This is a genomic window from Desemzia sp. FAM 23988, from assembly GCF_045528365.1.
In the GTDB taxonomy this organism is placed as follows: domain Bacteria; phylum Bacillota; class Bacilli; order Lactobacillales; family Carnobacteriaceae; genus Desemzia.
In genome coordinates, this window is sequence record NZ_JBGQQS010000012.1 from 1 (window position 1) to 57671 (window position 57671).

49 protein-coding genes, 1 pseudogene, 1 riboswitch and 1 other annotated feature are annotated in these 57671 nt (G+C 37.7%); of the genes and pseudogenes, 37 read left to right on the top strand and 13 right to left on the bottom strand.

The window, feature by feature from the left end; genetic code table 11:
* Nucleotides 1-174 precede the first annotated feature (174 nt).
* Nucleotides 175-336: a hypothetical protein gene (locus ACEN4L_RS08055; protein WP_407097528.1), complete on the top strand. Its 162-nt coding sequence runs from the start codon at nucleotides 175-177 to the stop codon at nucleotides 334-336.
* Nucleotides 337-690: 354 nt separating this feature from the next.
* On the opposite strand, the gene ndk is transcribed toward ACEN4L_RS08055, so the two are convergent.
* Nucleotides 691-1092, bottom strand: coding sequence for a nucleoside-diphosphate kinase (gene ndk, locus ACEN4L_RS08060; protein ID WP_079650781.1), 402 nt, complete (start codon nucleotides 1090-1092; stop codon nucleotides 691-693).
* A gap of 279 nt (nucleotides 1093-1371) precedes the next feature.
* Here ndk and ACEN4L_RS08065 point away from each other — a divergent pair, with 279 nt between their 5' ends.
* Nucleotides 1372-1797: a pyridoxamine 5'-phosphate oxidase family protein gene (locus ACEN4L_RS08065; protein ID WP_407097527.1), complete on the top strand. Its 426-nt coding sequence runs from the start codon at nucleotides 1372-1374 to the stop codon at nucleotides 1795-1797.
* Nucleotides 1798-1908: 111 nt separating this feature from the next.
* On the opposite strand, the gene ACEN4L_RS08070 is transcribed toward ACEN4L_RS08065, so the two are convergent.
* A complete protein-coding gene (locus tag ACEN4L_RS08070; RefSeq protein ID WP_407097526.1) occupies nucleotides 1909-2607 on the bottom strand; it encodes a Crp/Fnr family transcriptional regulator in 699 nt (232 codons plus the stop codon).
* A gap of 200 nt (nucleotides 2608-2807) precedes the next feature.
* Here ACEN4L_RS08070 and ACEN4L_RS08075 point away from each other — a divergent pair, with 200 nt between their 5' ends.
* The 10 genes from ACEN4L_RS08075 (at nucleotide 2808) to ACEN4L_RS08120 (ending at nucleotide 12380) form a co-directional block, all read left to right on the top strand.
* On the top strand, nucleotides 2808-3938 hold the full coding sequence (locus ACEN4L_RS08075; protein ID WP_407097525.1) for an acyl-CoA dehydrogenase family protein: 1131 nt from the start codon (nucleotides 2808-2810) through the stop codon (nucleotides 3936-3938).
* Nucleotides 3939-3943: 5 nt separating this feature from the next.
* Nucleotides 3944-4738: an electron transfer flavoprotein subunit beta/FixA family protein gene (locus tag ACEN4L_RS08080; RefSeq protein ID WP_407097524.1), complete on the top strand. Its 795-nt coding sequence runs from the start codon at nucleotides 3944-3946 to the stop codon at nucleotides 4736-4738.
* A 15-nt stretch (nucleotides 4739-4753) separates the two neighbouring features.
* Nucleotides 4754-5722 carry an electron transfer flavoprotein subunit alpha/FixB family protein gene (locus tag ACEN4L_RS08085; protein WP_407097523.1) on the top strand — a complete coding sequence of 323 codons (969 nt, stop codon included), beginning with the start codon at nucleotides 4754-4756 and terminating at the stop codon, nucleotides 5720-5722.
* Between the two features lie 231 nt (nucleotides 5723-5953).
* The gene (locus tag ACEN4L_RS08090) at nucleotides 5954-6970 is read left to right on the top strand and encodes an aldo/keto reductase (RefSeq protein ID WP_407097522.1); all 1017 of its coding nucleotides are present in this window, start codon (nucleotides 5954-5956) and stop codon (nucleotides 6968-6970) included.
* Between the two features lie 284 nt (nucleotides 6971-7254).
* Nucleotides 7255-8295 (top strand): DUF6933 domain-containing protein, encoded by a 1041-nt coding sequence (locus ACEN4L_RS08095; protein WP_407097521.1) that lies wholly within the window; start codon nucleotides 7255-7257, stop codon nucleotides 8293-8295.
* A gap of 134 nt (nucleotides 8296-8429) precedes the next feature.
* Nucleotides 8430-8687 carry a hypothetical protein gene (locus tag ACEN4L_RS08100; protein WP_407097520.1) on the top strand — a complete coding sequence of 86 codons (258 nt, stop codon included), beginning with the start codon at nucleotides 8430-8432 and terminating at the stop codon, nucleotides 8685-8687.
* 367 nt (nucleotides 8688-9054) lie between these two features.
* Complete coding sequence (locus ACEN4L_RS08105) at nucleotides 9055-10596, top strand: ABC-F family ATP-binding cassette domain-containing protein (RefSeq protein WP_407097519.1); 1542 nt, start codon at nucleotides 9055-9057, stop codon at nucleotides 10594-10596.
* Between the two features lie 214 nt (nucleotides 10597-10810).
* Nucleotides 10811-11572 carry a sugar phosphate isomerase/epimerase family protein gene (locus ACEN4L_RS08110; RefSeq protein ID WP_407097518.1) on the top strand — a complete coding sequence of 254 codons (762 nt, stop codon included), beginning with the start codon at nucleotides 10811-10813 and terminating at the stop codon, nucleotides 11570-11572.
* Between the two features lie 59 nt (nucleotides 11573-11631).
* Nucleotides 11632-11889, top strand: a complete 258-nt coding sequence (locus ACEN4L_RS08115; RefSeq protein WP_407097517.1) for a hypothetical protein — start codon at nucleotides 11632-11634, stop codon at nucleotides 11887-11889.
* A 110-nt stretch (nucleotides 11890-11999) separates the two neighbouring features.
* Nucleotides 12000-12380, top strand: coding sequence for a VOC family protein (locus ACEN4L_RS08120; RefSeq protein WP_407097516.1), 381 nt, complete (start codon nucleotides 12000-12002; stop codon nucleotides 12378-12380).
* A 201-nt stretch (nucleotides 12381-12581) separates the two neighbouring features.
* Here the strand turns inward: ACEN4L_RS08120 and ACEN4L_RS08125 are convergent, their stop codons facing one another.
* From ACEN4L_RS08125 to ACEN4L_RS08135, 3 genes are read right to left on the bottom strand one after another with little or no spacing between them, the layout of a single operon-like run.
* Nucleotides 12582-14405: an ABC transporter substrate-binding protein gene (locus tag ACEN4L_RS08125; RefSeq protein WP_407097515.1), complete on the bottom strand. Its 1824-nt coding sequence runs from the start codon at nucleotides 14403-14405 to the stop codon at nucleotides 12582-12584.
* Between the two features lie 56 nt (nucleotides 14406-14461).
* Nucleotides 14462-15925 (bottom strand): ABC transporter permease, encoded by a 1464-nt coding sequence (locus ACEN4L_RS08130; protein ID WP_407097514.1) that lies wholly within the window; start codon nucleotides 15923-15925, stop codon nucleotides 14462-14464.
* A 17-nt stretch (nucleotides 15926-15942) separates the two neighbouring features.
* Entirely contained in the window at nucleotides 15943-17373 is a 1431-nt protein-coding gene (locus ACEN4L_RS08135) for an ABC transporter permease (protein ID WP_407097513.1), read from the bottom strand.
* A 108-nt stretch (nucleotides 17374-17481) separates the two neighbouring features.
* Nucleotides 17482-17765: a binding site (T-box leader), on the bottom strand.
* 224 nt (nucleotides 17766-17989) lie between these two features.
* Between ACEN4L_RS08135 and ACEN4L_RS08140 the strand changes: the two are divergent.
* The 10 genes and pseudogenes from ACEN4L_RS08140 to pcp all read left to right on the top strand — a co-directional run.
* Nucleotides 17990-18817 (top strand): annotated as a pseudogene (locus ACEN4L_RS08140) (ABC transporter ATP-binding protein); the annotation flags it as partial.
* Nucleotides 18818-19735, top strand: a complete 918-nt coding sequence (locus ACEN4L_RS08145) for an ABC transporter ATP-binding protein (protein WP_407097529.1) — start codon at nucleotides 18818-18820, stop codon at nucleotides 19733-19735.
* Between the two features lie 157 nt (nucleotides 19736-19892).
* Nucleotides 19893-20273: a VOC family protein gene (locus ACEN4L_RS08150; protein ID WP_407097512.1), complete on the top strand. Its 381-nt coding sequence runs from the start codon at nucleotides 19893-19895 to the stop codon at nucleotides 20271-20273.
* Between the two features lie 177 nt (nucleotides 20274-20450).
* A complete protein-coding gene (gene licT, locus ACEN4L_RS08155; RefSeq protein ID WP_407097511.1) occupies nucleotides 20451-21290 on the top strand; it encodes a BglG family transcription antiterminator LicT in 840 nt (279 codons plus the stop codon).
* Nucleotides 21291-21452: 162 nt separating this feature from the next.
* Nucleotides 21453-23399 (top strand): beta-glucoside-specific PTS transporter subunit IIABC, encoded by a 1947-nt coding sequence (locus tag ACEN4L_RS08160; RefSeq protein ID WP_407097510.1) that lies wholly within the window; start codon nucleotides 21453-21455, stop codon nucleotides 23397-23399.
* 87 nt (nucleotides 23400-23486) lie between these two features.
* Nucleotides 23487-24908 carry a glycoside hydrolase family 1 protein gene (locus tag ACEN4L_RS08165; RefSeq protein WP_407097509.1) on the top strand — a complete coding sequence of 474 codons (1422 nt, stop codon included), beginning with the start codon at nucleotides 23487-23489 and terminating at the stop codon, nucleotides 24906-24908.
* A 144-nt stretch (nucleotides 24909-25052) separates the two neighbouring features.
* Nucleotides 25053-25196: a hypothetical protein gene (locus ACEN4L_RS08170; protein ID WP_407097508.1), complete on the top strand. Its 144-nt coding sequence runs from the start codon at nucleotides 25053-25055 to the stop codon at nucleotides 25194-25196.
* A gap of 158 nt (nucleotides 25197-25354) precedes the next feature.
* On the top strand, nucleotides 25355-26059 hold the full coding sequence (locus ACEN4L_RS08175) for a DUF969 domain-containing protein (protein WP_407097507.1): 705 nt from the start codon (nucleotides 25355-25357) through the stop codon (nucleotides 26057-26059).
* Nucleotides 26060-26062: 3 nt separating this feature from the next.
* Nucleotides 26063-26986 (top strand): DUF979 domain-containing protein, encoded by a 924-nt coding sequence (locus tag ACEN4L_RS08180; RefSeq protein ID WP_407097506.1) that lies wholly within the window; start codon nucleotides 26063-26065, stop codon nucleotides 26984-26986.
* A 315-nt stretch (nucleotides 26987-27301) separates the two neighbouring features.
* Nucleotides 27302-27949, top strand: coding sequence for a pyroglutamyl-peptidase I (gene pcp, locus ACEN4L_RS08185; RefSeq protein ID WP_407097505.1), 648 nt, complete (start codon nucleotides 27302-27304; stop codon nucleotides 27947-27949).
* A gap of 763 nt (nucleotides 27950-28712) precedes the next feature.
* On the opposite strand, the gene ACEN4L_RS08190 is transcribed toward pcp, so the two are convergent.
* Nucleotides 28713-28964, bottom strand: a complete 252-nt coding sequence (locus ACEN4L_RS08190; RefSeq protein ID WP_407097504.1) for a helix-turn-helix domain-containing protein — start codon at nucleotides 28962-28964, stop codon at nucleotides 28713-28715.
* A 189-nt stretch (nucleotides 28965-29153) separates the two neighbouring features.
* Between ACEN4L_RS08190 and ACEN4L_RS08195 the strand changes: the two genes are divergently transcribed.
* Together ACEN4L_RS08195 and truA are read left to right on the top strand one after the other, a co-directional pair.
* Nucleotides 29154-30587, top strand: coding sequence for a SulP family inorganic anion transporter (locus ACEN4L_RS08195; RefSeq protein WP_407097503.1), 1434 nt, complete (start codon nucleotides 29154-29156; stop codon nucleotides 30585-30587).
* Between the two features lie 162 nt (nucleotides 30588-30749).
* Nucleotides 30750-31490 carry a tRNA pseudouridine(38-40) synthase TruA gene (gene truA, locus ACEN4L_RS08200; protein ID WP_407097502.1) on the top strand — a complete coding sequence of 247 codons (741 nt, stop codon included), beginning with the start codon at nucleotides 30750-30752 and terminating at the stop codon, nucleotides 31488-31490.
* 51 nt (nucleotides 31491-31541) lie between these two features.
* Here the strand turns inward: truA and ACEN4L_RS08205 are convergent.
* Nucleotides 31542-32596 (bottom strand): IS3 family transposase gene (locus tag ACEN4L_RS08205; protein ID WP_407123604.1). Its coding sequence is split into 2 segments (ribosomal slippage): nucleotides 31542-32398 and nucleotides 32398-32596, totalling 1056 coding nucleotides; the frame shifts between segments, so codons are not numbered across the junction.
* Between the two features lie 229 nt (nucleotides 32597-32825).
* On the opposite strand from ACEN4L_RS08205, the gene ACEN4L_RS08210 reads away from it, so the two are divergent.
* The 4 genes from ACEN4L_RS08210 to ACEN4L_RS08225 all read left to right on the top strand — a co-directional run bounded on the left by ACEN4L_RS08210 (nucleotide 32826) and on the right by ACEN4L_RS08225 (nucleotide 38108).
* A complete protein-coding gene (locus ACEN4L_RS08210; RefSeq protein WP_407097262.1) occupies nucleotides 32826-33731 on the top strand; it encodes a magnesium transporter CorA family protein in 906 nt (301 codons plus the stop codon).
* A gap of 168 nt (nucleotides 33732-33899) precedes the next feature.
* Complete coding sequence (locus tag ACEN4L_RS08215; RefSeq protein WP_407097261.1) at nucleotides 33900-34877, top strand: glycosyltransferase family 2 protein; 978 nt, start codon at nucleotides 33900-33902, stop codon at nucleotides 34875-34877.
* Between the two features lie 23 nt (nucleotides 34878-34900).
* Nucleotides 34901-35323 (top strand): GtrA family protein, encoded by a 423-nt coding sequence (locus tag ACEN4L_RS08220; RefSeq protein WP_407097264.1) that lies wholly within the window; start codon nucleotides 34901-34903, stop codon nucleotides 35321-35323.
* Between the two features lie 25 nt (nucleotides 35324-35348).
* Nucleotides 35349-38108, top strand: a complete 2760-nt coding sequence (locus tag ACEN4L_RS08225) for a YfhO family protein (protein ID WP_407097263.1) — start codon at nucleotides 35349-35351, stop codon at nucleotides 38106-38108.
* A 415-nt stretch (nucleotides 38109-38523) separates the two neighbouring features.
* Here the strand turns inward: ACEN4L_RS08225 and ACEN4L_RS08230 are convergent, their stop codons facing one another.
* Entirely contained in the window at nucleotides 38524-39228 is a 705-nt protein-coding gene (locus ACEN4L_RS08230) for an MgtC/SapB family protein (RefSeq protein ID WP_407097260.1), read from the bottom strand.
* Between the two features lie 208 nt (nucleotides 39229-39436).
* On the opposite strand from ACEN4L_RS08230, the gene ACEN4L_RS08235 reads away from it, so the two are divergent.
* Genes ACEN4L_RS08235 through ACEN4L_RS08245 form a run of 3 tightly spaced genes read left to right on the top strand, consistent with a single transcriptional unit; the run spans nucleotide 39437 to nucleotide 43027 of the window.
* Nucleotides 39437-40219: a DeoR/GlpR family DNA-binding transcription regulator gene (locus ACEN4L_RS08235; RefSeq protein ID WP_407097259.1), complete on the top strand. Its 783-nt coding sequence runs from the start codon at nucleotides 39437-39439 to the stop codon at nucleotides 40217-40219.
* Nucleotides 40185-41099: a 1-phosphofructokinase gene (gene pfkB, locus ACEN4L_RS08240; protein WP_407097258.1), complete on the top strand. Its 915-nt coding sequence runs from the start codon at nucleotides 40185-40187 to the stop codon at nucleotides 41097-41099. Before ACEN4L_RS08235 ends, pfkB begins: the two co-directional genes overlap by 35 nt.
* Before the next feature lie 26 nt (nucleotides 41100-41125).
* Nucleotides 41126-43027, top strand: coding sequence for a fructose-specific PTS transporter subunit EIIC (locus ACEN4L_RS08245; RefSeq protein WP_407097257.1), 1902 nt, complete (start codon nucleotides 41126-41128; stop codon nucleotides 43025-43027).
* A gap of 206 nt (nucleotides 43028-43233) precedes the next feature.
* Here ACEN4L_RS08245 and ACEN4L_RS08250 read toward each other — a convergent pair whose 3' ends face one another.
* Together ACEN4L_RS08250 and ACEN4L_RS08255 are read right to left on the bottom strand one after the other, a co-directional pair.
* Entirely contained in the window at nucleotides 43234-43800 is a 567-nt protein-coding gene (locus tag ACEN4L_RS08250; RefSeq protein WP_407097256.1) for a chromate transporter, read from the bottom strand.
* A 3-nt stretch (nucleotides 43801-43803) separates the two neighbouring features.
* Nucleotides 43804-44376, bottom strand: a complete 573-nt coding sequence (locus ACEN4L_RS08255; RefSeq protein ID WP_407097255.1) for a chromate transporter — start codon at nucleotides 44374-44376, stop codon at nucleotides 43804-43806.
* 245 nt (nucleotides 44377-44621) lie between these two features.
* Between ACEN4L_RS08255 and ACEN4L_RS08260 the strand changes: the two genes are divergently transcribed.
* From ACEN4L_RS08260 to ACEN4L_RS08280, 5 genes are all read left to right on the top strand, one after another.
* The gene (locus ACEN4L_RS08260; protein WP_407097254.1) at nucleotides 44622-45473 is read left to right on the top strand and encodes a glycosyltransferase family 8 protein; all 852 of its coding nucleotides are present in this window, start codon (nucleotides 44622-44624) and stop codon (nucleotides 45471-45473) included.
* A 31-nt stretch (nucleotides 45474-45504) separates the two neighbouring features.
* Nucleotides 45505-46857, top strand: a complete 1353-nt coding sequence (gene gor, locus ACEN4L_RS08265; RefSeq protein ID WP_407097253.1) for a glutathione-disulfide reductase — start codon at nucleotides 45505-45507, stop codon at nucleotides 46855-46857.
* Between the two features lie 594 nt (nucleotides 46858-47451).
* Nucleotides 47452-47551, top strand: a riboswitch (purine riboswitch).
* 186 nt (nucleotides 47552-47737) lie between these two features.
* Entirely contained in the window at nucleotides 47738-49201 is a 1464-nt protein-coding gene (locus tag ACEN4L_RS08270) for an NCS2 family permease (RefSeq protein ID WP_407097252.1), read from the top strand.
* A gap of 156 nt (nucleotides 49202-49357) precedes the next feature.
* Nucleotides 49358-52021 carry a cation-translocating P-type ATPase gene (locus tag ACEN4L_RS08275; protein ID WP_407097251.1) on the top strand — a complete coding sequence of 888 codons (2664 nt, stop codon included), beginning with the start codon at nucleotides 49358-49360 and terminating at the stop codon, nucleotides 52019-52021.
* A gap of 217 nt (nucleotides 52022-52238) precedes the next feature.
* Nucleotides 52239-53630 (top strand): L-cystine transporter, encoded by a 1392-nt coding sequence (locus ACEN4L_RS08280; RefSeq protein ID WP_407097250.1) that lies wholly within the window; start codon nucleotides 52239-52241, stop codon nucleotides 53628-53630.
* A 290-nt stretch (nucleotides 53631-53920) separates the two neighbouring features.
* Here the strand turns inward: ACEN4L_RS08280 and ACEN4L_RS08285 are convergent, their stop codons facing one another.
* Genes ACEN4L_RS08285 through ACEN4L_RS08295 form a run of 3 tightly spaced genes read right to left on the bottom strand, consistent with a single transcriptional unit; the run spans nucleotide 53921 to nucleotide 56734 of the window.
* A complete protein-coding gene (locus tag ACEN4L_RS08285) occupies nucleotides 53921-55147 on the bottom strand; it encodes an ABC transporter permease (RefSeq protein ID WP_407097249.1) in 1227 nt (408 codons plus the stop codon).
* A 17-nt stretch (nucleotides 55148-55164) separates the two neighbouring features.
* On the bottom strand, nucleotides 55165-55854 hold the full coding sequence (locus ACEN4L_RS08290) for an ABC transporter ATP-binding protein (RefSeq protein WP_407097248.1): 690 nt from the start codon (nucleotides 55852-55854) through the stop codon (nucleotides 55165-55167).
* 13 nt (nucleotides 55855-55867) lie between these two features.
* Nucleotides 55868-56734 (bottom strand): HlyD family efflux transporter periplasmic adaptor subunit, encoded by an 867-nt coding sequence (locus ACEN4L_RS08295; protein ID WP_407097247.1) that lies wholly within the window; start codon nucleotides 56732-56734, stop codon nucleotides 55868-55870.
* Between the two features lie 180 nt (nucleotides 56735-56914).
* Here ACEN4L_RS08295 and ACEN4L_RS08300 point away from each other — a divergent pair, with 180 nt between their 5' ends.
* Nucleotides 56915-57643, top strand: a complete 729-nt coding sequence (locus tag ACEN4L_RS08300; RefSeq protein WP_407097246.1) for a metallophosphoesterase — start codon at nucleotides 56915-56917, stop codon at nucleotides 57641-57643.
* Nucleotides 57644-57671: the final 28 nt, after the last annotated feature.

Genomic DNA, 57671 nt, shown 5'->3' on the forward strand with positions numbered 1-57671 from the left:
GTAGATAACATTAATCGCAATCGCTTGCGCTCTTTTTTTGGACAACTGAAAAATCGGAAAAAAAGCTGTTTAGTTCTATTGAACTTTTCTCCATTTCAAATTAGCCCAATTGTTCAGTAGGCATTATATAATGAAGCATTTTTTTCTAATCTCGATAATAAGGAGAGATGATCAATGTTAAAATATATAACCGCTAGCGGAATTGCTCTCAGTGTCCTGTTTGTCTTATCGGAAATAGGTGTCAACGTATTTGAGAATATGATAAAGACTAAGAGAGAAGCAGGAGTTCCAATAAAAATTCAAATAATGAATGCATTAAAAAACAGACAAGGATAAAAATGCTTGTCTGTTTTTTAGTGCATTCACTTGTTTATTAAACCCCGCTAAAGATAATTTTTCGTGGACTTGATCCATATTGAGCTTTTCCTTATGTTCCATCTCATATCTTAAGGTTACAAAGCTTTTTAACGTAGTTTAGGCAGAATTTGCCCATCCTCCATAGGTGGGTGATGAATGCCTATCGGTATGATGATTGCCGTTGGCAACTCTCATACGGATAGTATAAAGTTGAGTGTCTCCTTATTTGTCCTGTGTTATAATTAGGCTATATAAGAAATGAGCGGATAAAAGATGGTGTCTCATGAGTAAAAATCTCTAATGAAGAATCTTTTTTGAATTGAAAGTAGTTTATTAACCAAACCAAATAGCTCTTTCCCTATCAGAACTTTCCTTCGAATCAGAGGCATGAACAGTATTTTCAGACATACTTAGTCCATAAAGAGCACGAATCGTATTATCTGGTGAATTTTCTGGATCAGTTGTTCCATTCAATGATCGTACTCGACTGATGGCATTTTCACCTTCTAAGACTAAGGCAACTAATGGACTTCTGGTAAGGTAAGCAACCAAACGATTAAAAAACGGTTTTCCAGTATGTTCTGCATAATGCTTTTCTGCTAAATTTGTAGAGGCTTTTATTAATTTCATATCCACAACTTTTAAACCGTTTCTCTCATATTCGACTAAAATACTCCCAATTAGATTTCGTTCTACTGCATCTGGTTTGAGCAATACAAGCGTTTTTTCTGACATTTCTGAACATCCTCCTTAGAAGTGTAGTTACTAAGAGTTTAACACATTCTGAATTTTTTAGTTAGAAAGAGATTGAATTGCAATAAGTATTGCAGATACATAAATATAGAGAGAACGGGTTTATGAATTTACGGAAACTCTTTTTAAGGTTTTTCGATGCAAACTTATGCAGTCGTTGATCCAGATCAATACGGAATAATTTAAAATAAGATAAAATGGATTTCTACATCAACAGCGGAGAGTTGTGTTCTACCTGTTGCAAGAAGGAGGAAAAGCAGTATGGAAGTAATGGAAGAGTACATAAGAATTCTGAAGGCACAAAATTATTTAGCATTAGCAACATCGGTCGAAGGAACGCCTAATGTGAGGATCGTCAATTATTATCCTGATCCATTGCAACAAAATATTCTTTACATTCGAACGAATAAAAACAAATCAAAAGTAAAAGAATTTCAGCTAAATCCATGTATATCTTTTACTACTATTATTAAAGACCGTTATGAATACATACGTGTTCACAATGCTCGTGTGGTAAAGTGTGAGGATTACCAAGAAGAAGGAATTAAGTCTGCTTTTTTAGAAAAGGATCCAAAATTCATAGAAAAGATGGGTAAAGAAAATAGCCCTTATCTTTACGCTATTATTTTTGAACATGCGTTTCTAACGTTGAATCCTGTGGATCCAGCTTTAAAAATACAATTTTAAAAATAAAAACTACTCTGGAAATCCTTTTTCAATCTATACCGGATTCTCTAGAGTAGTGTGTTGGTTTTCTTTAGAAGATTTTTCTGTTGGTAAAGAGGAAAAGGATATGCATTAATTAACATTCAATAATTTGATTTTTCCATAAGCAATTTCTTCGATGATTTTTTCTTTTTCTAGATGAGCTAGTTCTCGACTTAATGATTCAGAGGTGGTTCCTAAATAAGAAGCCAAATCTTTTTTAGCCATCTTTAGTTCGACGACGGGTTCTTTTTTTTCAGAATCGACTAGACTAACCAAAAAGTGCAACAGCCTATCTTTTACAGTTTCAGTAGTAGCCCAAGCTGTCTGTTGCTCAGAAGAACCTAATCTTTCAGCGATCGTAGCCAACATGTCAACAGCAGTAGCCGGGTATTGCATAAGCAGCTGGCGAAAATCGGCATGTTTGATGGCACAAATATTGCAATCTGTTAATGCTTCCGTAAAAGCCTCGTAAAAACCCTTCTTAAATAAAGCCAATTCCCCGGTAAACTCTCCTTCTGATACAATTCGTATCAACTGTTCTTTTCCCGACTCTGACAATCGGTATACACGTATTTTCCCACTGCTTAATACATAAAGCGAGTCAGCAGATTCTCCTGGCCGATAGATAGTCTCTCCCTTCGAGTAATGCTTATGTTGGATCAAGGGATGAATTTGTTCTTTTTGTCCAGCTGTTAGAGATTGAAATAGGGGAATAGTATAGATACAACATTGCTTTGTATTTTCACATCTATAAGTGTGATGGTGAGATTTTGAATAGTCTTTTTTCATCCTGCATTCTCCTCTATAGTTCCTCACAATACTTTTTTATTCTACCAATTTTCCACTCCTTAGAAAAGGTATTATCATTTTTTTAAATAGTTTGTTGTACTTGATTTAAATCAAGTAAATAGAAAAAAGAATGGATTATAGTAATTTTGTTAATTGATTGTTTCTATTCTTGTGTATATTTGAACAAAGGAGTGTAAAAAATGAGTATAAAATTGACTCAGCCGCAAGTCATGTTGCACCAAATGGTGACAGATTTTGCTGATAAAGAAGTAAAACCTTTAGATATGTGGATTGACAAACACAGAGAGTACCCTGCAGAACTATGGAGCAGTATTGTGAATACAGGCTTTTTAGGGTTGACCATACCAGAAGAATATGGCGGTGCCGGATTTGATGTCGTTGCCAGTTCTCAAACCATCTATGATTTTGCTCAACGGAATGCTAGTATTGCATTTACACTAGAAGGGCATTACAAAACGGTTGATCAAGTATTGAAATATGCTACACCTGCGTTAAAAGAAAAGTATCTGCCTCAAGCCACCCATCGTGTTTTTGGCTTTTCATCAACAGAACCGCAAGGGGGTTCTAATGTGATGGGATTTACAGCCAAGGCTGTTAAAGAAGGAGATAAATGGATTTTAAATGGAAATAAGAGCATGATCACAAATGGCGGATTGGCCGAAGTATACTGTGTGCTCTTGAAAACATCTCCAACGGAATTATCTTGCTTCCTTGTAGACCAAGATATGCCTGGGTTTAAACATGGTAAACGAGAAGAATTTATTGGAATGAACGGGACACCTGTAGCAGAAATTTTCTTGGAAAATGTTGTGGTCAATGAAGATCATTTGCTCGGGAAAATAGGTCAAGGTGTGGAAATTGGTGATAATGCTCACTACGATGCTCGTATTTCGATGGGGGCGATCGCTGCTGGTATCACTGAACATGCATTGTCGATCGCGGTAGATTATGCAAAACAACGTGAAGCAATCAATACACCGATTATTCAATTGCATTCTATCCAAACAAAAATCACCGAAATTGCTATTGCGAAAGAGAACACACAATTATTGTATCAAGAAGCAGCTAGATTGAAAGTAGCAGGCAAATCTTATGCGAAAGTAGCCACTATGGCCAAATCATATGGTAGTCGGGCTTCAGTTACTGCAGCTGATCATGCCTTACAAGTACTAGGCGGATATGGTTACAGCAGAGAATACCCAGTTGAACATCTGATTCGTGATGCACGAGCTTTACAACTTGCAGAAGGATCGTTAGAAAAAATGATGATCGAGATCAGCAAAGAAGTTGTAAACGAGAGAGAGGATTGAGATAAATGAGCTTAAAAATCGTCGTGTGTATTAAACAAGTACCGGTTTCCAATAATTTGAAAATTGATCCAAATACAAAAAATTTGATTCGTTCCGGAGAAGCAGGAGTGATGAATCCTTACGATAAAAACGCCATTGAAGCAGCATTGCGCCTAAAAGACGAATGGGGTGGAGAAATCATACTATTGTCTATGGGACCTCCAGATTTTGAAATGACATTGCGTCAAGGTTTAGCTATGGGGTGTGATGATGCTATATTGCTAAGCTCCCGACAATTTGGCGGAGCGGATACTTTGGCAACCGGATATGTTTTAGCACAAGCCATCAAAGAATTAGGAGATGTAGACTTGGTATTATTTGGTCGTCAGTCTGTAGATGCTGATACTAGCCAGGTCGGTCCGATTGTCTCTGAACTTTTAGAGTGGCCGCAGATTACCTTTGTCAGTGAATTGCACAGCCAATATAATCAAGCCATGACTGCAACTCGCTTGTTAGAGAATATGCAACAAAAAATTGAGTTCCAATTACCAGCAGTAGTAACCGTACGCAGTGAAATGAACGTACCGCGTTACCCAACGCCTCGCAATATTCAACAAAGTTATCAAAAAACGATTCGTGTGTGGGATGAAAACAGTTTGACTGTTGATCCTAATAAAATCGGCTTGAAAGGTTCCCCAACTGTTGTACGCAGTGTATGGGCACCCGAAAAAGAAGCGAAAGCTACAACAGTGCTAAAAGGTACAGCTGATGAAGCTATTCGTGAACTGTTGATTCAGTTGAGAGCCAATAATTTACTCTAAGAGAGGTGGAAAAAAATGTCTAGTCAAGAAGTTTGGGTATACGCAGAAAAACATGTAGGTATCATCCAGCCGGTTACGTATCAATTAATTACAAAAGCAAAAGAAATTGCCGGCGATAAAAAAGTAGTGGTCATTTTATTTGAAGCAACAGATAAAAATCTGGAAGAAAACATCAAAGAGTATGGTCCCGATGAAATCATTGTAGTAAAGGATGACCGTTTGAAAGATGCAGCGGATTCTGAAATTGCCAGCTTAATGGCAGAGTTGGCAGCACAACGTCAGCCTAATAGCATTCTATTTGGCGCAACAGTTGTTGGCCGCTCAATAGCACCACGTTTACAAGCTAAGTTGAATACAGGTTTGACTTCTGATTGCTTGAACTTAGCATTTGATGGGGATTTATTGGTCCAAACTAAACCCTCTTATGGCGATAATATCATGTGCGAAATCATCTGTCCGGATCATCGTCCGCAAATGGCTTCTGTACGACCAAATACATTTGAAGCTAAGAAAATCAGTGATCCATCAGTCACAGTAACAGAAGTGACGGACCTGACCTTTAAAGCAGCAAAACGTGTGAAAATTATCGAAGAAACTCCTTTATTGTCTAAAAGCGACAGTATTGCCAATGCGGATCGGGTCATTGCATTGGGACGCGGTGCAGTTGATGATAAGGTGCTTGCTTTAGCAGAAGAACTAGCTCGGAAACTGGGAGCAAAAATCGGAGTTACTCGTCCTTTAACAGATCATCCTAAATTCAGCGGAGATGATCAAATTGGCCAGTCCGGTAATACGATTTCACCGAAACTATTGATAAACTTGGGTATTCATGGAGCTGTACAGTATACAACAGGGATTGGAAATGCCGAATTGGTGATTTCTGTTAACAAAGATTCAGAAGCGCCTATTTTTAATTATTCAGACTTTAGTTATATTGGAGATTCAGCCGAATTTTTAGAAGGCTTTTTAAAAGTGGTTCAGTAAAAATGTTTTGATGAGTAAACCTTTCGAATGAAAAAATAAAAATAACAACCTCCAAAAGTTAGAGTACAATCTAAACTTTTGGAGGTTGTTTTTATGGTACAGTATAAGGGAGAAATTAAGGTTAAAGTTGTTCAAATAATCTAATCGGCACTTTGAACGACGAACAACAGAACATCAATAGTAGAAATACAGAAGTTAAATAAATAATGAAGCAAACAGGAGGAAGAACAAATGAAATACACAAAACTTGGAAATTCAGACTTAATGGTTTCAAGAATTTGCTTAGGCTGTATGGGATTTGGCGATTCAAAAGCGGGACAACATTCTTGGGTAATTGATGAGGAGCAGACGCGTGAGATTATCAAGTATAGTTTAGATAAAGGAATCAACTTTTTTGATACAGCGATTGCTTATCAAAATGGGACGAGTGAACAATACGTCGGAAGAGCCTTAAATGATTTTGCTAAACGGGAAGATGTAGTTGTAGCGACCAAGTTTTTGCCTCGTACAGATCAAGAAATCGAACAAAATATTTCTGGAAAAGAACATGTTTTAAATTCTTTGGACCAGAGTTTGAAAAATCTTGGTATGGATTATGTAGATTTGTACATTTATCATATGTGGGATTATAGAACACCTATGTACGAAATTTTAGATGGACTAGCAGAAGCTGTAAAATCAAGAAAGGTTCGTGAGATAGGCATTTCAAATTGCTTTGCTTACCAAGTAGCTCAAGCCAATGCGTTAGCTGAAAAAGAAGGTTTTCCTAAGTTTGTTTCTGTCCAAGGACATTACAACTTGATTGCTCGAGAAGAAGAACGTGAAATGTTTCAATATTGTCAGGAAAATAATATTGCTTTGACTCCATACAGTGCACTAGCCTCTGGTCGTCTTGCAAAACACTCAAACGAGATTTCAAAAAGGCAAAAAGAAGATACGTATGCAAAATCAAAATATGATTCCACTTGGGAACAAGATCATCAAATCATTAAACGAGTAGAAGAATTGGCTGAAAAGCGGCAAGTATCAATGAGTGAAATCTCTATTGCGTGGCTGTTGACTAAAGTGACTTCTCCAGTAGTAGGAGCAACTAAAGTAAAACACATTGAAACAGCTGTTGATGCTGTAAATCTGCAATTATCTACTGATGAGATCATCTATCTTGAAGAGTTATATGTTCCCCATGAGTTAGTTGGCGTAATGGCTCAGACACAGCCTGGAAAAAGGATAAAAAATAAGAACGATTAAAATAAAGCGTTTTTCGATTGTACTCAAATAAAGATTTAAAAGGCTTGATCCATATAGCGATTAAGCCTTTTTGGTTATTCCAGAATTGGATTTAATAAAGTTAAAAAGCTGATTGCGGTATGATAAACTAAAAAGGAGTTTTAGAATAAATTTGAGAGTGTCTCATTGTAGAAACTCTTCAAGAAGTTTTGTTGAGAGATATAGAAACTTGTAACAAGTTAGCAGTGGCAATAAAATAAGACATTGTTTTAATGCTACATAATAAATATAAAAGGGGAATACAGATGATTATTGGTGTAACTAAAAAAACACAGCCTTTATTTTCTGCTTTACCAACTATCGAGGATAAAGAAAATGGGAAACGATTTGCACAAGTTAATCCATTATTTTCGTGGCACGCGAACTATATCAACGTCAATCGAAAGAAGATTCTGATTCTTCTCAATGATCAAACCTATACACCTATTATTCTACATGATATTAATGCACAAAAGAAAAAGCAATTGCCGGAATTGATTTCTGAAGCGATTCACGTGGCCTTTGATATCGCTGGGGTTTCCAATGAGAAAACGGAAGAATATTTAAAGGTTGCTGGAGAAATTCAAGTAACCACTACATCTAATCGTTCGGTACTTGGAAGTGTCAATTTGGTGATAGCAGATTTAAGTTTTTTTAGATTGAACATGAATCAAACGATAAACAGTGAAGCCATGACTTTTTTCAGTAATTATATTCATACTCAATTATTTAAACAAGGGTATGGGAGTAGTGTGGAAGCTCTGAAAGAGGCTTTGAATAAACCATTGAGAATAGAAGAGGCTGTTGAAAAGTCCCCTTACTTCATTGAAAAGACATGGGATTACAGTCAGGTTCCTCTATTAGATGATTGGAATATATCTGAAGAAAAATGGGAGGAATTTAGAGATCTTTTAGTGGAACACAATGAAAAAATGTTAATGGAGTTCAAAAGATATCTGGTAGAGGGAAAAGGCTTAAGTAAAAAAACAGCTAAACGTCATGCTGACCAGCTTGATTTTTATCTTAATATTTATTTAACGGATTACGAAAAAGCAACTCCTGTTGACTCTGGTGATTCGGTAGACTCTTTTCTAGGCGATTTCATTGTGCGAAAAGACTTAATGAGTTCAAAGACATCATTGAAACAAACCGGTTCAGCTCTGAAAAAACTTTACCAGTTTTTGTATGAAGCTGGTGAAATTTCTGAAAATGATTTAGACGACACTAATGAATTTATCAAATCCGGAATTCAAGAAGGAGAAGAACTGCTAAGCTCTATTATGGACGATGATGATCTTTGGTTTTAGGAATAGAAAAATGAAAAGGGACTGTTTATAGATGAATTTGGAAGAATAAAGGCAGCGTATTTTAACTGGACTTATATACAACGATTTGACGAATGAGATAGTTGAAGCAAGAGAAACAGTCATTTTGCTTATCAATGAAAACAATAACAGATTTGGAAAATCATCTGTTGAAAGAGAACCATTCTCAAGAAGGTAATCAAGTCTACCGGAGAAAACGTCCATTTGGAGCCGGAGCTCATCTCAATCAAGGCTTCACAATAGGAGACAACGCGGTTATTGGTTCAGGGAGTGTTGTCTCCAAATATATTCCGTCTAATGTGATTGCAGCGGGAGTGCCGTATAAAGTGATTCGAGAAATCACCGAGGAAGACAAAACGGGATATAAACCGTAAAATTTTAATTACGGCAAAACTAGAAACTATTTTATTACAAGTTAAAAAACTTTCTATCGAATATTTGACTAATATCCTATCCATTGAATCAATGGACTGTCCTTGATATAATGTACCCAATAAATCGAAAGGTTGTGCCTAAATGTACACTATCTAAACAAATCGTAATTGAAGAAGAAACAGATTCTGCTGACAAAGTAGGTTTCTTTGCAACGGTTTTTTTAGATACTTCATTTAAACAACTTTTGAATCGGAAATGGTGTTCCGTCATAGGCGCACCATCCTTCTACCGTTTAAATGAAATTACCCGACTGTCTGCAGAAACTTGCTGGCGGTCGTTTTTGTTTATTAGACAGGGGGAATCAGTATGCTACAAGTGAAAAATTTGACCTTGCATCATTTAATGGATTTGAAAGAGATTGTTAAAGCACTGAGTTTTACCGTCAATCCTGGAGACAAAGTAGCCATCATCGGTGAGGAAGGAAATGGAAAGTCAACCTTACTGAAATGGATCATGGGAAATGAAAGTATTGAATCCTATATTCAAGCAGATGGAGAGGTGATCAATCAATTCAGTAGCACCGCTTATTTGCCACAGTCTTTACATCGAGAATTTGAAGAGCTTACTCTGGATAAGTATTTCTTTGGACAAAGTGACGTTGTCGATATGGACTACCAGCAATTGTATCAAGTGGTCGGCCAGCTCGGCTTTGATGCAGATAGTTTAACAAGTTCTCAACGGTTAAGCAGTCTGTCTGGGGGAGAGAAGATTAAAGTCCAACTGTTAAAAGCACTTGCGAAAGATCCTGATCTGCTATTGCTAGATGAGCCTTCTAATGACTTAGACTTGGATACAGTTCGTTGGTTGGAACACTTTATCAAATCAACTCCTTTAACCGTAATGTTTATTTCACACGACGAATCTTTACTGGCGGCCACAGCAACAAAAGTTATCCAACTTGAGTTGTTACAGCACAAGACAATTCCAGTTGCGACTGTATCAAATTTGTCCTACAAAGAATACATTGAGCAAAGAGAAGCGCGCTTTGAACACCAATCTCAAGTCGCCAACAAGCAACGTGAAGAACACCAGAAGCAAATGGAAAAATATCGCCAAATCGAAAGCAGTGTGCACCACGCACAAGGGAGTGTTTCTAGAGCAGCCGCAGCAGAGGGACGCTTGCTGAAAAAGAAAATGCACGCCGTAAAATCAATGGGAAGACGATTTGAACGAGAAAAAGAAAATTTTGAAGACATTCCAATTCAAGAAGACGCTATTTTAGTGAAATTCTCAAACACTAAACCGTTGCCTGCAAATAAAATCATTCTTCATTTGGAAGATGCCAATATAAAATTAGGAGATAAAGTGTTAGCACAATCACTAAACTTATTAGTAAGAACGCCCCAAAAGATAGGCATTATCGGGAAAAATGGAGTAGGGAAAAGTACCCTGTTGAAACAATTGTGGACAACATTAAGCCAGCGCACGGATATTGAAGCTGGATATATGCCACAAAACTATGCAGATTATTTAGACTTAGAAGATACACCAGTTGAGTTTTTGAGTGAAACTGGGGAAAGCGATGAACGCACTCAAGTAATGACTTATTTGGGAAGCATGCGTTTCACTGCAGATGAGATGCACCACTCAATCCAATCTTTATCGGGGGGACAACAAGCTAAACTGTTGTTACTGAAAATTGATTTATCCGGGCAAAATGTGTTGCTCCTAGACGAACCTACACGGAATTTTTCGCCGCTTTCCCAACTGGAACTAAGAAAGCTCTTCAAGAAATTCGAAGGATCCATCATTACCGTTTCACATGATAGGAAGTTTTTGAAAGAAGTCTGCGATCAAGTGTATGAATTGAGAGAAGATGAATTGGTCAGAGTAGAAGCACAATTGTAATGAGTCGAGCACAACCTAACTTATTTATACGTTGAATTTTTTACGAATCTGGCGTTTTTTTAACAGTTATACATTGAATATCAACTAAATGGATTCTCTTCTCACAAAACGTATACATGATTTTATCCAAAAACATGTATTAATAAAAGTTGTACGCTATGTTATAATAATAGAGGAGTTCATGGAAACGGATACATTAAAAAAGAGAGGTACTATGACCAAACTAGGCATACAGATTTCAAGCGTTAAAAAATATCTTCAAACCCCTGAGGGAGTATTAGAATCGTTCAGAAAAGTCAGCGACATCGGTTATGATACCATTCAAATCCAATGGATCAATCCTGAAGTCCCAATCGAATTCATTCAGGCTGCTTTGAAAGAAACGAATTTGAAATGTATAGGGACACAGGATTATTACGATGTGGTCATGGAACATTTGGATGAGGTCATTGAAATGAACGACCTCTGGGGTGGTACTTATATTACCGTCAGTGGGCTACCAGAGCGCTACCAATCTTATGAGGGCTGTCTGGAGTATGCAAAGGAATTGAACAAGCTTTCAGAATTTCTTGAAACCAAAGAGAAAATTTTAAACTTCCATCCAAGACAAAAGGATGTGTTTCAATATGGGGATAAAAATTCTCTTGAAATCATTTTCGAAAATACGAGAAACGAATTCCAGTTTTTATTAGACATCTATCAGATCATTCACAGCGGTTTAGATCCGATTGAATGGATTTATAAGGTGCAAGGACGAAATGATGTGGTCCACTTCAAGGATGGGGTTGAGGAACCAAAAGGCCAACAGTTGCTTATGCCTGTTGGACAAGGTTCAATCCCATGGGAACCCATCTTTGACGCTACAATTGAAACGGGTGTAAAGTACGCTTTCGCTGAACAAGAGACCTTTGAGAAAGAGCCTTTCCAATGTTTAAAAGAAAGCTACGATTATCTTGTAATGAATGGCATAAAGTAAAACATATTGGTGATTCTAAAAAAGCCGAATCCTTAGCTTAAGGATTCGACTTTTTTAATTTGATATTTATGCTTGGATTACTAATTTACTATTTTGACTACAATGGTCAAACGGTAAAAATAACTGAAAAAGTCATTTTTACCAAATCAATTCCCTTCGCTCAAATTATCGGAAGTCAGTTTTCATTAGTAGATACGAATTACCAAACTATTGGTTTCAATAATGAATTAAAAACGATGTTCAATACGATACTCGTCAATGAGGATAGTCAAGATGAGGTCTATGAACCTATTCTGGATGGATGGATAGAAAGATAAGTGACAATAAAAGGTGTTTTTATTATACTATTGGTAACGGTTACGTTGAGTTGATTATATCAATAAAAACCGTTGGCGAAAATATAAAGTGATGAATAGGAGAGTATAAAATGCACATCGAACACATAGCACTATGGGTAAAAGACCTGAAAGGTGCAAAAGAATTCTATTGCAATTATTTTGGAGCCACTTCAAATGATGTTTACCATAACCCTACAAAAGGATTTAAATCTTATTTTCTAACATTTGCGGAAGGTGCTCGATTGGAATTGATGACGCGTACAGATGTGACAGAAGCTCATGAACCAGCAATGTTAGGATGGGCACATCTGGCGATTTCAGTAGGCAGCAAAGAAAAAGTAGATCAACTGACAGAACAATTGATCCAAGACGGCTACCGCTGCCAAGGACAACCACGCACAACAGGCGATGGCTATTATGAAAGTGTGATCGAAGACCCTGAAGGAAATTGGATAGAGATCACAAAATAGAAATAGTAAGCCCTTATGCTTTAGTGTTAACAGCGCTTTAATACAGTGCTGTTATCCTGAATTATTCTGGATATATAATGTTTTTAAGATGAAGATCGAGGAAAGTAGTTGCAGCTATAATCTATAGGTTGAAACAAATAAAAATCAGTAGTAAGGATCCTGTGTTTTACAGGATCCTTACTACTGATAAAGTATTTCAGCTTATTTTATTGAGTCTAAATACGTTTGATAGAATTCTTCTACTTTAGCTGGATCAGCTACTAGTTCATTTCCAGTGTCTACTAATGGGCTAACCGTAGAATAAGCTTTCAATTTTAACCCATCATAAGCAGTGCTGAGTTCATCTTGGTTGATGGAGTAAAGAATCGATTTACGCAAATCAGCACTGTCAGAAACCTCACGTCCGTTGGCATTAAACAGCATATAAGCTACACCGTTACTTGGCATACTTTGTAACGATAAACTGTCTTCTCCTTCAACAACGTCATATTTTGTTTCATCTAACCCAGCTAACAAGTGAATCTCGCCAGAACGTAAGGCAGATAAAGCACTATCTGCATCTCCGATGAAACGAACCGTTACGTTAGCGATTTGAGCTGCATGTTCTGTGCCAGCCATGTAAGCAGGATTTTTTTGGAATGTAGCTTCATAATCATTTTTCTGAGTCATGATATAAGGTCCACTAGCGTACAAATGATTGTCGTATGTTTCGCCTTCTGTTACGACTCTTTGATCTCCATAAGGAATGTCAGTAGAGATGTCAAAGTTTTCCACATCATATGTGTTGATGCTTTCAACTTGCTCTTGTGAGACGATTCCAGCAGATTGGTGTGCAAGATAATTCAAGACTTGTGGAAATGGTTCTGTAGTGGTCACTTTAACAACTTGGTATTGACCTGAAGCATTATCGACTTGCGCTGCATCTTCTACAACATTAGCAATAGGAGACTCTAAATTAGCCTCTAAAGCTTCTTTGACAGTTCCGTTTCCATCAGATAAAGAAGTATTTTCAAGTTCCGCAAGATCGGTAACTAAACTAACTGAATCAATGTGCTCATGTAAGCTGTATGTCCGGTGATCTGGAACAGAGTTGGAATCTTTAGCACGATTCAGTGAGAAAACAGCATCTTGTCCACTGACCATTTTGTCAGTATCAACGGCTTGTCCATCTTCAACGGCTGCGAAATTAATATCGTCGCGTAAAATGAAATAGTAATCTGAATTACCTTCTGCAATCGCATGGTTGTAACTCAAAGAACCATCAGAAACCACTTGGTCATTATCTGTTAAATTTACTAATCGGACATACATATTAGTATTCAATTGGTTGATTGATCCATCATTGCCTTTGATAGGGTCTAATGAAGTCAAATCACCTATTTGTTGCGTCAATATTAATGGTTCTGTGTCGTTTGAAGCAGTTTCATTAAATTGTACCGTTTCCCAAGGGAAAGCACGTGATTTTGCTAGGCGAATAGAATCTGTGTTTAAAAGATCTTGATTAAATGCTTGAGCTTTTAAAGAAGTATAAAGTGGGACGATATAAGCATTTTCAGTAACTAAAACATCTTCTAATTCTTTATACGTTTCGGTATATTCGTCAGAAGTTTGCAAAGCAGCCTCATTGATCAAAGTATCAATTTCGCTATTAGACAGATCACTATTGTCACCACCTGTGGTAAATAAAGAACGGACAGCATAATCCGGGTTTCCGGTTACCGTTGTCCAACTTGAAATAGCTAGGTCATAATTACCAGCTTCTTTCTGTGTTTGGAAACTAGCGTAATCTGGCTGTGTGTTCAAGGTAACATCGAAACCATTTTTGATCAATTGATCTCTAACAATATTCATGTCGGTTTCATTGCTTGAAGACCCTAATAATTCAATGGTCGTTTTTTCCGTTGTTTCACCCGTGGAAACATCAGAATTGTCATTGTTTGCTTGTTCTTCTGTTTGAACATTACAAGCCGCTAATAAAATCACACTAGTGGTAAGAGTTAGGAAAGATAATAATCGTTTTTTCATTGTACTTAACCTCCAAATTTTTTTTGTTGTGAGAAAATAATGATAAAGAATACCGGCTAGTTTAATTTTGGATCAGTTGCATCTCGAATACCGTCTCCTAAAAAATTAAAGGATAAAACAAGTAAGATAATAGCTAAGCCTGGATAAATAGCCAAATAGGGATTGGTTTCTAAATATTGGCTGCCAATTCTTAAAATGTTTCCCCATTCTGGGATGTGTGCTTCCACACCGAGTCCAAGATAACTTAAGCTACTTGTCGAGATAACAGCAGTCCCAATAGTTAACGTTGAACGCACAATCATTGGAGCCATAGCATTTGGAATAACATGCTTGGAGATGATGCGGCTGTTTGTCTGCCCTAAAGCTCGAGCAGATTCAATGTATTCCAAGTTGCTGACTTGCATCACATTTGCGCGCATCGTTCTAGCGTAAGAGGGAATCGACCCTAAACTTAATGCAATGATCAAGTTCGTTGTTGAAGCTCCAAATGAAGCTATGATCGTAATGGCTAACAGCATGCCGGGAATGGCGTACAGCACATCCAACAATCGCATGATCACGTTATCAGTCGTACGGCCGTAAAAGCCCGATACTGCGCCTAAAATACCGCCAACTACTAAAGGAATAGCTGTTGCAATCAACCCAACCGATAGTGAGATTTGAGTACCATAAACAATTCTCGTAAAAACATCACGCCCATAATTATCCGTCCCGAATGGATAACGTAAAGAAGGGGGGTGTAAAATAGAACTGTAGTCATTTTGAACAGCAAAAGAATAACTAAACGTCCAATTACAAGTAACTGCTAACATAATTAAGAAAGCAATGAACAACAGTCCGAGCAAAGCAGCTTGGTTTTTAATCAGCTTTTCACGAATACTTGTCTGACGTTTGCCCATATGATCGGGTTTGTTGTTTTGATAAAAAGAAGCTGCTACAAAAAAGACGAGTATATTTCCTGTAAGACCAGTCAATGCAAGAATGAATAAGGTTATTTTTTGAGTTGTTGGTTTCCAGTCAAACCATTTCTGCCCAAAAGCTAAAATGAAGCTGTGAAAGAGCACGATAACTATCATGAGGTAAAATAACGGTAGAAAAGTGTTCGATACAAACGGCTTAAATAGGTTCAAAGCCGTTACAGCAATGACCAGTATATCAACTAATACCATATAAATTGAATAAATCAGGCCAGTCGTTAGTGTTTTTTTAAACGTGGTAATTCCTGAAATAAAAGCAAAGATATTCCCTACTAAAAGACTAGCCATCAAAATCAACGAGCTGACTTTAATGGAAGAAAGGCTTGCTTCAGCATGGAAACCATCTTTTTTAACTGTTTGGAGCAATTTTTGATGCACTAGGCTGATGAATAAATTCAATATACCTATTCCCAGAATCACCGGTTTGAACCCTAATGGTTGAAATTGAATACTTAGCAGTATCCATAATGCAGCATAGCCCCAAGTCAATCCGTTGTTGAAACGGATTTGTTGGTAAATTAAATTTGTTTGATAGGATCTCACTTAAAAGTCACCTGCTTTCATCGTCCGCTTTTGATCCGGGAACGAATTCTTGGATCAATAAAACTGTAAAGTAAGTCAATAAATACGTTGACGATGGATAAGATAATCGCGATATAAACGACCCCACCCATAACACTTGGAATATCTGGGACAAATTGTTTGTCAACGATGTAGCTTCCCACACCATTGATGTTAAATACTTTTTCCGTAACAGAGGAGCCGCCAAGCATGCCGCCAAATTGTAAACCAATGATGGTCACGATAGGAATCAAAGCATTCGGTACAGCATGTCGAAGAATGACTCTTCTATTTGAGAGTCCTTTTGCTCGGGCTGTCAAAATGTAATCCTCATTGATGACCTCCAGTGTCGATGAACGAGTCATACGAGCGACGGAAGCCATCAGGCCGGTTCCAAGAACAACGGCTGGCATAATAAGAGAAGCGATGTTGTCTGCATTGTAAGTAGCCGGCAGCCAACCCAAGTTAATGGAAAAGGTTAAAATAAAAATCAATCCTTGCCAGAAACTAGGAATGGATATTCCAATCAAAGCGATTAACATGAAAAGGTGATCGAAAGTTGTATCGGCTTTAACCGCAGCATAAATTCCAGCAGGGAAAGCAACTGCAATGGAAAGTATCAAAGCAAATAAGGTCAATTGTAAAGTGACAGGAAAGCGGCGCATGATGGTTGTTACGACACGCTCATTTCCTTCAAAAGCATTGCCTAGATCAAACGTAAAAATACCTTTGATGGTTCGGCCTAATTGAGTTAGGTAGGGGTCATCCAACCCATGAACAGCATTAAAATTAACGATTTGTTCAGGTGTCGCTTGTTCCCCTAAAATATTCGTCGCTGAATCGGAAGGCGACAAATACAATAATGTAAAGACAATAATGGTGACTCCGATAATAACGAACACCATCATAACTAAACGATTAACGATGTAGCGCAAAGTAGGAATGGATACGACCAATAATAGAAAATACATAGGAAAACCTAGAAGTAAAGACAGTACAAACCAAAGAGGTTGTTCTAACCAGTGTGCGGTTTCATTCAAGAAAATCGGCTGCTCGCGGTTTGACTCTTTGTAGTAAGCTTCCACGCGTTCCTGTGTTTCTTTCTGGTAACCCACTCGATAAAGTTCGTTGACCTTTTTTTCCATCTGTGCTTGTGAGCTATGTTGTTTCAGAAAAGCAACCTTCCGTTTTTCCTGGGCCTGCAGCTTGTCTTTTAAAGATGTTGCCGCGCCGCTTTCTTCAAATTCAGTTTTGATTTCATGCTCCACAGTGCGTTTTTCAAACGGTTGGCTTTTTAGTAAGTAGCGGATGAGCACAAGAAGCTGAAAAGGGAAGCTGAGTAAACATAATCCTAAAGCGACAAAGGGTTGCTGTGAAGCTTCCTTATAAGATTGACTGACTTTTTGCAGCCAGTTTGATTTGGTGTGCATGCTATTTCCTCCTTCCAGTTATTTTAGTTGTCAAAGATTCGTTAGACATGTTTTCTGAAAAATATACAAAAAAAGCCCTTAAATGACTCTTCATCGAATGAAGAGCTATTTAAGGGCAAAATGCACTATTTTACGGTTCCACCTTAATGGGTACGAAGAAAAAAGAACTGCCATTCTTGTTTTCTTTGTATGCTTGATTCGGTACGGCGCCATATCATTCAGACGGGTATACCGATTTGCTGTAACGGGCAACCCCGATATGATCTAAAGAATCATTCCCTCAACCATACAACTCCAAGATGCACTTCCAAGTTTTCTTCTAGATCCCTTTCCACCAGACGGGACTCTCTATACTATCATCCAACTTGTACTTTTCTTTTCATAGTTTTTCAGATGTGTTCAATTGTCTAACTAGCCATAAGTATAGCAAACGCTTTTATATTCGTCAAGCGAATATGAAAAAAACTTTTATTTAGTAAGTAATAAGCAAAAGAGGTTTATTTTTCAATTGAATCGTGTTACATTGCTAAGCAAAAGAACTGCCGTTCAGCACTGGAATCCATTTTATGGGTATCATTTTTCTTGGTTTCGGTTAAAAATAGTAAAGGAGTCAATTATGGAAACTCTATTGAATGTAACTAATTTGTCTGTCTCTTTTACGACAGGCAGCAACACACAGCAAGTCACATCTGAAGTTTCTTTCTCAGTTCAAAAAGGAGAAACGATTGGAATTGTTGGCGAATCTGGCAGTGGAAAAAGTGTAACGGCTCGCTCTATTATGGGGCTGTTAGCCCCAAACGCATATGTTCATCCTGAGAGCAATATTGTATTTATGGGAAAGAACTTACTTAACATGACTGAACGAAAAATGCAGGAAATACGTGGGAAAGATATCGGGATGATCTTTCAAGATCCGATGACTTCATTGAACCCAACGATGACAGTTGGCAGCCAAATTACGGAGACTCTTCTTTTTCATGAAAAACTATCAAAAAAAGAAGCAGAAGCCCAAGCAAAAGATATTATGCGTCATGTTGGAATAACTGATGTAGATGTGCGGTACAAACAATACGCCCATGAATTTTCAGGCGGTATGCGTCAAAGGATGATGATTGCTTTAGCGTTAGTCTGCAAGCCGGCATTATTGATTGCAGATGAACCGACAACAGCGTTGGATGTGACCATTCAAGCACAAATTTTAGATTTACTGAAAGAGGTTCAAGAGAAATTTGGGACAGCGATTATTTTGATCACTCATGATTTTGGCGTTGTGGCAAATATGTGCGACCAAGTCCTTGTTATGAAAAACGGGCAAGTAGTAGAAACGGGCGAAACAAAAGACGTTTTTCAGCACCCAAAAGAAACGTATACTAAAATGCTTCTAGCAGCCATTCCAAATTTGCATAAAGAAAAGACAGCACAACAGAAGAAAAAACTTGCAGAAATCCATTCAGGAAAACGAGAAAAACTCCTTGAAATATCTCATTTAGAAAAGCATTTCCCATTAGGCAAAACAGGTCTGTTGAAAGCTGTGGATGATATCAGCTTTGCCATTTACGAAGGAGAAACTCTAGGCTTAGTTGGAGAGTCGGGTTCTGGAAAGTCTACTACTGGGCGAACGATTCTTCGTTTACATGAAGCGACTGGCGGAGAAACTTTGTATAAAGGCTTTGACTTGTACCATCTGTCTCCAAAAGAATTAAAAACCATGCGCAAACACATGCAGATTATTTTTCAAGATCCTTACGCTTCCTTAAATCCACGAATGAAAATTCAAGATATTATTGGAGAAGCTTTGGATATTCACCACTTAGCAAAAAATAAGAAAGAACGAAATGAAAAAGTAGCAGAATTGCTGCGTTTAGTTGGGTTGGATGAAATATTTGCACAACGTTACCCACATGAATTCTCAGGAGGGCAGAGGCAGCGGGTTGGTATTGCGCGCGCTTTAGCAGTAGATCCTGCATTTATTGTGCTCGATGAGCCATTGTCTGCTTTAGATGCTTCTATTCAAGCTCAAATTGTGGAACTTTTAGAAGAGTTACAAGAAAAATTAGGATTGACCTATTTGTTTATTGCCCATGATTTAGCCATGGTCAAACAGATATCAGATCGAGTAGCTGTGATGTACAATGGCCAAATCGTAGAGCTGGCGGATGCGGAAGAATTATTTTCTAACCCTATTCATCCGTATACGAAAAAATTGTTGTCGGCTATTCCAGTTCCAGATCCAGTTTATGAGACTTCTAAAAAAATGACGAGTTTAGTGACCGATGAAAAAGCTGACTTTTATCCGAAAAATAGTGTCTTTAAAGAAGTTGCCGCTCATCATTGGGTAGCACAAACAGCTGAAAGGGAATAAAATGGCTAGATAGATATGAGGTTAAGCAACAAGAAAAAATGGTCCGCTCTAATCATCAAAGAAGATTGTCGTTGTTTTCTAACAAAAATCAGCGATAATTTTTTTGGAGCGCTTTCTTATATGAAATTAAAAATCAGGATAAAGGAGAGGTGTCGGCATGCACATCGAACATATAGCACTATGGGTAAAAGATTTAGAAGTAACAAAAGATTTCTACTGCAATTATTTTGGAGCTGTTTCAAATGATGTTTACTACAACCCTACAAAAGGATTTAAATCTTATTTTCTAACATTTGCGGAAGGTGCTCGATTGGAATTGATGACGCGTACAGATGTGACAGAAGCTCATGAACCAGCAATGTTAGGATGGGCACATCTGGCGATTTCAGTAGGCAGTAAAGAAAAAGTAGATCAACTGACAGAACAATTGATCCAAGACGGCTACCGCTGCCAAGGACAGCCACGCACAACAGGCGATGGTTATTATGAAAGTGTGATTGAAGACCCTGAAGGAAATTGGATAGAAATTACAGTGTAAAAAAACAAAATTAAATAAATAAAGAAAGGGCTTGCATGACTAAAATTCTTGTGCTATTATTCAATTAAGGATTGTTACTGGTTGTGCAGGCAAAACCTAGATTGCTACGAAATGATAATGTTTTGTCATTTGGTATCAGTTTAGGTTTTTTTATTTGGAAGGGGGGATGTTCTCTGCATGCGAGTCAAAAAAGTATTTAATAATAATGTAGTGCTTGCAGCAACAAACGAACAATCCGAATTGATCGTCATGGGAAAAGGAATCGGCTTTCAAAAGAAATCCGGAGATGATATCGAAGAAGATTTTATTGAAAAGAAATTTGTCATCCAAGAAGACGAGCCGGCAGACCATTTAAAGGCTGTCTATCAAAATCTTCCCGTTGAAGAGTCAGATGCTGTTTTCGCCATTATTGTGAAGGCTGAACAAGATCTGCAGCAGACTTTCGAGTCAAATGTCTATCTGACATTGGCAGATCATATTCACTATGCTATCCAAAGAACGGCTGAGGGAATCAATTTGAAAAATCCTTTGGCTTGGGAAGTAAGACGATTTTATCGGAGAGAATACGAATTAGGGAAAGAAAGTTTAGCTATTATTGAAAAATATACCGGCACAATGCTAGATGCAGATGAAGCAGCTTCGATTGCCTTACATTTTGTCAATGCTCAAAAAGAAGGGCAAATGATTGAAGAAACGATCAAAGTAACACGAATTGTACAAGACATATTAAATATCGTTCGCTTGCATTTTGGAATGGTCTTTAATGAAGATTCTATCTCCTATAATCGTTTTTTAACTCATTTGCAGTACTTCAGCCAACGGGTAGTTTCCAAAGAAACCTACCAAACTTCTCAAGATACCTTTTTGCTTGAACAAATTAAAGCTAATTATCCGGAGGCATTAAACTGTACAGAAAAAGTAGCTGTTTATATTGATGAAAGTTATCAGTTCAAAGTCTCTCCAGACGAAAAAGTCTACTTAACCATTCACATTCATCGAGTAGTAAACCATATCTAATTAAATACACATCTGATCTTAAAGGATTGTTACTGTTCAATCAGGCAAAACCTAAGCAGATAGCACAATGGAGTAAGGGAAACTGCGCTCATTCGTTGCTATCCGTTTAGGTTTTTTATTTTCAATAAAATAAAAAAATAGAGAAAAGAAAGAGGGATTCAAATGAAATACGAAGATTTAGCAAAAGATATCTTAGAACACGTTGGCGGCAGCGAAAACGTAAATAGTCTTCATCACTGTATTACGAGACTTCGTTTCAAATTAAAAGACGAAAGTAAAGCAGATACGGAGTATTTGAAAAAGCAAGAAGGAATTGTAACCGTTATTAAAAGTGGTGGTCAATACCAAGTGGTTATTGGAAATCATGTACCTGATGTTTATAATGCAGTTGTTAAAGTGGGAAATTTGAGTGATGGAGGAGAAGTTCCTGCTGATGAGGAAAAAGGAAATATTTTAAACCAGTTTATTGATATCGTTTCCAAAATTTTCCAACCTATCTTAGGTCCGTTAGCGGCTGCTGGGATGTTAAAAGGGTTAGCGGCAGTCTTAGTGGCAGCTGGAGTTGCGTCTACTAGTGGAACGTATCTATTGATCCAAGCTGCTGGAGATGGTTTATTCCATTTCTTACCGATTTTTCTTGCTTATACGGCAAGTAAACGTTTTGGGTTAACTCACTTTACTGGTATGGCAATAGCAGCTGCGATGCTTTATCCAAGCTTGGCTGTTCCAACAGATATTGCACCATTGTACACATTATTTGGAGGCACTATTTTTGAATCTCCAATCTATCTGACGTTCTTGGGGCTTCCAGTTATTTTAATGAGTTATGCATCTTCCGTCATTCCCATTATTTTAGCCACTTATGTAGGGTCAATTGTTGAAAAGTGGGTAAAACGTGTCATCCCTGATGTAGTGAAATTATTCTTAGTACCGTTTTTCACTTTATTGATTGTTGTACCAGCAGCTATTTTGGTCATTGGACCTATCGCGACTTGGTTATCTACATTGGTTGGAGCGAGCGTTTCAGCTGTTTACAATTTAAGTCCAATTGTGGCAGGAGCTATTATGGGAGGATTTTGGCAAGTACTCGTTATGTTCGGATTGCAATGGGGTCTTGTGCCAATTGCGATTAACAATATAGCGACAACTGGATTTGATACTTTCCTTGCTACTACTGCTGGAGTTTCATTTGCTCAAGTTGGAGTTATTATCGCCATATTATTGAAGACTAAGGAAGCAAAAGTGAAACAATTGAGTATCCCAGCGATTATTTCGGGAATGTTTGGTGTAACAGAGCCAGCTATTTATGGGATTTCGTTACCAATGAAAAAACCATTTATATTAAGTTGTATTGCAGGGGGAGTTACGGGTATGTTGGCCGGATTCTTCCAATTAACAAGTTACACAATGGGAGGGTTAGGAATATTCTTACTTCCGTCAGCTATTGATCCATCTGGTGTCAATAATTTCAATATTGTGGAACTGCTTATAGTTATGGTAGCTGGTTTAGTTTTGGGATTCTTATTCGTATACTTTACAAAAATACCTACTTTATATGAAGATACAGTTAGTGAAACAGCAGAAGTATCAGTAAATGATGCATTGGCATCGTCCGTTTCAGGATCAGCTTCAAAAAACATTGAAAATGCAACACAAAAGGATTTGATCGCTAGCCCCATGACTGGAGAAGCTGTTGAATTAGCTACTATACAAGATGAAGCTTTTGCAACAGGCGCTTTAGGCAAAGGGATCGCGATTCAACCGATTGATGGAAAAGTATATGCTCCAGCTAATGGAACAATCACTATTTTATTCCCAACGCTGCATGCGATTGGAATCACAACAGAAAATGGAACAGAAATTTTGATTCATGTAGGAATGGATACGGTTCAATTAGAAGGAGAAGGTTTCACCTCTCATGTGCAACAAGGAGACAAAGTGATTGCAGGGCAATTATTGTTAACTGTCGATTTAGAAGTTATACGGAATAAAGGTTATGAGACCGTCACTCCAGTTATTGTAACCAACACAAATGATTATATGGATATTTTATCCACCAAAGATACATCACTAACAAATGGAGATTATTTATTGTCGATTGTGGGTTAATGTGTTTTTTGATGGAAAGGTTAGTAGAAGAAAGAGGCAGTTCATTAGTGATACAATCAAAAAAAGAGTTCAGAGAGGAAGAAAAAAATGGTAAACGAATTTCCAAAAGGATTTTTATGGGGTGGCGCAACAGCAGCCAATCAATATGAAGGTGCTTATAACGTTGATGGAAAAGGCCTTTCAGTACAAGACGTGACTCCAAAAGGCGGTTTTGGTCCTATTACTGATGGACCGACTGAAGATAATTTGAAATTAGAAGGTATTGATTTCTACCATCGTTATAAAGAAGATATTGCGTTATTTGCGGAAATGGGCTTTAAAGTCTATCGGACTTCAATTGCTTGGTCGCGTATTTTTCCTAATGGAGATGAGAGTGAGCCAAATGAAGCAGGTCTAGCTTTTTATGATAAAGTTTTCGATGAATTACACAGATATGGTATCGAGCCGTTAGTAACGTTATCTCATTACGAAACACCATTGCACTTGGCAAGAGAATACGATGGTTGGGCAAACAGAGACTTAGTTGGTTTTTATGAAAAATATGTACGGACTGTATTTAACCGATACAAAGATAAAGTAAAATACTGGCTGACATTTAACGAGATCAATTCGGTTTTACATGCGCCATTTATGAGCGGTGGCATTGCTACGCCACCTGAAGAATTGTCTAAGCAAGACTTGTACCAAGCGGTTCACCATGAATTAGTAGCGAGTGCTTCAGCTACCAAAATTGCCCGGGAAATAAACCCTGAGTTCCAAGTAGGGTGTATGGTTCTGGCTATGCCGACTTATCCAATGACACCAGATCCAGATGATGTGGTAGCTGCATTGAATGCAGAACGCCAAAATTACTTGTTCTCAGACATTCATGTACGCGGAACATACCCTGGTTACATCAAGCGCTTCTTCCGTGACAATAACATTGAGATTCATTTCGAGGCAGGAGATGAAGAATTGTTGGCTGAAAATACCGTTGATTTTATCTCATTTAGTTATTATATGAGTTCAACAGCGGCAGCGGATCCTGAAAAATACAATCAAGGAGAAGGAAATATTCTCGGTGGAATCCTCAATCCTCATTTAAAAGCTTCCGAATGGGGCTGGCAAATTGACCCTAAAGGATTATATATTGTCTTAAACGAATTTTATGATCGCTATCAAAAACCGTTATTTATTGTGGAAAATGGTCTAGGTGCTGTCGATGAATTGATCACAGATGAAAACGGCAATAAAACGGTCAACGATGATTACCGTATCGATTATATGAATGACCACTTAGCACAAGTTGGTGAAGCGATTGAAGACGGCGTAGAAGTAATGGGATATACTTCTTGGGGCTGTATTGATTTAGTGAGTGCTTCAACTGCAGAGATGAAAAAACGTTATGGCTTTATTTATGTGGATCGTAATAATGATGGTACAGGAACGCTGGATCGTTACAAGAAGAAGAGTTTCTATTGGTACAAAGATATTATTGAATCAAATGGAGCAAATTTAAGAGCTGAATAAAAAATAGAAACCAGTTTGCAGATTCCAATCTGCAAGCTGGCTTTTTACTGTAAAAGAAGCTGGTTTTGCTGGTTTATTTTGAAAGCGAAAAAACATGAAATTTAAAAACCCGATTATCAGCGAATTTTATCCAGATCCAAGAATTTGCAGAGTGGAGAATGCGGTTTGTTGTCAAAAGAAGTTGCAGGCGGATTTACAAGGAACGTTTTTGGTCTATATGTCACAGGAAATGGTGATAGGAGTTTGAATAAGGCTTTTTTCAATTGGTTTGATTATAAGGGTCTCTAATTAAAAAAGAGTCAATTATTTATCATACAAAAAAGCAGGAAGTGGTTTCGCTTACATCGAAAAAGGCCTTGCAATGATTCTCATTTAGAATTAATCTAGATATTAACGCACATTTAATGTTGTGAATAAAATTGTTAAAAAAGGAAGAAGTGATACAGTTGGAAATAATTAAATTGATCGGTATTGTCATTATTGTTGTTGGTTTTATTTTTAAATTTGATACCATAGCTGTAGTTTTAGTTGCAGCACTTGCAACAGCTTTAGTTTCAGGAATCTCATTTACAGAATTCCTAACATTATTGGGAGAGGCATTTGTATCCAATCGGTTAGTAACATTATTTTTACTGACATTGCCAATGATCGGAATGACGGAACGTTTCGGATTGCGTCAACAAGCTGTTAAATTAATTGAAAGAATCAAAGGTTTGACCCCAGGCCGGATGCTGTCTCTTTATATGGTGATTCGTGAGATGGCTGGTCTGTTCTCTATTCGTATGCAAGGACACACACAATTTATTCGTCCTTTAATAGAACCTATGACACAAGCTTCAGCCGAAGCAAAATATGGAGAAGTTAATGAAGAAGATAAAGAACGCATCAAAGCTCGTTCAGCAGCTACTGAAAACTTCGGAAACTTCTTCGCTCAAAATACGTTTATTGCAGCTTCAGGAGTATTGTTGATTACAGGTACGATGGAATCTTTAGGTTATAACATTTCTGCAGTTGCAGTAGCTCAAGCCTCTTTCCTGATCGCTATTATTGCGTTGGTTCTTGTAGCTGTTTCAAATGTTCTATTTGATAAGAAAATGGCTAACAAATATGGGAAGAACCCCACTAAATCATCTAAAAAAGGAGATGAGTAATCGATGGAAACATTAATCAATAATTTATTGGAATTTTTCTTTATCTTAACTGGATTCTTGCTGATCTATACAGCAGGATCAGTATTTATGGATAAAACTCATCCCACAAGATTGGGTACAACTTTATTTTGGCTGCTATTAGGTGTAATATTTGCATTAGGGAATTTTATCCCTTATGTTCTTAGTGGGATTATGTTGTTGGTCATCGGAGTATTGACGCTCTTCAAACAAGTTAGGATTGGACACATTCGTCCTATTGAAGAAGTGGAAGCAGAAAAAGCCAGTGATCGCATTGGAAATATGATTTTCGTTCCGGTTATCGCTTTAGCTGCAATAGCAGTAGGAATCGCCCAATTTACTCCGCTTGGCGGACAAGTTGGGATCGGTATTGGAGCTGCTGGTTCTTTAGTGATTGGTATGTTCATCACTCAAGCAGGACCAAAAACTGTCATGGATGACAGTAATCGTATGATTCAACAAGTAGGAACAACGGGGATCTTACCTCAACTGCTTGCAGCTCTTGGTGTGATCTTTACAGCTGCCGGTGTTGGTGAAGTGATTGCCGGGGGAATTTCTACTTTCCTTCCAGAAGGAAATCGTTTCTTAGGCGTTGTAGCGTACTGTTTAGGTATGGTTATTTTTACGATGATTATGGGAAATGCTTTTGCAGCCTTTACAGTCATCACAGCAGGAATCGGTATTCCGTTTGTGATTGCTCAAGGTGCTGATCCTGTTATCGCTGGAGCTTTAGCAATGACAGTTGGTTTCTGTGGAACCTTGATTACTCCAATGGCAGCCAACTTTAACGCATTACCAGCAGCCTTATTGGAAATGAAAAATGAAAATGGCGTTATCAAAGAGCAATCACCAATGGCCATTATCATGATTGTAGTCCACATCGCATTGATGTACTTCTGGGCATTTTAAAAACAGGATGCGGAGGTCGCTGTTCTGGCCCGACAGGAAAATCTATTCTCTTTTTAGAGGACGCTCTTGGTCCTCAAAAAAGAGAATGATTTTACCAAGAGCCAAGCGACCGCAGCTCAACTAAACAGGATGCGGAGAGGCCTTGGGAACAATGAAGCAAAAACAGTAAATTTTGAATGGGGTGCTTTTTACCCCAATCAGAATTTATCTTTTTTGCAAAATTGCTAGGCCTCGTAGCTCTACTAAAAACAGGATGCGAAGAGTCTTTATAGTTCAACTTTCAAAAATTAAAGTAAATAGAAAGGATTTTAGAATATGAAAATTTTAGTAACAGGTTTTGACCCATTTGGCGGAGAAAAAATCAATCCAGCTTTAGAAGCTGTAAAAGGATTAGCAGATACAATCAACGGTGCAGAAATCAAAAAATTAGAGATCCCAACAGTCTTCGGAAAATCGGCTGATGTTGTAAAAGCAGCTATTGAAGATTTTAAACCGGATTATGTATTGAATATTGGACAAGCTGGAGGAAGATTTGCTATTTCTCCTGAACGTGTAGCAATCAATGTAGATGATGCACGTATTGCCGATAACGAAGGCAATCAACCAATCGATGTGGCCATTAAAGAAGATGGAGAATCAGCTTACTTTACTCAATTGCCTGTAAAAGCCATGGTAACAGCTATTAAAAAAGCTGGTGTTCCAGGAGAAGTCTCCAATACAGCTGGAACATTTGTCTGCAACCACATCATGTACCAAGTGCAATACATGATCCAAAAAAACTACCCTGAAATCAAAGGTGGTTTCATCCACGTTCCATTCATCCCAGAACAAGTTGTGGATAAAGCAGGACAGCCGGCAATGAGTTTATCAGACATGACTAAAGGACTTACAGCAGCCATCGAGGCTATCGTTGAATTTGATGGCAAAGCAGACTTGAAACAAGTTGGCGGAGCGATTCACTAAGAGAACACTACAAGTTTTTAGAACCACTTCCACATTTTTCTAACAAATGTGGAAGTGGTTCTTTAGTTTTAATGTACTGGTTAAAACCTAATAGAATTAAAGCCCTTAGCGATTCTAAAACAGTTGACGTTAGTAAGTAAAAACTAATTTTCTTCGTTAAAAGCTGCTCGAAGTAGGACATCAATGAGCCTGAGACAGCCAATAGTACTGTTGTTTTTGTTTATTCTTCAAGTGAGGCTTCATTTTATGTTCACTTGAAGAATAAATACCGTTTACTAGTCAAGTGAGAACTTAATTGAACGCCACTTGATAAATAAGTCCAGTTTATTCTTCAAGTCGCGAATCATTCACTTCTCACTTGAAGAATAAACTTTGTTTACTCCTCAAACAAAAGTCTTTATTCAATGTGAATAGAGACTTCCGTTTGAGGAAGCCAGTAAATTGTATGACCATGTTCGAACAAAAGCAAATTGGCTGGTTGAAATCCGGTTAAACACCGAACTCAAACCAGCCAATCAGCTGCATAATAAAAAAACACACTTTTAAGGGGACAGCACCAAGTTTTTCCCACAGCTTTCCATGAGCAATCTCATAGGGCAAAGGAAATTACTTTATTAACGCTAGAAAATGAAGAACTCTCTTAGCAGAGGAAGACCTTTTAAAATCTTTTTACAACATGAGCTGGGTACTACAGATAAGGCTGTCTAAAAAAGTTGGAATCCGGTTAGACTAATCCGGTTAGAAAAGTCATTAACTTATACTATTATTCTTCGGGCAAATGCCTAATTTGAGTAATCAGTTTTTGTTCAACTGGGCTTAACTTTGAATTGAAAAATTCAGAAAGGGCTACGCCTAAAACTTTACAAATATGTGTGAGTGTTTTTAGGGACAATTTCGTTGTATTGTTTTCGATCGCTGAAACAAAAGACGGAGAAACAGCGATTTGTTCTGATAATTCCTTTGTTGTCATACCACTTAATTTTCGTAGTTCTTGAATTCTGTGTCCTATATCCATTTTATCCTCCTTCATCTTCATATAGAAAGCTTTCTTTAAGCGTCGAGACCTATTTTAGTTGGCATTACAGCATAAAGAAACCTATGAGTTGTTTTGTAAACCTATAGATAAATTTTTATTTTATTATTTTCATCTACATGTTAATATTATTCGATATGAGTTTTTAAGAATTTGAAGAGGACGGTATTTATGCAAAAGTATAAAAAAGAATGGTTTGGTAATGTTAAAGGGGATATTTTAGCGGGAATTGTCGTTTGTTTAGCTTTATTCCCCGAAGTCATCGGCTTCATGTTGGTTGCGGGTGTAGAGCCCATTGTCGGGGTCTACGCAACCTTCTTTATTACAGCTGCTGCTGCATTCTTCGGTGGTCGGCCAGGGATGATTTCAGCTGCTGCAGGGTCAGTTGCATTAGTGTTGGCTCATTTAGTTGCTGAGTATGGGGTAGAATACCTTTTTGCTGCAACTATTTTAGCCGGAATTATACAGCTTGTATTAGGTTTGTTTAAGGTAGGAGAACTAATGCGCTACATTCCTAAGCCTGTTATGCTTGGTTTTGTAAATGCTTTAGGGATCATGATGTTCTTGTCTCAGTTGGATCATTTCAAAGGAGGCCCCATCTTACTAGTACTTGGAGTGATTGGGATTGCTATTATATTTTTAGCTCCTAAACTAACGAAAAAAATTCCTGCACCTATTATTTCAATTGTAGTCATTACAGCTCTCGTACTAGGATTGGATTTGAATGCACAATTATTAGGTGATCTAGGGTCTATTTCAAGTGAGTTGCCTAAATTTGGTATTCCAAGTGTGCCAATAAATGTAGAAACAGTGAGAATCATTTTACCAACTGCACTTTCGGTAGCTATTGTCGGTTTAGTAGAATCTTTATTGACCGCACAATTAGTAGATGAAATGACAAATGAACCAAGTGATAAAAACCGTGAGTCTATGAGTCAAGGGATTGGAAATATGCTATCTGGTTTCTTTGGTGGTATTGCTGGATGCGGTATGATCGGTCAAACCATTATTAACCTTAATTATGGTGGGATTGGTCGTTTAGCTACTTTCTTGTCTGGTTTTTTCATGTTGATGTCCGTAGTCTTATTCAATGAAGTAGTGTCAGCCATTCCAGTAGTAGCCTTGGCAACGGTAATGGTAGTCGTAGCTTTTGAAACCATTGACTGGAGATCGATTAAACGTTTGACTGTTATGCCCAAAGATGACAGTTTGGTTATGATTTTAACCGTGGCGATTGTATTAATTACACATAATTTAGCCTATGGTGTAGTTGCTGGAACCTTAGTCAGTGCTGTCTTTGCAGCCTTTAAAATGACGCATCTTCAAGTAGAAAAAGGTACAGAACAAGATGAGTATCATTATAAGGCACACGGGCATCTTTATTTCGCATCAGCGGAGAAGTTTTTAGACTTTTTTGTCCGTGACTTTGACCATGAAGGTGAATTAATTATCGATGTTAGTGCGATGACTTTATGGGATTCAACAGCTGTCGAAGCGATTGATAAATTAATCAGTAAAAACAAAGAATCCGGTGTAACTTTTATTAATGCGGATAATCAAAGCAAAAAATTATTTCAGAAGAATTCTACTCATAAGATGAAATAGTATTAGAGATAGGACCTCTGCAAAGGGATCTTTTTTATCTTATCATCAGTGATATATTTAGTAGAATCAAGTAGTTGAACTGAATTTAAACTAGTATTAGGTATAATAATGAAGTATAGTGTACGAAAATAGGAACAGAATCAGATGACTGAGAGGGACAACATGAGAAATATCAAAATGACGATTGAATACGATGGCGGAAGGTATTTGGGTTGGCAAAGGCTTGGAGACTCGAATAAAACCATTCAAGGAAAAATAGAGAATATCCTGAGTGAAATGACGGGAACTAAAACTGAAATCGTGGGTTCTGGGCGTACAGATGCCGGAACCCACGCTAAGGGACAAATAGCTAATTTCAAGACAGTATCTGATATGGAACTGGTTACGATGCAGGCGTTTTTTAATCGTTACCTCCCGCAAGATATTGTTGTAAAAGAGTTAGAAGAGGTTCCGGAAAGATTCCACTCTCGATATAACGCTGTTGGTAAACAATACAGCTACTATATTTGGAATAGTGTCGTGCCTTCTGCATTTGAACGCAATTACAGTTTCCATTATCCTGAAAAATTGGATATCGACAAGATGAATGAGGCTTGCAATAAACTTGTCGGAACTCATGACTTTATTGGATTCTCATCGCTTAAAAAGTCGAAAAAATCAACGGTTAGAACCATCAATGAAATTTCGATTCAGAAGGAAGGTAACCTGCTGCACTTTACATTTGTTGGAGAAGGTTTCTTGCATAAAATGGTTAGAATCATGATGGGGACGCTTCTTGAAATCGGAGCAGGGATGACAGAACCAGAATATATTGATACTATCTTCGAGAGTAAAATTAGAAGTAATGCTGGGATGACGGTGCCTGCTCAAGGTCTGTTCCTAGATGAAGTGTATTACAATTAAAGAGAAGTCACTTTAAAAAATTGGTATGTCAACACTTAATTAGACAACTTTTTAAAGGTTTGATAATTTGTATTCTTGTGGCGATAAGTAACCTAGCGACCCGTGAATACGAATCTTATTGTACCAATTAACGTAATCAAACAGTTCAAGGTCCAGTTCTTTCTGATGTTCAAAAACACGCCCATTAATCAATTCTGTTTTAATCGTTTTAAAGGTAGCTTCTGCTACAGCGTTGTCGTATGGAGTGCCTTTATTGCTTAAAGAGCGTTTGATACCAAAGGTATCTAGTGCTTTGTCGATGAGATGATTTTTAAATTCACTTCCCCGGTCTGTGTGGAATAATTTAAGACGAGTTAAATTGTACGGAACCGTTGAAAAAGCGCGCTGAACTAACTCCGCGGTCTTATTTGGACCAGAGCTGTACCCAATAATCTCACGATTATATAAGTCTACCAGAACACAAATGTAGTGCCATTTTTGCCTTACGCGCACATAAGTTAAGTCACTGACAATAACAGTCAATTCCTTCTCTTGATTGAATCTTCGATTCAGTACATTAACTGTTTCAGACTCATTAACGGTCGATTTACTTGGTTTGAATTGAGCAATCGTATATTTAGAGAGCAGACCTTGTTCTTTCATGATTCGACTAATTCGACGACGTGAGACTTGCCAGCCCAGCTTTTGGAGTTCGACTTTTATTTTTCGCTGACCATAAATGTTATGACTAGCTTTAAATACCTGAACAATCAACTGTGTTAGCTTTTCTTCTTGATGATCACGTTGTTTCGCTTCGTAATAGTAGGTGCTTCTTGAGATTTGCAGGACTTCGCACATTGCTGATACCGAGTATTTGTGAAGGTTATTCCGAATCACATCTACTTTCGTCCCATTATCAGCGCTGCTTGTTTTAAAATATCGTTCTCCATCATAAGACGCTGAATTTCTTTACGGAGCTTTATTAATTCTGTTTCTTCAGGCGTACGATTATCTTTTTCTTGAAATGAACCAGTTGATTGGTGTTGATGGATCCATCTATCCAAGGCCGAAGGCGTCAGATCATATTCTCTAACAATATCTGCCCGAGGCTTTCCAGCTAAATGCAGTTGAACAACTTTCTCTTTTAGTCATAATGCTTTTCCTCCATTGTGATTTGACTTAAGTGTATAAGACCTTATAATTATTGTCCAACTTAGTGTAACCTATTCAAAATCAAGTTATAAGAAACAAGGGCCTCCCAAAAACGAGATAAAAGTTTTTGAGAGGCCCTTGTTTCTAGCTTTATATGAATCTACTGCTATACTATTAAGTGCTGTTATACGAGGAGATGAACTTATGATTACTAAAACACTTTTTAACAACGAAAAAAACAAATGGATTAATATAAACACTGATAGTTCCGAAGAATTAAAGAACCTTTATCAAGATTACGAAATTGATGATGAAATAGCCGCTTATTCACTTGATAAAAACGAACGTGCTCATTTGGATTATGATCAACCAACGGATACTTTTGTATTGATTTTTAATGTACCTAATCAAAGCAAAATAGATGATCATTACGAAACCATTCCTATGACGTTTTTGATTAAGGATCTTCGTTTTATCACTATCTCGAATAGTAATAATCAGTATGTCATCTCGAAAATGGAGAAGTATTTAAAACGTAATCCAGATACTACTATATTTAAGTTTTTATTCAGCAGTTTATTGTTGATTACAGATTCTTATTTTCCTTTAGTAGAGGAAATAAACAGTGACAGAAAATGGATCAATGATAAGTTGAAAATAAAGACAACAAAACAAAATTTGCTATCTTTATCGAATCTAGAGACTGGAGTAGTTTACTTTGTTTCAGCCTCAAGACAAAATACAGTGTTGCTGGAACAAGTTAGAACGCATATGATTTACCGTGCGTTAGACGAAAGCGAAAGAGAACAGTTTGAAGATGCGTTAATAGAAGCGAAGCAGCTAGTTGAAATGACACAAGTGTCTTCACAAATTTTGCAGCAATTATCCGGAACCTATAATAATGTTCTGAACAATAATTTGAATGATACGATGAAAATTTTAACTGCATTGTCTATTTTGTTGACAGTGCCTACAATCATTACGGGATTTTTCGGCATGAACATGCCTCTTCCGTTAGAAAATAATCCTGCTGGCTGGTTGGTTACTATTGGCATTAGTGTGGTACTTTGGTTTGGGCTATCTTATATTTTGCGAAAGTTAATGAATTAGGATGGCCGGAATATCCAAAAAAAGGCATCGAATTCCTAAAATAAAGATAATTTTTTGTGAGTCTATCTAGATGACTACATAGCACATTAATAGACGTTCTAATGTTACTAAGGTATAATTTGATGGATAAGTTATTTTAGAAAGACAGAAAGTGAAAGGTAGTCAAGAATGAAAACTATTACGATATTAGTTCCAGCATACAATGAAGAAGAAGTCCTTGAACAGATGTATCATGTGTTAGTTGAAGTATGCAATCGATTAACCAACTATCACTTCGAGTTTCTTTTTGTCAATGATGGGAGTAAAGATAGAACGCTTGAAATTGTTAAACAACTTAAAGAAAAAGACGAGCGTGTGCAATATGTGGACCTTTCCAGGAATTTTGGCAAAGAAGTCGCTATGTCGGCAGGCTTTGATTATGCTAGTGGAGATGCGATGATCATCATGGATGCCGATTTGCAGCATCCGCCAGAAGCTATTGAAGAGATGCTCTATTGGTGGGAACAAGGGTATGACGATGTTTACGCTATTCGCAGAAAAAGAGAAGGCGAAAGCAAGCTCAAGAAATGGACATCAAAAACCTATTATAAATTATTGCAAAAAGTTTCCAAAGAAGAAATCATTCCGGATGCCGGAGATTTTCGCCTGCTAGATAAAAAATGTATCGAAGCCTTATCTCAGTTGAGAGAACATTCCCGTTACACTAAAGGGATGTACAATTGGATCGGATTCAAAAAGAAAGAAATCACTTTTGATGCTGATCCTAGAGCAGGTGGAGAAACAAAATGGAAGTTTGGTTCTCTGGTAACTCTTGCCATCAATGGAGTCACTTCTTACAGCACACTTCCCTTGAAAGTATGGTCTTTGGTAGGAATGATTATTTCTTTACTTGGTTTCATTTACTTGTTTATTGAGATCATGCGGACGATTTTCTTTGGAAATACAGTTGCCGGCTATCCATCATTGATAGCGGGGGTGCTTTTCCTAGGCGGGATCCAACTGATTTCTTTAGGGGTTATTGGCGAATATTTGGGACGCGTATTTGTGGAAACCAAAGACCGGCCGCTTTATTTTGTACAAGAGACTTCTGAAGAAAAACGTCAGAAAAAAGAAGCTGCTACTAGTAATGAAAAAGAAAAAGAATAAGCAGAAAGCGTTGGTTTTGCATGATGGAATTAGTAAAAAAATTATATGTGAAGTATGAAGAAGTAATTGTTTATTTAGTTTTTGGTGTACTGACAACAGTCGTCAATATCGTCGTGTTCTATGTGATGGACTCTGTTTTGGGAGTACAGTATTTGATCGCAAATGCAGTAGCTATTGTTCTGTCGATATTATTTGCTTTCTTCACCAATAAAAAGTACGTGTTTAAATCAAAATCTGAAAGTTTTCAAAGTTGGTTGAAAGAATTTGTTTTATTTAGTGGATTTAGAGCTGTTTCTGGAATATTTGATATGTTGAGCATGTGGATACTAGTTGATTTTATATTAGTAGACACGAATATAGCTAAAATAGCCACCCAATTTATTGTGGTCGTACTAAATTATTTTTTCAGTAAATTCTTTGTCTTCAAACAAAAGAAATCAGATTGAAAAATAATTAGGAAGAAAGAGATTGGTGACTAATGTTATGAAACAACTAGGAATGACACAGAAAAAGAATACCGCAAATCTCTTTTTGTGGTATTCTCTTTTCTTTATCGTCATAATGACTTCGATTTATGGGTACTTTGTGTACAGCGGGACTTCTTTTATTTGGCAAAGTGACGGATTTACCCAACACTATTTATTGTTTGAAGACTATGTAAGTATGTGGCGGGAATTTTTACTGCATCCAACTGGTGGATTTCAATTTTGGGATTGGACGATCGGTTTAGGTGCGGATGTGATCACTTCTTACGGGTATTATGTAGTAGGAGACCCGTTTGTGTATTTAGGACTGCTATTTCCATCTAGTATGATGGAATTTGCTTTTCATTTTTTGATTGTGCTCAGAATTTACTGTATTGGATTAGCGTTTATTTTTTATGCTCGTAAATTGGGTTTCAGTAATTCTGGGATATTGGCAGGGGTTTTCGTCTATACTTTCGCCCATTATGTAACATTGAATGCTACAAGACATCCTTTCTTTTTGATGCCGATGGTGTTCTTTCCGCTTCTTTGCCTGGGTGTAGAAAAAATATTGCGCAATGAAACAGCCTTTTTATTCGCTGGAGTTGTATTTGTGAGTGCGGCGAGCAATTTTTATTTCTTCTATAAATTAACGATATTGATTTTTATCTACGCTATTTTTCGATATCTTGATCTATACCGTTTAGAAAAACCATTCAAAGAGTTTTGGAGTTATTTCTTCAGAGCTTTATATAGTTATTTAGTGGGTGTTTGCATGTCTGCGGTTGTGTTGTTCCCGGTGATTTGGGGATTCTTGCAATCATCAAGAGGATCAGGGGAAATGGCGAGCGGTATGACATTATACCCACTGCAATATTACATTGCTCTTTTAGCGAATGGATTTATTTCAGAAAGCTATTTATGGACTGTACTTGGGTTTGCTGGGATAGTCATGCTTGTCATCCCGCTGATGTTCACCAGACGGAAGTTATTCGGCTCTATTCCATTTATGTTGATCCTGTTTACAGTTATGCTGCTGTTTCCGCTATTCGGATCGATTATGAATGGGTTCTCTGGCCCATATAATCGCTGGACATTTGCTATTCCATTATTCCTAGGGATAGCAGTGGCACAATTTTATCAATACCGATTTGATTGGACAAAAAAAGATCGGCGAGCAATGGCGATAGGTGCACTTATTTTTGGCGTCTTATCGATCGTTCCGCAAGTGATAGACGGTTTTTCGCTTGCTCGAACAGTACCTTTGATTGCGGCACTAGTGGCATTGGCTGTCATCGTGACAGCTGCAAAACTCCAACATGTTGGCAAATGGGCAACGAAGCAGAGTAGTCTCGCTTCTTCGATCATTCTTTTATCGATCATCGCAAATGTGATTTTCAATGCGCAACAGTATTATTATCCATTTGGTCAAAATAAAATGTCCGCCTTGTTGGATTACGGAACAGCTGATGAGCAATACGCACAGGTATTTGATGGTGTGGAAGAAGAAATTCCTGATGTCGAAGAAGAGCCGTTTCGAATTGGTTTAACGGCAAAAGACAATCACATCAGAAACCATATGATTTACTTGGAACGAATGGGGATGACTTCTTATTTATCGATTACTAATGGTGCTGTGGCTGAATTTGCCAGCCAATTAGAAGTTGGATCGTTTCAATTGATCCAACCGGTCCGTAATGGATTTGACGATCGCCGCATTGCGAATCATGTCATGGGAGTCCAATATATCGTTACAGCTTTAAAGAATGAAAAATACTTGCCATACGGTTATGAAGTGGTTTATCGTTCAGAAGGAGACAATGCTCATTTAGTAGCTGAAACGGATCAGGCATATCCATTTGCTTATGCGAATGACGCTTTTATGAGCAATACGGAGTTCGAGAAGTTGAATCCGGTGGAAAAAGAAGAATTTCTTTCGACTGGTTTTACGGCTGATGAAGAAAAGGTGGACTCCGCTAAACTGGCTTTATTTGAGGATCGTTTAACGACTCAATCTGTGGATACAACGATCAGCAGTCAAGATGAAGAAAAAATAACCATAGACGGCGATAAAATTTACGTTCAAGACAGTGATGGAAAAATAGCGATTCGCATCAATGATCTGGAAAATATTCGTAACAGTGAAGTGTATGTTTATTTAGAAGGACTCAATCATGAACCAAAACCGAGAGAATCTCTAAACAGAGTGAATACGAGTTTTAATACAACAGTAGCATTTAATGACAGAAATAAAATTATCCATCAATCCGACGAATTAAGCTTTAGTTCGTATATTCATCGAGAAAAAATGTTGTTCAACTTAGGTTATCAATCTGGAGATGAATCAGATACAATCACGCTTCAGTTTGAAAAGCCGGGAGTATATGACTTGGAAGAGATTACGGTCTATGCTCTGCCAATGGATGAAGCCTACGATGATAAAGTAGCTGAGAAGCGCGAAAACCAGTTGATGATTACGAACTTTGAAAATGAACGAGTCTCTGGTACGATTTCTTCAACAGAAGACACCGTGTTAGTAACTTCGATGCCGTATTCAATAGGGTGGTCAGCAAAGATCAATGGAGAAGAAATAGATCCGATCAAAGTGAATTATGGCTTTATCGGGATTCCACTTGAAGCTGGGGAATCTGAGGTACTATTCTCTTACCAGACTCCTTTTTTTAAAACAGGTTTAGTCGTTAGTGTGATCGGTTTTGCATTGTATGGTTTTGAATGGTGGAGATTTAAGAAGAAAGTTCAGTCATAATAAAACAGCGCAAAAGGCTAGGTAAAATGGACTAGTCTTCTGTGCTGTTTTTATTGACTCTTCATCTTCTAACGTTGGTAAAGAAATTTCCTCCGGCCTATGGGGTTACTTGTGGAAAGCCATGGGAACGCCTTGGCCGAATACCGCATCTCAAGGCTTGCAAGCGTCAAACTTAGTGTAACGGCTAAAGCCGAACACTAAGTAATTGCCATGATTTTTGCTGCTTCAGCAGCTTACAAGCATGGTACCCTTGGGCGTACGCCCACAGTGTTTCCTTTTTTTTGCATCCTTATTCATGGCTATAAGCAACCCCATACTCCTCCATAAATTTCTAAGAATGAGTTTTTAAAAGGTTTAGCATTGAAAAGGAAACTGTTTTTATTCATTAACGTCAAATATTATAGAACCTTTTTATTTAGCGTTCTTTTAACGTACTGATATGCTGTACATTCTCCAAATCAATGATTTCATTTACTACACGAGATAAAGGGAAATCTTCTGGAAGTCCAACAGTATAGTAATTGGAGTAGGCAGGAGCCTGATTTTCAGTGCTGTCTAAACTATGCTGTTCACTGAATAGTTTGATGTTGTTTTCAATGAAATACTGTTTTATGGCCTCTTGGGTTTCTTTGCCGATATATTTGATATAAATCAGATTCATATTGGGGGAACCGAATAAACGTTTAATAATTCTTAATACGAGCAAAACAGCGACTGTACTGGCAACCGTCAAGAAGTAATACCCCATTCCAACAGAGATGCCAATTCCGGCAATTGCCCAAATAGAAGCGGCAGTTGTTAAACCAGAGACATTTCTTTTAGTGACAATAATGGTTCCAGCACCTAAAAATCCAATACCGCTGACGATCTGAGCTGTTAAACGAATAAAATCTGTACTAAGCGTACCGGCTAGATCAGGATTTTCAATCACAGTTTCAATAATATCAAAACTGGCCTCAACTTGAGCCATCGCCATCACTGCAGCACCCACACACACCAGCATATGGGTCCTTAGACCTGCGTCGTGCCCTTTTGCTTCGCGTTCAAAACCGACAGCACTTCCGCACAGGATAGCTACGCTAATGCGAATGAGAATTTCTATATTGCTTAATTCATACATGCAGATCCCCCTTTCTATTTTCTCAAAATAAAGCACTAAAAAGGTGTTATGCTCTTATTTTTAATATAGCTTTACGGTGTAAATTTGTCAAAAAGGAACGTAAGAATAAACAGAAATTAAAAAAAGATTAAAATTTTGAAAACGATTTATTTTTTGATTGTTTTTGAACGATAATGGTGGTAAAGTAATGGTGAAGAAGGTGTGTATAATGTTAACAGAAGAACGTTATCAATATATATTAGACAGATTAGCCCAGCGTGGTCTAGTCAAATCACAAGATTTAATGAAGGAAACAGACTGTTCAGAGTCTACTATCCGAAGAGATCTGGATGTCTTGGAAGAAAGAGGTTTGTTGGTTCGTGTGCATGGCGGAGCCAAACGGATTTATGAAGTTGAACAAGAACTTCCAGTGATAGAAAAAACCCTCAAGAACGTTCAAGAGAAAAAAGACATTGCAGAATACGCCGCGACATTGATCAATGATGGAGATACGATATTTCTGGATGCCGGAACTACAACATTGTATATGATTCCATTCTTAAAACAGAAAGACATTCGTATTGTCACAAACGCAGTACAACAAGCCAGTTTGTTAGCGGACCAGAACAATGAGGTGATATTGATTGGTGGAGTATTAAAAAATACCACTAAAGCAGTTATTGGAGCTATCGGTTTAACGCAACTGAGTCAATACCGGTTCAACAAAGCTTTTTTAGGAATCAATGGAATCGATATCGAATGTGGCTTAACTACTCCAGATCCTGAAGAAGCAGCCATCAAAAAACAAGCTGTTAAAAATAGTGCCAAAGTATTTGTTTTGGCAGACAAAACGAAATTTAACAAAGTTACATTTGATAAAGTGGACAATATTGAAAATGCTATTCTTGTCAGCAACGAATTGGACAGAACAGAATTTGAAGCCTACTTCAAAGCCACAACTATAATGGAGGTAAAACATGATTTACACAGTAACATTGAATCCATCGATTGATTACATTGTTAAAATTCCAGCTATTCAAGCGGGAGAATTAAATCGGATGGAGAGCGACATAAAGCTTCCAGGGGGAAAGGGTATAAACGTCTCTCGTGTACTCAATAACCTAGGCCAAACCACAACAACTTTAGGATTTCTTGGAGGATTCACAGGTCATTTCATTTCAAATTGGCTGACTCAAGAAGCTATTCAAACCCGTTTTATTGAAATCAAGGAAGACACACGAATCAACGTAAAAATAAAAGCAGATGTAGAAACAGAGATCAATGCTGCGGGACCAGCTATCACTCAAGAAGAAGCAGATCAATTGCTGCAGCAACTAGATGAGTTGACTGTTGAGGATGTAGTTGTGTTATCGGGAAATAAACCGCCAACACTTCCAGCTGATTTCTACCAAAAGATGATTGAAAAAATCACTTCTCATGGCGCTCAATTTATTATTGATACAGCGGGAGAAGAATTATTGAATGCCCTTAGTTCTAATCCGTTGCTAGTAAAACCGAATCATCACGAACTAGCTGATTTATTTGATGTTTCATTCCAGTCGGTAGAAGAAATGATTCCTTATGGGAAAAAATTGCTTTCTTTAGGAGCAACCTATGCAGTTATTTCTATGGCAGGAGACGGAGCTTTATTCTTTACGAAAGAAGCTGTTTATCAAGCCAATGTACCTAAAGGGAAAGTGAAAAATTCAGTTGGTGCTGGAGATTCAATGGTTGCAGGATTTATAGGAACACTAGTAGAAACAAACGATGAACTTGAAGCTTTCAAGAGAAGCGTCGCGACAGGTAGTGCAACAGCTTTTTCTGACGACTTGGCAACAAAAGCTGAAATCGAATCGCTCATCAACGAAGTACAGATTTCTAAAATAGATTAGTGGAACTTTAATAGGAGGAATTGAGTATGAAGATCAACAATATTTTGATCAAAGATGTTATGATCATGGATCTGAAAGCACAGAGCAAAGAAAGTGCTATTGATGAAATGATCAGCAATTTAAAGAAACATAATCGAATCAGCGATGTAGCAACATTTAAAGAAGGAATCATGAAGAGAGAGCAACAAACGTCTACAGGTCTTGGAGACGGAATCGCTATGCCTCATGCAAAAAATAAAGCTGTGAATGAAGCAACAGTTTTATTTGCTAAAAGCAATGAAGGGATCGATTATGATTCATTAGACGGCCAACCTGTTTATTTATTCTTTATGATCGCGGCTCCTGAAGGCGCAAATGACATTCACTTGCAAGCTTTAGCCAATTTATCTCGCTTTTTGATTCGTCCAGATTTTGTAGAATCGTTAAAAAATGCCTCAAGTGCTGATGAAGTACAAGAATTGTTTGAAAAAGCAGAAGAAGTAGAAAATCAGGATGCTGTTACGGAAGCTCCTGAAGAAAATACTGTTTCTGAAAGACCCTTTGTCGTAGCTGTTACAGCTTGTCCTACAGGTATAGCACATACGTTTATGGCTGAGGATGCTTTGAAAAAGAAAGCAGCTGAAATGGGCGTAGACATCAAAGTAGAAACAAACGGAAGCGGTGGAATCAAAAACCGCCTAACGACTCAAGACATCGAACGTTCTGTGGGTGTTATCGTAGCGGCGGATAAACAAGTTGAAATGGCTCGCTTTGACGGTAAACCAGTATTGCAACGTCCGGTAAGTGACGGTATTCGAAAAACAGAAGAGTTGATTACAAAAGCCATCAATAAACAAGCGCCGATTTTTTCATCTGGCGGACAAAAAAGTGAGTCAACGGTAGATAACGAAGAAAAAGGATCTGTATGGAACCGGGTTTATAAAGATTTAATGAATGGGATTTCACACATGCTGCCATTTGTAGTTGGTGGTGGGATCTTAATGGGTCTGTCATTCTTGTTTGAGAACCTGTTAGGTAAAGAAAGTGAAGTATTTCTATTCTTAAACTCTATCGGTAATCATGCATTTGGGTTCTTGATCCCGATTTTAGCAGGGTATATTGCCCTTAGTATTGGCGATCGACCAGCTTTGATGCCTGGTATGGTCGGTGGAGTAATGGCTGTAGCAAGTAACGCAGGATTCTTAGGCGGTTTGGTAGCTGGTTTCTTAGCAGGATATTTGATGATCGGTTTGCAAAAAGGTTTGAGCAATCTGCCTAAGTCATTAGAAGGTATCAAAGCGATTTTATTGTTCCCAGTACTTGGTTTATTGCTTATTGGATTATTGATGTATTTCATTGTAGGACCGATATTTGGTTCGATCAATGCAGCGATGATCAGTTTCTTGGAAAACTTAGGAACTGGAAATGCTGTTATATTAGGTGCTTTACTTGGTGGTATGATGTCTATTGATATGGGAGGCCCATTCAATAAAGCTGCTTATGCCTTTTCAATCGGAATCTTTACAGATACTGGCGATGGAAGTTTGATGGCAGCCGTTATGGCTGGTGGAATGGTGCCGCCTTTAGCTATCGCTTTAGCAAGCACTTTCTTCAAGAATAAATTCAACGCTGATGAAAGAAAATCAGCTCTTTCAAACTATGTGATGGGAATTTCGTTTATCACTGAAGGAGCCATTCCGTTTGCTGCAGCTGATCCGTTACGCGTAATTGGTTCTTCAGTAGTAGGTTCTGCTATTGCAGGGGGCTTGACTCAATTGTGGAATGTAACAGTTCCAGCGCCTCATGGTGGATTGTTTGTAGCTGGATTATCTAATCATATTGGATTGTTTGTCTTATCCATTGTAATCGGAATGGTAGTAGCCGCTGTGATTCTTGGCTTATGGAGAAAAACAGTAGCAGACGAAGATTCAGCTTTAGATCTTAAATAGAAGAATAGTTGCATAAGAGAAAGATGACGTCGGCAGGTGAAAACTTGCTGACGTTTTTTTCAAGGGTCTAATCTTCTAAGAAAAAACTTTCTTTGGAAGAGTGAACCAAGTATAGTACCTTGTTTTATATCAGATGATTCTCTATATAAAAATAGTTGCTCAGTAAGAAGAATCGTCTCTTCCTGCTTAGCAACTGTTTAATTTGATTACAGAATCACATAGTAAATCATAATGCCTGCTATTCCTGAAAGAATCATCACATGGATGGGGCCTAGTTTTGTCTTGCGTAAAAGTACTAACCCAATCATAAAGAGTATAACTGAAATCCAATTTAGGTTTCCGAGAGCTATAGGGAAGTTTGCTGCTCCAAACATAGCCGTCAAAAAGATGGTTAACCCAGCAGAAGCGATCAACGCCACTACAGCTGGACGTAAACCCTTAAGGATACCATCCATAAGTGGGATTCCTTTATATTTATAATACAATCTAGCTAGCAGGACTACAATAATGCAGGAAGGAGCAATACAGCCAAGAGTTGCGACAACAGACCCAGGGAGACCTGCTACTTTTGTACCTACAAAAGTAGATGTATTAATGGCAATAGGTCCAGGAGTCATTTGAGATATTGTAACGATATCAATAAACTCTGTACTCGATAACCAATTGTTTTGATGGATCACTTGTTCTTCGATCAAAGGTAAAGCTGCATAGCCGCCACCAAAACTAAAGAGACCTACTTGAAAGAAACTCCAAAATAATTTTAAGTAAACCATTTTTTATGAATCCCCCTTTTGATTATGAGGCCCTTGTAGTGAAGTGTAAGCTCCAACAGCACCACAAATAAGTAAAATAATCACGATATTGATGTTCAAGAATATCGCAGCAATAAAGGCTAGTACCATCATCACAATAGGCAAAACTTGCTTATCTTTAATGATTTTTGCGGACATATCAACCACTACGCTGACAATAACTGCAGCAACACCAGCTTGCATTCCTAGTAATAAAGCACTGACTACAGGGTTGTCTCTAAAAGCTTGGTAAAAGAAAGAAATAATCGTAATGATGAACAATGGGGGGAGAATTGTCCCAATAACGGCTATTAAAGAGCCTAATATACCTGCCATTCGATACCCAACAATAATGGAGGTGTTAACAGCAATAGGGCCTGGAGCAGATTGACCAATGGCTACCAGATCCAACATCTCTTCTTCATCGATCCATTGAAGCTCTTTTACAAATCGTTTTTGCATAAGCGGAACAATTACATATCCTCCTCCAAATGTAAAAGCACTTAATGTTAATGTAGAAAGAAACAATGTCCAGTAAAACTTAATATCTTTTTCCATTTGAACCTCCTAAAAAAATCTAGTACTTACTACATTATACTGTAAACAACACCGCGAATCATTTCAACCTTTTAAGAAAACAAATGATTTTTGGAAGGGAATAAAAAACAAAAGAATTCTCTTTCAATCTAAATATGATATGCTTAATAAAGAAAACCGCATGGATAAAGTGAATATTTGCTCTTAAGCTGAAAAAGATAATGCGGTAAAATAGTAGTAAGATTATGTATAGTAGGAGATAGCAGATGAATTTATTAGTGACTTGCAATGAAAATTACTTACCTCCACTCAGAACGATGTTGTGGTCAGTATTTAAAACAAATACAGAAGAAACGCTCGCTATTTATCTTATGCATAATGACATGCGCAACATGAAACTGCAAGAGATAAATGACTTCATTGTGGCTAACGGACATGAGTTTTTTCCAATTAATTGCCATGATTTATTTGAAATGGAAACGACGGTTAATCGGTATTATTCGATTGAAATGTACTATCGTTTATTAGCTCCATTTGTGTTGCCAGAAGATTTGGAAAGGATTCTGTATTTAGATCCAGATATTGTCAATCTGAATCCTATAACGGATTTTTATTATCAAGATTTTAAACAGAACTTATTTGTAGCAACTACGCATGATTATTTGACGAAATGGATCCAGCCGATCAACAATATTCGATTGAATATGTTAGAATCAAAAGGGTATTTTAATACAGGAATCATTCTGATGAATTTGCCTGCCATTCGAGCAAGCAAACAACAAGGAGACATTTTGTCTGTGATCGAATTGTACAAAAAAAGATTGTTGTTACCAGATCAAGATGTTTTTAATCACTTGTATTGGGATTCTATTTTAGAAGCGGACTGGAGAATTTATAATCTGGATCCGAGATATTATTCAAAAGCTAATGTGATCTTCCCAAAAGATTACAATGTGGAATGGGTAGAACAGGAAGTAGTCTTTATCCATTATTGCGGAAAGCAAAAACCATGGAATAAAAGAGAAGACTACAAATACAAATTAGGTGAGTATTATCACCAATATGAAATGGAACACAGAGCAGGAGATACTTTGGATCTGGCACTGGAAGAACAATAACAGAATGAGAATAAGAAAGAAGGAATACTTGATGACAAAACATTATGACTATATAGCTATCGGTGGCGGTAGTGGTGGAATTGCTTCTATTAACCGAGCAGGAATGCATGGAGCAAAGGTAGCTTTAGTAGAAGCGAATGAACTTGGCGGAACTTGTGTCAATGTCGGTTGTGTACCTAAAAAGGTTATGTGGCATGGAGCTCAATTATTGGATGAAATGAATTTGTATGCTGAAGATTACGGAATCAGCATTCCTGAAAAAAATTTCGATTTTGCCAAATTAGTCTTGAACAGAGAAAAATACATTGATCGTTTGCATACTGTATACGAAAGCGGCTTGAACAGCAATCATGTAGACTTGATCAGAGGATTTGCTACATTTGTAGACAATCACACGATCGAAGTAAATGGTGAACAGTATACGGCGGATCATATTTTGATTGCCACAGGAGGACGTCCTTCAAAACCTAACATTCCAGGAGCAGAATTAGGTATCGATTCCGATGGTTTCTTTGCATTAAATGAACTGCCTGAGAGAATCGCTATAGTTGGAGCAGGATACATTGCTGTAGAATTAGCTGGAGTAACCCATGGATTTGGAGTAGATACGCATTTATTCGTCCGCAAACAAGCTCCGTTAAGAACATTTGATTCTATTATTAGTGAGGGATTGGTAGAAACGATGGAACGAGAAGGCGCTACGTTACACACATTTGCCGTTCCAAAAAAAGTTGAAAAAGAAGCAGATGGTAGTTTAACGATTCATTTTGAAGATGGCGCTACTCATAATACAGATACCATTATCTGGGCTATCGGACGTGAAGCCAATACTGAAAACCTCAATTTAGAAGCTACCGATGTTGAATTGACTCCAGCAGGACATGTCAAAGTGGATGAATACCAAAACACAACGGTTGAAGGGATTTATTCAATCGGAGATGTTACAGGCCGAATTGAATTAACACCTGTAGCTATCGCAGCAGGACGTCGTTTATCGGAACGATTGTTTAATGGGAAAACTACGGAGAAATTGGATTACACAAATATCCCATCCGTTATTTTCAGTCACCCGCCGATTGGAACAATTGGTTACACAGAACAAGAAGCGATTGATTTACACGGATCAGAAGACATTAAAGTGTACCAAGCGAAATTTACTTCAATGCACAGTTCGATCACAAAAAATCGCCAAAAAACCTATATGAAATTAGTCTGCCAAGGGCCAGAAGAAAAAGTGATTGGTTTGCATGGGTTAGGGAATGGAATGGACGAAATGCTGCAAGGATTTGCCGTGGCCATCAAAATGGGAGCTACCAAAGCAGACTTCGACAACACAGTAGCCATCCACCCAACCGGAGCAGAAGAATTCGTAACTATGAGATAGAGAGAGTGGAGCAGAGCGCGGAGAAAAGCGTTAAGACCACTGAATATAAGGCGACCAGCCACAGTTAGGTGTTTTTCCTAACAGTGGCTGGTCGCCTTATAGGCATGTGGTCTGCTTTTCGCAGCTCGTCTAGAAAGCAGAGCATGAAGTAAGGCGTTTAGCTTACACAACTCGTTTTAAAAGTATCTTTTTGAATTTGGGCAATAAGAAATAATGCTTAGATGTCGTACGTCATAATTGAAGGAGTAAAACCAGTTGAATTGCGAAGTACAAGGGTTCTAGTTAACAAAAGAATCGTTAAAATCAGTTGAATTACGAGGTATAGAGCTCCTATCTCGCAATTGAACCAGTAAAACCAATTGAATTGTGAGCTGCAAATTTCTTGATTCAAAACTGAACCAACTAAGAATTTCTAGCGATGCGATGCTAAGGTAGACAGATGTACCAAATAACAAGTCATAGTTTAAAAATCCGATTTCACGTCCTATATTTACAAATATTATTACAACAATCAAATAAATACGAACATTAGAAACTTTTAATCACCTATTATATGATTTTACCTTGTCCTTTTACGTTATAGCCCCTATAATGAGGAAGCAAAAGAAAATTTCTAATATAATCTAAGCGATATGGGCTTTGAGTTTCTACAGACCACCGTAAACGGTCAACTATTAGAGAAATAAAGTGTGGAACATTTTTCCATGCTATAAAAGTGTATTTGTGGATTATTAAACGGACCTTATTTTTGTTTATTCCCCACAGCCGCCTCTTATTTCTTTAACCAGTTTAAATTCAAACTTGCTGTAGCTTATATTTTATAAAGAAAAATAGTATCAATCTTTCTTTTGTAAATAAGAAAAAGGTAGGCTACAAGACAATGGAAAATTTTTTCAAATTTAAAGAAAATAACACAACTCTTTCTACAGAAATCATTGCAGGATTAACAACCTTCTTTGCTATGTCATACATCATTTTCGTCAACCCGGCAATTTTGTCTTTAACTGGAATGCCTTCACAAGCAGTTTTCCTAGCAACATTGATTTCTGCAGCAGTCAGTACTTTAGTCATGGGATTATTTGCTAATGTACCTTATGCATTGGCACCCGGTATGGGCTTAAATGCTTTTTTCACTTATACGGTTGTATTTGCCTTAGGATTTACATGGCAAGAAGCACTAGCGATGGTATTTTTGTGTGGATTGTTCAATATTTTAATTACTGTCACAAAAATCCGCAAAATGATTATTCACTCTATTCCAATGGGATTACAACACGCTATCAGTGGAGGAATCGGTGTTTTTATCGCTTACATTGGAATCAAAAATGCAGGTTTCCTTCAATTTACTTCTGAACCAGGAAACATCCAAACCATCAACAATGCTCCATTTGACGCTGCAAATTCAGCTTATGAAGGAGGAATCTCCAGCATCGTAAGCGGTGGCGGGATCGTTCCTGCGTTAGTTAACTTCACAAGTCCAGGCGCTCTTTTAGCTTTAATCGGGTTGATCGTTACAGTTATTTTGATGGTCATGAATGTCAAAGGTGCTGTTTTAATCGGAATCGTTGCAACCACCGTTATTGGTATTCCAATGGGAGTAGTAGACATCTCCAGTATTTCTAATCCGGCTAATTCTTTAGGAAATGCATTTAGTGAACTTGGGGAAACATTTGGTGTGGCATTAGGCTCACAAGGGTTAGGTTCTTTATTCAGTGATCTTTCTCGTATGCCTTTAGTGTTGATGACTATTTTTGCTTTTAGTTTGTCAGATGTATTTGATACGATCGGTACATTTATTGGTACTGGTCGAAAAACAGGTATCTTCTCACAAGAAGATGAAATGGCTTTAGATGACAGTGCTGGATTTAAAACAAAAATGGATAAAGCTCTTTTTGCAGATGCCATCGGAACTTCTGTTGGAGCTATTTTAGGAACATCTAATACCACTACTTACGTGGAAAGTGCAGCCGGTATCGGTGCAGGGGGAAGAACTGGTATGACAAGTGTAGTAATAGCGCTCTTGTTCTTATTGACTAGTCTGTTTTCTCCATTAGTGTCCATCGTTCCAACTCAAGCAACTGCACCAGCTTTAATCATGGTCGGAGTTTTAATGATGTCATCGTTCATGGAAATCAAATGGGATGATTTGGAAGAAGCTGTGCCAGCATTCTTCGCTTCTATTTTTATGGGATTGGCATACAGTATCTCTTATGGTATCGCAGCAGGCTTTATTTTCTATATCATTGTTAAAGTAGCAAAAGGCAAAACAAAAGAAATCCATCCAGTATTGTGGTTTTCAGCAGGACTATTTGTTTTGAACTTCTTGATTTTAGCTTTCATTTAAACTTAATTTTTAATCACAGAGCTGAAGCAAATTTTTATTGCTTCAGCTCTTTTTTGAATATTTTACAGAACCGTGGCGGTTTCTTTGAATAAAAAACAAGAACAGCCTATAATAACGGTAAGTACGAAGAACAGTTGGAATGAGAGGATGAGTAGGATGGCAAATAAAGAACAAATAAAAGAGCCTTTTTTCGCTCAGGATGTAGAAACGGTTTTTAACAAATTTGAAACATCCAAAGAAGGTCTATCAACTTCAGAAGCGGAAAAACGGATTGAATCTTATGGGCATAATCAGTTGAATGAAGAAAAGAAGAAAAGCGTCATTGTAAAATTCTTTGAACAATTCAAAGATTTTATGATTTTGATTTTAATCGCAGCTGCTTTGATATCGGCGTTTTTTGGCGACATAGCTGATGCAGTCATTATTTTAGCGGTTGTCATTTTAAATGCGGTTTTAGGAGTGTTTCAAGAAGCGAAAGCTGAAGAAGCTATCGCCTCATTAAAGAAAATGTCTTCTCCGGAAGCACGAGTAAGACGGAATGGCTCTGTAGTACATATTAAAAGTGAAGAGCTGGTTCCGGGCGACATTGTATTACTAGAAGCTGGGGATGTGGTGCCAGCGGATATGCGTTTATTCGAAAATGCTTCTCTAAAAATAGAAGAATCTGCCTTAACTGGAGAATCAGTTTCGGTCGAAAAAGAGTTGACGCTGATAGAGGATGAGAAGGTCGGTATTGGTGACCGAAAAAACATGGCTTTTATGAACAGCAACGTCACTTATGGACGTGGTGAAGGGATTATTGTTGGAACGGGAATGGCGACAGAAGTTGGTAAAATTGCGACTATGTTAGCTTCTTCGGAAGAAACGATGACACCACTACAAAATAATTTAAACCGATTAGGAAAATATTTAACAATTGCCATCATTATTATTGCTGTTGTGATGTTTGTGGTGGGGCTTTCCAATGGACGTGATTGGGTAGAAATGCTATTAACCTCTATTTCTTTAGCGGTAGCGGCTATTCCAGAAGGATTGCCAGCGATCGTGACGATTATTTTATCACTGGGAACCCAAAAGATGGCGAAGCGAAAAGCTTTGATTCGAAATCTGCCAGCGGTGGAAACATTAGGGAGTACGGATATTATTTGTTCAGATAAAACTGGAACATTGACTATGAATCAAATGACCGTGGAAAAAATTTATACCAATAATGTTTTGCAAGACGCAAGTGAAGAGATAGGTATGGATTCGCCGGTCATGAAAGTCATGACATATGCAAATGACACCAATATATCTGGCGAAGGAGAATTGATTGGAGATCCAACAGAAACAGCCTTGATTCAATTTGCATTAGATAAAAAGCTGGATGTTAAAACAGCTTTGGAAAATGAACCGCGTGAAGCAGAAGTTCCTTTTGAATCGGAGCGTAAATTGATGTCAACGATTCATAAGATGGCGGATGGAATGTACTTTATTGCTACTAAAGGAGCACCGGATGAATTACTGAAAAGATGTACCAAGATTGATATCAATGGAGAATTGCAACCATTGACAGAAGACAGTCGAACGGCTATTTTAGATACGAATCATGATATGGCTACACAAGCACTACGGGTTTTAGCGATGGCTTATAAAGTGGTTAGCACAGTTCCTTCAGAAGTAAATACTCAAACGGTGGAAACGGATTTGATCTATGCTGGAATGGTCGGGATGATAGATCCTGAAAGAGAAGAAGCTAAGGATTCCATCAGCGTGGCTAAGACAGCTGGTATCCGTTCGATCATGATCACTGGAGACCATAAAGACACTGCAGCTGCGATTGCTGCACGATTGGGGATCATTGAAAAAGGGCAGTCAGAAGCCGTTATTACAGGTGCTGAATTAGATCAGATCGATGATGCTGCATTTGCTAAGTCGGTCAAAAAATATTCTGTTTATGCACGTGTTTCGCCAGAGCATAAAGTTCGAATCGTCAAAGCTTGGCAAAAAGCGGGTAAAATCGTAGCCATGACAGGAGACGGAGTAAATGACGCTCCAGCTTTAAATACCGCAGATATTGGTGTGGGTATGGGAATAACGGGAACCGAAGTATCTAAAGGAGCCAGTGATATGGTCCTTGCAGATGATAACTTTGCGACTATTGTAGTTGCCGTAGAAGAAGGGCGAAAAGTATTTACCAATATTCAAAAAGCGATTCAATTCCTATTATCTGCCAACTTGGGAGAAGTGCTGACGTTATTCATTGCTACTTTACTAGGGTGGAGCGTACTTGGACCAGTGCACATCTTATGGATCAATTTAGTAACTGACACTTTTCCAGCTATCGCACTTGGATTGGAACCGGGTGAAAAAGACATCATGCAAGAGAAACCGCGTGGAAAAGAAGCAACATTTTTCTCCAATGGTGTTTTTCCTAGTATTGTGTACCAAGGAATTATAGAAGGAGCTCTTACGTTAGGTGTTTATTGGTGGGCAACACACAATCCTGTACATGTAGGCAATGAAGAATTGATTCATTTAGATGCTTTAACAATGACTTTTGCAACATTAGGTTTATTGCAAATCTTCCATGCTTTTAACGTAAAGTCGATTGAAAAGTCTATATTCACAGTAGGAATATTTAAAAATAAAATGTTTAATTTGGCGGTTGTTACTTCAGCTGCCCTTTTAGGAATAGTCATATTGGTTCCTGGATTAAATAGCTGGTTCAGTGTAGCAACGTTAAATCTTGAACAATGGTTAATAGTATTAGGTACATCGTTCTCTATTATACCAATTGTAGAAATCATCAAGTTCTTTATCCGAAAATTTATGAAGTAACTAATAAGCCCCATTCTTTGTGAAAAAGGATGGGGCTTATTATGTAATTTGGTTGCTTTTTTCACATAAAACAGTTACTATTTATAAGTCTCTAGAATTTTGTCATTATCAGATTCTAGGACTACCAGTCGGAAAACTAGGTAGTCTGGGACCTTTAATCCTATGATCAAAAAATGCTTTCCAGTCATGGGAGAGCGATATTAAAGGGAGAGTTTATATGACAACAGTATCTATTATTTTAGTATTGGTATTATTTGTCGCTGTTTTGTTTGGGCTATGGAAAATGCAAACAAAACATGTGAAGTTTTCAACTCGTGTATTTGCGGGTTTAGGAGCAGGGGTAGCTTTTGGTGGTCTTTTGCAATTATTATTCGGTTCTGATGGAGCAGTTACAACAGAAACCATCAGTTGGATCAATATCGTTGGACAAGGATACGTAAGATTCTTGCAAATGTTGATCATGCCATTGATTTTTGTCTCTATTATTGGAGCATTTACAAAAATTGAAAACAGTAAAAACCTAGGGAAAATCAGTACTTCAGTATTGACGACTTTGTTGGCCACTACAGCGATTGCTGCTTTGATCGGTATCGGAAGCGTCTTACTGTTTAACTTAGATGGAGCTGAATTTACTCAAGGAGATGCTGAAACAGCTCGTATCGAACAAATAACCGAAACTTCGGCCCAAGTAGAAGATCTATCTCTTCCAGAACAAATTGTTAATTTTATTCCGAATAATGTATTTGCAGATTTAGCTGATTCAAGAGATACAAGTACCATTGCAGTTGTAATCTTTTCAGCATTTGTAGGAGTTGCTTATCTAGGAATTTCTAGAAAAGATCCGGAAAATGCTTCTTTCTTCAAAAAAATCATGGATAGCTTGTATTCCATTGTGATGCGTATCGTAACATTGGTATTGCGCATATCTCCATATGGTATTTTTGCTTTAATGACAAAAATGTTAGCTACTAGTGATTTCAATGCCTTAGTAAACTTAGGGGTATTTGTCATTGCATCTTATTCAGCTATTGCCGTGATGTTTATTATTCATATGTTGATTTTATCAGGGTTTAAAGTAAACCCATTCACATATGTGAAAAAAGCACTCCCAGTATTAAGTTTTGCATTTACTGCTCGTTCAAGCGCTGGTGCATTGCCGCTAAACATTGAAACACAAACAAAAGCTTTAGGTGTAGATAGTGCCTCAGCTAACTTTGCTGGATCATTTGGTTTATCTATTGGGCAAAACGGTTGTGCAGGGATTTATCCTGCGATGTTAGCAACCATTGTTGCACCGACTGTTGGAATCGATGTATTTAGTCCTTCATTTATTATTACGTTGGTTGCAGTAGTAACCATCAGCTCATTTGGTGTTGCTGGTGTAGGTGGTGGAGCAACGTTTGCTGCTTTGATCGTTTTAGGTGCTTTGGATTTACCGATTGCCATTGTTGGATTGTTGATTTCGGTTGAACCGATTATTGATATGGCTCGTACGATGTTGAACGTAAATGACAGCATGTTAGCTGGAGTTGTTTCTTCTAGAGTTGTCCACACATTAGATGATGATATCTTAAATGATAAAAATGCAGTTGTGACTAGCGAAGCATAAAAAAATAGATGATTTAAAGATATGGGCTAGGTTAAGAAATCCATTCTAGTCTTGATAGAAACGAAACATGCCGCTTTCTCCTGATTTAACTAGGGGGAAAGCGGCATGTTTCTTTATTTTGTATTCCTAATGAGCAATAGTCTTAAAGATGATAACATTCCTGCTCTTTTAAACAAGTTGCGTAAGGCAGCTCACACGCCCAAAAATAGAACCAGCCGTAGTCAGGTGCACTTTACCTGACTACGGCTGGTTCTATTTTGTTCGGAGAGCTAAACGCCTTACTCTATTCTTTATTCGTAACGCAATGCTTCGATTGGGTCTAGTTTAGCTGCTTTTCGGGCTGGATAGAGTCCGAAGAAGATTCCTACTGCACTAGAGAAAAGTAGGACTAGTACAACAGAGCCGAGGGTGATATTTGGAACGATATTCAAGGCATTTGAAACTCCTGTTGCCAGTAAAATACCTAGGATAAGCCCAATGGTTCCGCCAATTAAACAAAGGATAACGGATTCCATCAAGAACTGTACTAAAATGGTTCTGGTTGTTGCTCCCAAAGCTTTTCGTGTACCAATTTCGCGGGTGCGCTCGGTAACGGAAACCAGCATAATGTTCATCACACCAATCCCACCAACGAGTAGAGCGATTCCGGCTACTGCGGCAATGAAATTAATAAATAAGCTTAGCACTTGATCCACTTGATCGAGTGCTTGTAGGAAGTTGGTAGCTGAATACCAGTTTTCCCCTACAGCATCATGCCTTGTTTCTAGAATACGCACAATCTGAGTTGAAACCGATTCGATAGTATCTTTATCGGCTACTTGAATCGTTAAACTGTTGATTCCGCCCAGAGTAGGATTTAATTTTTCCATTGTTGTCAAAGGAATTGATGCATATAAAGGCATTTGACTCAAATCAAATGAGCCTTGCAAATCTTGGAAAGTTCCTTCAACAATTCCGATAACGGTCAAATCCAATTGATTTCCTGAATCTCCTACCAATTTGATTTGTTCTCCTAGAACTTCTGTCCGTCCATTAAATAAAGCTGCAGCGGTATCTTCACTAATCACAATGACATTTTTTCCATCGGCGTAGTCATTTTGATTAAAGTAACGTCCACTGATGATGGTGCTTTCCATAACTTGATTGGTATATTGAAGATCGGGTGTACCGTAAGAGATAACGGATTGTCGACTATCAAAATCTGACTGCATAGAAGCTATTGCTGTGTTGTCTGGTGAAATACGTTCAATTTCTGGAATAGCTTCTTTTAAAGCTAAGATATCATTTTCTGTAATCGGGTCTGTTTCAGAGGCTTCGTCAGTTGTAGAAAGTGAAATTGTTGAAGCGCCTAAGTTATTAAATGTGCCAGTAATTTCTTCTGTAGCACCATTTCCGACACCTAAAATCGCAATTACGGCTGCTATACCAATGATAATTCCTAACATGGTAAGAAAGGAGCGCATTTTATTTGCCAGAACGCTATCGATCGCCATTTTAAAATTTTCACTAAAATTCAAAGAGTAACAGCTCCTTTCTATATTATTTTTTGAGTTTGATTGTGGTCATCTTGGATTTCTCCATCTCTAAACAAAACCATACGTTTTGTATATGCAGCTACTTCCGGTTCATGTGTAACCATGACAACGGTGGTTCCTTCAGCATTGATTTCTTGAAAAATACGCATGATTTCTAAAGTCGTTTTAGAATCTAAATTTCCCGTTGGTTCGTCTGCCATTAAAACGGAAGGTTGATTAACGATTGCTCGAGCAATTGCTACACGTTGCTTTTGTCCCCCAGAAATTTCATTGGGTCGGTGTTTCACTCGATCACTCAAACCAACTCTATCTAAAGCTTTTAAAGCTCTTTCGCGTCTTTCTTTTTTAGGAACATTGGCATAAACCATTGGCAATTCAACATTCTCTAAAATAGTCATACGCGGAATTAAGTTGAAAGATTGGAAAATAAAGCCGATTTCTTTATTACGGACGAGGGCACTCTCGTTATCTGATAAATGGCTCACGTCTTGTCCATTTAAAAAGTATGTTCCAGCATCAAAGCGGTCTAATAAGCCTAGGATATTCATCATGGTTGATTTTCCAGAACCGCTGGGGCCCATAATTGAAGTGAATTCACCTTTTTCGATGCGCAAATCGATTTTGTTCAGAGCAGTCAATGATTCTCCGCCTGTATAATATGTTTTAGTGATTCCTTTAATTTCAATCAATGTTATCTACCCTCTATTCTTTGTCTTGAGTCGTTACAGTAATACCGTCTTTTACATCTTCGCTTGGTGAAAGAACAACGGAGTCGCCAGAAGCTAAACCAGAAAGAATCTCTACTTTTGTAGTAGATTGAAGCCCAATTTCTACGGGTGTATTTTGAACGACATCATTTTCTACCGTATACACGAAAGGCTCGTTTTCATTATTGTAAACTAATGATTCTATTGGAATCGTTAAGGCGTTTTCTGCACTATTTGTGGTGATGTCTGCATCAATATCAAAACCAGCAATCAAGCCTTCTGGATTTTCATCAAATGAAATCACAGCATTTAATAGTTGAGTAGATCCTGTTGCACCAGTAGTTTCTATAGCTACTGGATCTACATGTGTGACAGTACCAGAATAAGTATTGTCTCCACTTGATAACTCAACGGCTTGGTCTACTTTGACTAAAGGAGCATCAGATTTAGTTAATTGAATCGCAACTTCTAATTCATTTAAATCTGACAAAACAACTGCAGGAGTCCCAGTTTGAGCACTTAAATCAGGCTCATCTTCAGAAGCGTTGACAGCTGTCACAGTACCTGCAAAATCGGCTTCAATATTGACTCCATCGAATGAAATCAATGTATCTCCTTCTTCAACAGTATCATTCACAGCAACCGGTAAATCAGAAACAGTACCTTGTCCAAATACTTCTTGCGTTTGGCTAGGCTCAACCAGTCCAGTCAAAGACAATGTCTCTGTAATGGTTTCTTCTGTTACTGTATCGGTACGTACTGTTAAAACTTCTTCCTTATTATTTGCAAAAATAAGGGTATATCCTATTAAGGCAACTGCTGCTACGGCAACTATGATGCCGATGATTTTTTTCCAATTCATCAAAAAAACTTCCTCTCACTATTCGACTAATTTTTAACCATACGTCTTTATTATAAAGCGAAAAAATAGAGACGTCTATTTTGTTGCCAAAACTTAAGAAAGAATTAGAGTCTATCTTTTAGCCTATTTGTATTTTTTCTGTATAATAAAGTATATAAATGCTAAGAGAGGCGTTGCTTTATGAAACAAGAAATTTTTGCAATAGGCGATGTTCATGGAGAAATCACTTTGTTCAAAGAGATGTTACAGAACTGGGATGAAGAGACACAGCAACTTGTTTTGATAGGGGACTTAGGAGACCGTGGGGAAAATCCAAAAGAGTGTTTCGCTTTAGGGAACTCTTTAGTGGCCGAAAAAGGAGCTATTTGTTTACGAGGAAATCACGAAGAGATGCTGCTTGGTTTTCTGCGTCAACCAGAAGAAAATTATTCATTGTATGCTATGAACGGCGGAGGAAAAACCATTGAGACCTTCTTGCATCCAGGTGCGGAAGAGGAATATTCGGCTGTAGAAATAGCGGGAATGATCAAAAGTCATTACCCCTGGCTAGAAGTATTTTTAGAAAACTGCTTGCTGTATTATGAATGGGAAGACTATATTTTTGTACATGCTGGTGTCGACTTAGCTAAAAAAGACTGGAAAAAAACCGCCGCAAAAGATTTTGTATGGATTCGCGAAGGTTTTTACGATCAGAAAAATAAGACAGGCAAAAAAATAGTTTTTGGACATACCATAACTCCAATGCTATATGGTGATAACGAGACTACTGATGTATGGACCAAAAATGACCTTATTGGTATTGATGGCGGTGCTGTGTACGGAGGAGCTTTGCATGGAGTTCGTTTCGATAAAACAGGGATCGTAAAAGATTACGCTATTCCAAATAAAAACAAGGGATTGTGGGAATAAAAAGTAGAAAAAGCATGGTTTGGGATAT

Bases quoted from the DNA above. Each gene is read 5' to 3' on its own strand.
- ACEN4L_RS08055 (WP_407097528.1), top strand. From the start codon at position 175: ATGTTAAAATATATAACCGCTAGCGGAATTGCTCTCAGTGTCCTGTTT.
- ndk (WP_079650781.1), bottom strand. From the start codon at position 1,092: ATGTCAGAAAAAACGCTTGTATTGCTCAAACCAGATGCAGTAGAACGA.
- ACEN4L_RS08065 (WP_407097527.1), top strand. From the start codon at position 1,372: ATGGAAGTAATGGAAGAGTACATAAGAATTCTGAAGGCACAAAATTAT.
- ACEN4L_RS08070 (WP_407097526.1), bottom strand. From the start codon at position 2,607: ATGAAAAAAGACTATTCAAAATCTCACCATCACACTTATAGATGTGAA.
- ACEN4L_RS08075 (WP_407097525.1), top strand. From the start codon at position 2,808: ATGAGTATAAAATTGACTCAGCCGCAAGTCATGTTGCACCAAATGGTG.
- ACEN4L_RS08080 (WP_407097524.1), top strand. From the start codon at position 3,944: ATGAGCTTAAAAATCGTCGTGTGTATTAAACAAGTACCGGTTTCCAAT.
- ACEN4L_RS08085 (WP_407097523.1), top strand. From the start codon at position 4,754: ATGTCTAGTCAAGAAGTTTGGGTATACGCAGAAAAACATGTAGGTATC.
- ACEN4L_RS08090 (WP_407097522.1), top strand. From the start codon at position 5,954: ATGAAATACACAAAACTTGGAAATTCAGACTTAATGGTTTCAAGAATT.
- ACEN4L_RS08095 (WP_407097521.1), top strand. From the start codon at position 7,255: ATGATTATTGGTGTAACTAAAAAAACACAGCCTTTATTTTCTGCTTTA.
- ACEN4L_RS08100 (WP_407097520.1), top strand. From the start codon at position 8,430: ATGAAAACAATAACAGATTTGGAAAATCATCTGTTGAAAGAGAACCAT.
- ACEN4L_RS08105 (WP_407097519.1), top strand. From the start codon at position 9,055: ATGCTACAAGTGAAAAATTTGACCTTGCATCATTTAATGGATTTGAAA.
- ACEN4L_RS08110 (WP_407097518.1), top strand. From the start codon at position 10,811: ATGACCAAACTAGGCATACAGATTTCAAGCGTTAAAAAATATCTTCAA.
- ACEN4L_RS08120 (WP_407097516.1), top strand. From the start codon at position 12,000: ATGCACATCGAACACATAGCACTATGGGTAAAAGACCTGAAAGGTGCA.
- ACEN4L_RS08125 (WP_407097515.1), bottom strand. From the start codon at position 14,405: ATGAAAAAACGATTATTATCTTTCCTAACTCTTACCACTAGTGTGATT.
- ACEN4L_RS08135 (WP_407097513.1), bottom strand. From the start codon at position 17,373: ATGCACACCAAATCAAACTGGCTGCAAAAAGTCAGTCAATCTTATAAG.
- ACEN4L_RS08150 (WP_407097512.1), top strand. From the start codon at position 19,893: ATGCACATCGAACATATAGCACTATGGGTAAAAGATTTAGAAGTAACA.
- licT (WP_407097511.1), top strand. From the start codon at position 20,451: ATGCGAGTCAAAAAAGTATTTAATAATAATGTAGTGCTTGCAGCAACA.
- ACEN4L_RS08160 (WP_407097510.1), top strand. From the start codon at position 21,453: ATGAAATACGAAGATTTAGCAAAAGATATCTTAGAACACGTTGGCGGC.
- ACEN4L_RS08165 (WP_407097509.1), top strand. From the start codon at position 23,487: ATGGTAAACGAATTTCCAAAAGGATTTTTATGGGGTGGCGCAACAGCA.
- ACEN4L_RS08180 (WP_407097506.1), top strand. From the start codon at position 26,063: ATGGAAACATTAATCAATAATTTATTGGAATTTTTCTTTATCTTAACT.
- pcp (WP_407097505.1), top strand. From the start codon at position 27,302: ATGAAAATTTTAGTAACAGGTTTTGACCCATTTGGCGGAGAAAAAATC.
- ACEN4L_RS08190 (WP_407097504.1), bottom strand. From the start codon at position 28,964: ATGGATATAGGACACAGAATTCAAGAACTACGAAAATTAAGTGGTATG.
- ACEN4L_RS08195 (WP_407097503.1), top strand. From the start codon at position 29,154: ATGCAAAAGTATAAAAAAGAATGGTTTGGTAATGTTAAAGGGGATATT.
- truA (WP_407097502.1), top strand. From the start codon at position 30,750: ATGAGAAATATCAAAATGACGATTGAATACGATGGCGGAAGGTATTTG.
- ACEN4L_RS08210 (WP_407097262.1), top strand. From the start codon at position 32,826: ATGATTACTAAAACACTTTTTAACAACGAAAAAAACAAATGGATTAAT.
- ACEN4L_RS08215 (WP_407097261.1), top strand. From the start codon at position 33,900: ATGAAAACTATTACGATATTAGTTCCAGCATACAATGAAGAAGAAGTC.
- ACEN4L_RS08220 (WP_407097264.1), top strand. From the start codon at position 34,901: ATGGAATTAGTAAAAAAATTATATGTGAAGTATGAAGAAGTAATTGTT.
- ACEN4L_RS08230 (WP_407097260.1), bottom strand. From the start codon at position 39,228: ATGTATGAATTAAGCAATATAGAAATTCTCATTCGCATTAGCGTAGCT.
- ACEN4L_RS08235 (WP_407097259.1), top strand. From the start codon at position 39,437: ATGTTAACAGAAGAACGTTATCAATATATATTAGACAGATTAGCCCAG.
- pfkB (WP_407097258.1), top strand. From the start codon at position 40,185: ATGATTTACACAGTAACATTGAATCCATCGATTGATTACATTGTTAAA.
- ACEN4L_RS08245 (WP_407097257.1), top strand. From the start codon at position 41,126: ATGAAGATCAACAATATTTTGATCAAAGATGTTATGATCATGGATCTG.
- ACEN4L_RS08250 (WP_407097256.1), bottom strand. From the start codon at position 43,800: ATGGTTTACTTAAAATTATTTTGGAGTTTCTTTCAAGTAGGTCTCTTT.
- ACEN4L_RS08255 (WP_407097255.1), bottom strand. From the start codon at position 44,376: ATGGAAAAAGATATTAAGTTTTACTGGACATTGTTTCTTTCTACATTA.
- ACEN4L_RS08260 (WP_407097254.1), top strand. From the start codon at position 44,622: ATGAATTTATTAGTGACTTGCAATGAAAATTACTTACCTCCACTCAGA.
- gor (WP_407097253.1), top strand. From the start codon at position 45,505: ATGACAAAACATTATGACTATATAGCTATCGGTGGCGGTAGTGGTGGA.
- ACEN4L_RS08270 (WP_407097252.1), top strand. From the start codon at position 47,738: ATGGAAAATTTTTTCAAATTTAAAGAAAATAACACAACTCTTTCTACA.
- ACEN4L_RS08275 (WP_407097251.1), top strand. From the start codon at position 49,358: ATGGCAAATAAAGAACAAATAAAAGAGCCTTTTTTCGCTCAGGATGTA.
- ACEN4L_RS08280 (WP_407097250.1), top strand. From the start codon at position 52,239: ATGACAACAGTATCTATTATTTTAGTATTGGTATTATTTGTCGCTGTT.
- ACEN4L_RS08295 (WP_407097247.1), bottom strand. From the start codon at position 56,734: ATGAATTGGAAAAAAATCATCGGCATCATAGTTGCCGTAGCAGCAGTT.
- ACEN4L_RS08300 (WP_407097246.1), top strand. From the start codon at position 56,915: ATGAAACAAGAAATTTTTGCAATAGGCGATGTTCATGGAGAAATCACT.